The 57,671-nt window shown below is 47.3% G+C and carries 47 protein-coding genes and 2 tRNA genes (1 of these 49 running past the window's edge); 32 read left to right on the forward strand and 17 right to left on the reverse strand.

Annotation, left to right across the window (positions count from 1 at the left end; genetic code table 11):
- Positions 1 to 211: 211 nt before the first annotated feature.
- Positions 212 to 772: an STM3941 family protein gene (locus ACZMIG_RS12670; RefSeq protein ID WP_418874325.1), complete on the forward strand. Its 561-nt coding sequence runs from the start codon at positions 212 to 214 to the stop codon at positions 770 to 772.
- A 224-nt stretch (positions 773 to 996) separates the two neighbouring features.
- On the opposite strand, the gene ACZMIG_RS12675 is transcribed toward ACZMIG_RS12670, so the two are convergent.
- Positions 997 to 2,166 carry a sensor histidine kinase gene (locus tag ACZMIG_RS12675; protein ID WP_021854252.1) on the reverse strand — a complete coding sequence of 390 codons (1,170 nt, stop codon included), beginning with the start codon at positions 2,164 to 2,166 and terminating at the stop codon, positions 997 to 999.
- Between the two features lie 285 nt (positions 2,167 to 2,451).
- On the opposite strand from ACZMIG_RS12675, the gene ACZMIG_RS12680 reads away from it, so the two are divergent.
- The 7 genes from ACZMIG_RS12680 to ACZMIG_RS12710 all read left to right on the forward strand — a co-directional run bounded on the left by ACZMIG_RS12680 (position 2,452) and on the right by ACZMIG_RS12710 (position 8,678).
- Positions 2,452 to 2,817, forward strand: coding sequence for a BlaI/MecI/CopY family transcriptional regulator (locus tag ACZMIG_RS12680; protein WP_021854251.1), 366 nt, complete (start codon positions 2,452 to 2,454; stop codon positions 2,815 to 2,817).
- Positions 2,814 to 3,563, forward strand: a complete 750-nt coding sequence (locus ACZMIG_RS12685) for a TlpA family protein disulfide reductase (protein ID WP_302024084.1) — start codon at positions 2,814 to 2,816, stop codon at positions 3,561 to 3,563. The genes ACZMIG_RS12680 and ACZMIG_RS12685 overlap by 4 nt, the downstream gene beginning before the upstream one ends.
- 44 nt (positions 3,564 to 3,607) lie before the next feature.
- Positions 3,608 to 5,221 carry a TonB family protein gene (locus ACZMIG_RS12690; protein WP_487889655.1) on the forward strand — a complete coding sequence of 538 codons (1,614 nt, stop codon included), beginning with the start codon at positions 3,608 to 3,610 and terminating at the stop codon, positions 5,219 to 5,221.
- A gap of 708 nt (positions 5,222 to 5,929) precedes the next feature.
- Positions 5,930 to 6,463, forward strand: coding sequence for a YceD family protein (locus tag ACZMIG_RS12695; protein ID WP_053399179.1), 534 nt, complete (start codon positions 5,930 to 5,932; stop codon positions 6,461 to 6,463).
- Positions 6,464 to 6,469: 6 nt separating this feature from the next.
- Positions 6,470 to 6,655, forward strand: coding sequence for a 50S ribosomal protein L32 (gene rpmF / locus ACZMIG_RS12700; RefSeq protein WP_021854246.1), 186 nt, complete (start codon positions 6,470 to 6,472; stop codon positions 6,653 to 6,655).
- Positions 6,655 to 7,671, forward strand: coding sequence for a beta-ketoacyl-ACP synthase III (locus tag ACZMIG_RS12705; protein WP_021854245.1), 1,017 nt, complete (start codon positions 6,655 to 6,657; stop codon positions 7,669 to 7,671). Before rpmF ends, ACZMIG_RS12705 begins: the two co-directional genes overlap by 1 nt.
- A gap of 308 nt (positions 7,672 to 7,979) precedes the next feature.
- Positions 7,980 to 8,678: an SIMPL domain-containing protein gene (locus ACZMIG_RS12710; RefSeq protein ID WP_288949049.1), complete on the forward strand. Its 699-nt coding sequence runs from the start codon at positions 7,980 to 7,982 to the stop codon at positions 8,676 to 8,678.
- Positions 8,679 to 8,890: 212 nt separating this feature from the next.
- On the opposite strand, the gene ACZMIG_RS12715 is transcribed toward ACZMIG_RS12710, so the two are convergent.
- The 3 genes from ACZMIG_RS12715 to ACZMIG_RS12725 all read right to left on the reverse strand — a co-directional run bounded on the left by ACZMIG_RS12715 (position 8,891) and on the right by ACZMIG_RS12725 (position 10,979).
- Complete coding sequence (locus ACZMIG_RS12715; RefSeq protein ID WP_487889656.1) at positions 8,891 to 9,394, reverse strand: hypothetical protein; 504 nt, start codon at positions 9,392 to 9,394, stop codon at positions 8,891 to 8,893.
- A gap of 290 nt (positions 9,395 to 9,684) precedes the next feature.
- Positions 9,685 to 10,188, reverse strand: coding sequence for a hypothetical protein (locus tag ACZMIG_RS12720; RefSeq protein ID WP_487889657.1), 504 nt, complete (start codon positions 10,186 to 10,188; stop codon positions 9,685 to 9,687).
- Positions 10,189 to 10,478: 290 nt separating this feature from the next.
- Positions 10,479 to 10,979, reverse strand: coding sequence for a hypothetical protein (locus ACZMIG_RS12725; protein ID WP_302698304.1), 501 nt, complete (start codon positions 10,977 to 10,979; stop codon positions 10,479 to 10,481).
- A gap of 293 nt (positions 10,980 to 11,272) precedes the next feature.
- Between ACZMIG_RS12725 and era the strand changes: the two genes are divergently transcribed.
- From era to ACZMIG_RS12745, 4 genes are all read left to right on the forward strand, one after another.
- Entirely contained in the window at positions 11,273 to 12,154 is an 882-nt protein-coding gene (gene era, locus ACZMIG_RS12730) for a GTPase Era (protein ID WP_021854241.1), read from the forward strand.
- A 212-nt stretch (positions 12,155 to 12,366) separates the two neighbouring features.
- A complete protein-coding gene (gene der / locus ACZMIG_RS12735; protein WP_021854240.1) occupies positions 12,367 to 13,680 on the forward strand; it encodes a ribosome biogenesis GTPase Der in 1,314 nt (437 codons plus the stop codon).
- A 44-nt stretch (positions 13,681 to 13,724) separates the two neighbouring features.
- On the forward strand, positions 13,725 to 14,144 hold the full coding sequence (locus ACZMIG_RS12740) for a hypothetical protein (RefSeq protein WP_082335304.1): 420 nt from the start codon (positions 13,725 to 13,727) through the stop codon (positions 14,142 to 14,144).
- Positions 14,145 to 14,273: 129 nt separating this feature from the next.
- Positions 14,274 to 15,239, forward strand: coding sequence for a hypothetical protein (locus ACZMIG_RS12745; RefSeq protein ID WP_021854238.1), 966 nt, complete (start codon positions 14,274 to 14,276; stop codon positions 15,237 to 15,239).
- Positions 15,240 to 15,320: 81 nt separating this feature from the next.
- On the opposite strand, the gene ACZMIG_RS12750 is transcribed toward ACZMIG_RS12745, so the two are convergent.
- From ACZMIG_RS12750 to ACZMIG_RS12765, 4 genes are all read right to left on the reverse strand, one after another.
- Entirely contained in the window at positions 15,321 to 16,883 is a 1,563-nt protein-coding gene (locus tag ACZMIG_RS12750) for an ATP-binding protein (RefSeq protein WP_487889658.1), read from the reverse strand.
- 707 nt (positions 16,884 to 17,590) lie between these two features.
- Entirely contained in the window at positions 17,591 to 18,670 is a 1,080-nt protein-coding gene (locus ACZMIG_RS12755) for a linear amide C-N hydrolase (RefSeq protein WP_288172599.1), read from the reverse strand.
- A 309-nt stretch (positions 18,671 to 18,979) separates the two neighbouring features.
- Positions 18,980 to 19,747, reverse strand: a complete 768-nt coding sequence (locus tag ACZMIG_RS12760; RefSeq protein WP_021854235.1) for an ABC transporter ATP-binding protein — start codon at positions 19,745 to 19,747, stop codon at positions 18,980 to 18,982.
- Between the two features lie 3 nt (positions 19,748 to 19,750).
- On the reverse strand, positions 19,751 to 20,497 hold the full coding sequence (locus tag ACZMIG_RS12765) for an MlaE family ABC transporter permease (RefSeq protein ID WP_021854234.1): 747 nt from the start codon (positions 20,495 to 20,497) through the stop codon (positions 19,751 to 19,753).
- Between the two features lie 165 nt (positions 20,498 to 20,662).
- Between ACZMIG_RS12765 and lptB the strand changes: the two genes are divergently transcribed.
- Positions 20,663 to 21,493 carry an LPS export ABC transporter ATP-binding protein gene (gene lptB / locus ACZMIG_RS12770; RefSeq protein ID WP_287602309.1) on the forward strand — a complete coding sequence of 277 codons (831 nt, stop codon included), beginning with the start codon at positions 20,663 to 20,665 and terminating at the stop codon, positions 21,491 to 21,493.
- A gap of 117 nt (positions 21,494 to 21,610) precedes the next feature.
- On the opposite strand, the gene ACZMIG_RS12775 is transcribed toward lptB, so the two are convergent.
- Genes ACZMIG_RS12775 through ACZMIG_RS12785 form a run of 3 tightly spaced genes read right to left on the reverse strand, consistent with a single transcriptional unit; the run spans position 21,611 to position 23,196 of the window.
- Positions 21,611 to 22,078 carry a MaoC family dehydratase gene (locus ACZMIG_RS12775; protein ID WP_021854232.1) on the reverse strand — a complete coding sequence of 156 codons (468 nt, stop codon included), beginning with the start codon at positions 22,076 to 22,078 and terminating at the stop codon, positions 21,611 to 21,613.
- 41 nt (positions 22,079 to 22,119) lie between these two features.
- On the reverse strand, positions 22,120 to 22,581 hold the full coding sequence (ndk, locus tag ACZMIG_RS12780) for a nucleoside-diphosphate kinase (RefSeq protein ID WP_487889659.1): 462 nt from the start codon (positions 22,579 to 22,581) through the stop codon (positions 22,120 to 22,122).
- A gap of 54 nt (positions 22,582 to 22,635) precedes the next feature.
- On the reverse strand, positions 22,636 to 23,196 hold the full coding sequence (locus ACZMIG_RS12785; RefSeq protein ID WP_053399187.1) for a flavin reductase family protein: 561 nt from the start codon (positions 23,194 to 23,196) through the stop codon (positions 22,636 to 22,638).
- Between the two features lie 493 nt (positions 23,197 to 23,689).
- On the opposite strand from ACZMIG_RS12785, the gene ACZMIG_RS12790 reads away from it, so the two are divergent.
- The 14 genes from ACZMIG_RS12790 to ACZMIG_RS12855 all read left to right on the forward strand — a co-directional run bounded on the left by ACZMIG_RS12790 (position 23,690) and on the right by ACZMIG_RS12855 (position 43,934).
- Entirely contained in the window at positions 23,690 to 25,465 is a 1,776-nt protein-coding gene (locus ACZMIG_RS12790; protein ID WP_487889660.1) for a tetratricopeptide repeat protein, read from the forward strand.
- 267 nt (positions 25,466 to 25,732) lie between these two features.
- On the forward strand, positions 25,733 to 26,203 hold the full coding sequence (locus ACZMIG_RS12795) for a bacteriocin fulvocin C-related protein (protein ID WP_487889661.1): 471 nt from the start codon (positions 25,733 to 25,735) through the stop codon (positions 26,201 to 26,203).
- A 1,393-nt stretch (positions 26,204 to 27,596) separates the two neighbouring features.
- A complete protein-coding gene (gene tig / locus ACZMIG_RS12800) occupies positions 27,597 to 28,955 on the forward strand; it encodes a trigger factor (protein ID WP_021854226.1) in 1,359 nt (452 codons plus the stop codon).
- 131 nt (positions 28,956 to 29,086) lie between these two features.
- Positions 29,087 to 29,794, forward strand: a complete 708-nt coding sequence (clpP, locus tag ACZMIG_RS12805; protein ID WP_125104859.1) for an ATP-dependent Clp endopeptidase proteolytic subunit ClpP — start codon at positions 29,087 to 29,089, stop codon at positions 29,792 to 29,794.
- Between the two features lie 67 nt (positions 29,795 to 29,861).
- Positions 29,862 to 31,094, forward strand: a complete 1,233-nt coding sequence (gene clpX, locus ACZMIG_RS12810) for an ATP-dependent Clp protease ATP-binding subunit ClpX (RefSeq protein ID WP_053399172.1) — start codon at positions 29,862 to 29,864, stop codon at positions 31,092 to 31,094.
- Between the two features lie 60 nt (positions 31,095 to 31,154).
- Positions 31,155 to 33,332, forward strand: a complete 2,178-nt coding sequence (gene recQ, locus ACZMIG_RS12815; RefSeq protein ID WP_021854222.1) for a DNA helicase RecQ — start codon at positions 31,155 to 31,157, stop codon at positions 33,330 to 33,332.
- 587 nt (positions 33,333 to 33,919) lie between these two features.
- Positions 33,920 to 35,398 (forward strand): IMP dehydrogenase, encoded by a 1,479-nt coding sequence (gene guaB / locus ACZMIG_RS12820; protein ID WP_021854221.1) that lies wholly within the window; start codon positions 33,920 to 33,922, stop codon positions 35,396 to 35,398.
- A 66-nt stretch (positions 35,399 to 35,464) separates the two neighbouring features.
- Entirely contained in the window at positions 35,465 to 36,898 is a 1,434-nt protein-coding gene (locus ACZMIG_RS12825; RefSeq protein WP_021854220.1) for a peptidylprolyl isomerase, read from the forward strand.
- Positions 36,898 to 38,349 carry a peptidylprolyl isomerase gene (locus tag ACZMIG_RS12830; protein WP_125104857.1) on the forward strand — a complete coding sequence of 484 codons (1,452 nt, stop codon included), beginning with the start codon at positions 36,898 to 36,900 and terminating at the stop codon, positions 38,347 to 38,349. Before ACZMIG_RS12825 ends, ACZMIG_RS12830 begins: the two co-directional genes overlap by 1 nt.
- Positions 38,346 to 40,265, forward strand: coding sequence for an OstA-like protein (locus ACZMIG_RS12835; RefSeq protein ID WP_287602327.1), 1,920 nt, complete (start codon positions 38,346 to 38,348; stop codon positions 40,263 to 40,265). Before ACZMIG_RS12830 ends, ACZMIG_RS12835 begins: the two co-directional genes overlap by 4 nt.
- A gap of 4 nt (positions 40,266 to 40,269) precedes the next feature.
- Complete coding sequence (locus ACZMIG_RS12840) at positions 40,270 to 40,572, forward strand: hypothetical protein (RefSeq protein WP_302024068.1); 303 nt, start codon at positions 40,270 to 40,272, stop codon at positions 40,570 to 40,572.
- 10 nt (positions 40,573 to 40,582) lie between these two features.
- The gene (gene mutL, locus ACZMIG_RS12845) at positions 40,583 to 42,427 is read left to right on the forward strand and encodes a DNA mismatch repair endonuclease MutL (protein ID WP_302024067.1); all 1,845 of its coding nucleotides are present in this window, start codon (positions 40,583 to 40,585) and stop codon (positions 42,425 to 42,427) included.
- Between the two features lie 159 nt (positions 42,428 to 42,586).
- On the forward strand, positions 42,587 to 43,732 hold the full coding sequence (locus tag ACZMIG_RS12850; RefSeq protein WP_302953043.1) for an OmpA family protein: 1,146 nt from the start codon (positions 42,587 to 42,589) through the stop codon (positions 43,730 to 43,732).
- A gap of 127 nt (positions 43,733 to 43,859) precedes the next feature.
- Positions 43,860 to 43,934 (forward strand) — tRNA-Val (locus tag ACZMIG_RS12855).
- 817 nt (positions 43,935 to 44,751) lie between these two features.
- Here ACZMIG_RS12855 and ACZMIG_RS12860 read toward each other — a convergent pair.
- Positions 44,752 to 44,922, reverse strand: a complete 171-nt coding sequence (locus tag ACZMIG_RS12860) for a hypothetical protein (RefSeq protein ID WP_487889662.1) — start codon at positions 44,920 to 44,922, stop codon at positions 44,752 to 44,754.
- Between the two features lie 135 nt (positions 44,923 to 45,057).
- Here ACZMIG_RS12860 and ACZMIG_RS12865 point away from each other — a divergent pair.
- The 5 genes from ACZMIG_RS12865 (at position 45,058) to ACZMIG_RS12885 (ending at position 50,660) form a co-directional block, all read left to right on the forward strand.
- Positions 45,058 to 45,132, forward strand: a tRNA-Val gene (locus tag ACZMIG_RS12865).
- Between the two features lie 189 nt (positions 45,133 to 45,321).
- Positions 45,322 to 46,668 (forward strand): adenylosuccinate lyase, encoded by a 1,347-nt coding sequence (purB, locus tag ACZMIG_RS12870; RefSeq protein ID WP_021854214.1) that lies wholly within the window; start codon positions 45,322 to 45,324, stop codon positions 46,666 to 46,668.
- 143 nt (positions 46,669 to 46,811) lie between these two features.
- Positions 46,812 to 48,209 (forward strand): pseudouridine synthase, encoded by a 1,398-nt coding sequence (locus tag ACZMIG_RS12875; protein WP_302354204.1) that lies wholly within the window; start codon positions 46,812 to 46,814, stop codon positions 48,207 to 48,209.
- A 138-nt stretch (positions 48,210 to 48,347) separates the two neighbouring features.
- On the forward strand, positions 48,348 to 49,751 hold the full coding sequence (asnS, locus tag ACZMIG_RS12880; RefSeq protein WP_053399175.1) for an asparagine--tRNA ligase: 1,404 nt from the start codon (positions 48,348 to 48,350) through the stop codon (positions 49,749 to 49,751).
- 441 nt (positions 49,752 to 50,192) lie between these two features.
- Complete coding sequence (locus ACZMIG_RS12885; protein ID WP_021854210.1) at positions 50,193 to 50,660, forward strand: nucleoside deaminase; 468 nt, start codon at positions 50,193 to 50,195, stop codon at positions 50,658 to 50,660.
- Between the two features lie 1,373 nt (positions 50,661 to 52,033).
- Here the strand turns inward: ACZMIG_RS12885 and ACZMIG_RS12890 are convergent.
- The 5 genes from ACZMIG_RS12890 to ACZMIG_RS12910 form a co-directional block, all read right to left on the reverse strand.
- Positions 52,034 to 53,074 (reverse strand): tyrosine-type recombinase/integrase, encoded by a 1,041-nt coding sequence (locus ACZMIG_RS12890; protein ID WP_288949017.1) that lies wholly within the window; start codon positions 53,072 to 53,074, stop codon positions 52,034 to 52,036.
- Positions 53,075 to 53,499: 425 nt separating this feature from the next.
- Positions 53,500 to 54,393, reverse strand: a complete 894-nt coding sequence (locus ACZMIG_RS12895) for an NAD(P)-dependent oxidoreductase (protein WP_053399246.1) — start codon at positions 54,391 to 54,393, stop codon at positions 53,500 to 53,502.
- A gap of 81 nt (positions 54,394 to 54,474) precedes the next feature.
- Complete coding sequence (locus ACZMIG_RS12900) at positions 54,475 to 55,320, reverse strand: CvfB family protein (RefSeq protein WP_287601860.1); 846 nt, start codon at positions 55,318 to 55,320, stop codon at positions 54,475 to 54,477.
- A gap of 66 nt (positions 55,321 to 55,386) precedes the next feature.
- A complete protein-coding gene (locus ACZMIG_RS12905; protein WP_487889663.1) occupies positions 55,387 to 56,154 on the reverse strand; it encodes an ABC transporter ATP-binding protein in 768 nt (255 codons plus the stop codon).
- Between the two features lie 48 nt (positions 56,155 to 56,202).
- Positions 56,203 to 57,671 carry the 3' portion of a cation:proton antiporter domain-containing protein gene (locus tag ACZMIG_RS12910; protein WP_487889664.1) on the reverse strand. 655 nt of this gene lie beyond the right edge of the window, so the window shows 1,469 of its 2,124 coding nt (coding positions 656-2,124); its start codon lies off the right edge, out of view; it ends in the stop codon at positions 56,203 to 56,205.

The raw sequence follows: 57,671 nt of genomic DNA on the forward strand, positions 1-57,671 counted from the left end.
CGATGGTACTGCAATGCAATGCGGGAGAGTAGGAGGCCGCCTTTTTTTTCAGAGTTGAGTCCCTGACGTCAGTTATGACGTCAGGGACTCTTTTTTTTTGGCCCCACGGAGTATGGGACTTATGAGACTAATAAGACTAATGAGACGGATGGGACGGATGGGAATGATAAGTAATGGAGTCCGTTATTTCGAATGAAATATCAGATAAATTATGGAAACTGAAATTAAAATATACCAAAGTTGCAGGAAAAATCAGTTGTTGTTTCTATGCTGCATGCTTTTTGCTGTAGGTGGAGTATATATGATAATTGACGAGGATGAATCTTGCAGGTTTGTGATTAAATTTATAGTGTGCTGGCTTAGTGTGATATTTTTGGGAGGAGTTGGATCGTTCTTGGGTGTCACCACTCTTTATAAAACCAAAAAACGCATACCATATTTAATTATCTATGATGACAGGGTGGAGCATTACGTGCAATTTAAAGCAGGGTATAATACAATATATCTTGCAGATGTAAAGAGTTTCAGACTAATTAAAATTAATAGTACCATGCAAATAGCCATTGACTACAAGGACCCATATTTTTTGAAGAAAATGAAATCTAGAACCACTTCAGGTATAGTCAAAAAGTTGATGGCATTTAATTTCTATGTAACAGGAGCTATGGAAACTATTTATGTCTCTAATCTTAGAATGAATGGAGATGATATTTGCCACCCGTTGAATGAACGCCTGAACGGACAGAAGTTGTCTGATGAAAGGCAATCTTGAACATAATGTAAAAAGACTTTTATTTTGCCGGCTAATCTTAGAATGAATGGAGATGATATTTGCCACCCGTTGAATGAACGCCTGAACGGACAGAAGTTGTCTGATGAAAGGCAATCTTGAACGTAATGAGAATAGACTTTTATTTTCGCCGGCTAATTGTGCATCGAAACGTGATATATGGACCTGAACTATTGTTCCTTACCGATATTGCTCTAAAAACGCTCTCATGCACGCTTTGTCAGTTCAATTCTGAATGTTGTGCCTTTGCCTATTTCTGAGTTTTTCACGAATATGCGGCCTTTATGATATTCCTCAACGATTCGTTTTGCCAACGACAGTCCCAGGCCCCAGCCACGTTTTTTTGTTGTAAAGCCAGGTTTGAAAACATTTCTTATGTTCTTTTTCTTTATACCTTTGCCTGTGTCAGTAACTTCAATGATTACTCTCGATGCCGTTTCCTCGACGTGAAGCGTTATTGTGCCGCATCCTTCCATTGCATCTACAGCGTTTTTACACAGATTTTCGATTACCCATTCGAAGAGCGAACTGTTTATTCTTACTGTTATGTCGTTTTCGGGAAACTCTTTTATGAAGGTTACTTTTGACGAAGTACGCCGGTCCATGTAGTCGATTACATGAGTCATGACGTCCATAAGGCTTGAAGGAACAGGCTCCGGCAGTGAACCTATCTTTGAGAAACGCTCGGCTATAAGTTCAAGTCTCTTGACGTCTTTATCCATTTCGGGTATCAGCTCGTCGTCAGGATAATTCTCCTTTAATATCTCTGTCCATGCCATAAGGCTCGAAATAGGCGTGCCGAGCTGGTGGGCTGTTTCCTTGGACAGACCTACCCACACCTTGTTTTGCTCTGCCTTTTTGGATGTAAGCAGTGCGAATATCGCAACAACAACAAACAGCATGACAACTCCAAGCTGGATGTAAGGATACGTAGACAGGCGTTTCAGAATGACAGAATCGTCGTAGCACACGTTGATATAATCATTCTTAAGGCTGTCGTCGAGATAAATCCTGATGAATTTTCCTTCGTTAAGCAATTTTTCGCTTATGCTTCCGGCATTTTTCAGGCTGTCCTCATAGTTTACGCCTTTAAGGTTGACGTTGCGGTAAATCTGCACGTTGCGTTTCGAGTCGGTAACAATTACCGGTATGGTGTTGTTTTCGTTTATGACCTTAAGGACAAGATTGAGATCAGTGTTTTCGTCTGCTTTGTTAAGCGAGCGCATGGCTTCAGCCCATACTTCCATCTTGTTGTGTTCTTCGTCTGCAAGCTTCTTTACAAGATTATTGGACACAATAAGAGAAGCAACGGCAATAATTATGGCCGCCAGCACGAGTATTATCTTCACCTGTCTTATTCGGTCTGTCCACTGCATACAGTTTTATAACGCCTTAAAAATAATAATATTGTTTGCGCGCGCATTAAAATGATGCCGCAGGCTGCGCATCGGCATTGAGCATGCAGCATGATTCTGCTGAAAGAAAAGGATTGGGCGGAACGCATGTTTAAACTATTCTGTTTAGTTAAATAGACCGTTTACATTGTTAATAAACTAAGCTGTTTAGTTAAAAGTGCGTCCGTTTTAATTTTATTAACACACATATTTTTGCATATAACTAACCTATTTAGTTACTTTGCGGTAAACAAAAAACAAATAGCTATGAAATCATTGACAAACAAAGAAGAAGAGATAATGAACCATTATTGGGACAAGGGCGAGATGCAGATACGCGAGTTGCAGGCTTTGTATGACGATCCGAAGCCGCATGTAAACACGCTTTCAACACTTGTGCATATACTGGAAGACAAAGGCTTCCTGTCTCACCGCAACCTGAAGACACGCACATACGCCTATTTCCCGAAGATATCGCGTGAAGGCTATAAGCGCGGTTCGCTTAATAACGTTGTCAACAAGTTCTTCGGCAAGTCGTATCTTGGAGTGGTGTCAACACTCGTAAGCGAAGAGAAAATATCGCTCGACGAGCTGAAAGACCTCATAAAAAAGGTTGAGGAGAACAAAAAATGAAGAAACTGCTGCTTACATTGTTGCTCGCCCTGTGTATTTCTGCAAGCTCTTTTGCCGACGGAAAACTGCCGAAACTTCTCATAGACGGCTGCTTCTTTAACGAAATGCCGTCGGATGTTGACGGAAAACAGGTTGGTGTAATAATCCTGTCGGACCATGACGGCAACAAAATCATGGCGATAAAGGGCGTCAAGCTAAGTGACGAATCTAAGCGCTATGCCGTGAAAAAGGAAGATGTGCCCAACGCCGACTACTGGATTGAGCAGGCACAGGTAAGAGAATCTATGGCAATGAAGATGGTTTACAACGTGCCGAAGAAGACCAGAATTGCCGAAGGCGACACGATAGGGCAGTTCAGCGTGAAAGATGTAGACGGCCGTGTGTGGGACAACGCATCAACCAAAGGCCGCGCGCTGGTGCTCAACTTCTGGTACACAGGCTGCGGGCCGTGCATAAGGGAGATGCCTGAGATAAGCAAATGGAAAGACGAATGTCCTGATGTAAACTTCCTTGCCGTTACGTATAATTCGTTTGAAGAAATAAAAGACATCGTAGAACGGCAGAACTTCAGGTTCACGCAAGTAGCCGGCGACAGGACACTTTGGGAGATGTTCATGGTGCAGCAGACGCCTACGACGGTGCTGATAGACAAGGACGGAGTGGTGCGCAAGCTGATCATAGGAACCAACGGCCAGAAACGCCACGATATGCTTGAGGCTATAAAGAAAGTTTCGGCCGTGCGCTGAGACCGGTTTGAGGATAAAAATACGGATAAAAAAACGATAATGCCATGGGAATGTTTTTCATATATTCGATAAAGGTGGCGATATGCCTGGCGGCTTTCTACCTATTTTACAAACTGCTGCTCAGCCGCGACACGTTTCATGCGTTCAACCGCGCCACGCTGTTGCTGCTCATGCTGCTGTCGCTCGTGCTGCCGTTTGTGAACATATCTGTGGACGAGCCAACCGTGGCTTACGACGGAATGGTGCAGATAGAGCAGCTGCTGGCCATGGGCGTTGTAGACGACGGCCCTGCGCCCTCGGGCCCGACGCTCATACAGGTGCTCTTCGCCATATATATAATAGGTGTGGCTTTGTTCCTTGTAGGCGAGATATGCTCGCTCGTAAGGCTGCATAGGCTTATCTCGGGAAAATACTCTGTTACAACCGCCGAAGGCATAAAGATAGTAGTGATTGATGATGACGTGGCGCCGTTCAGCTGGTTTAACAACATCGTGATAAGCAGGAGCGACTATGAAAGCGGCCGCAGCGAAATACTAATACACGAAAAGGCACACATAGCGCGCCGCCACTCGCTCGACATAATGCTGTGCAACATGCTGCTGATATTCCAGTGGTTTAATCCCGCCGCATGGCTGCTGCGCCGCGAGCTGCAGAACATACACGAGTATGAGGCCGACGAGGCCGTGATACAGAGCGGTGCCGACGCATCCGAATATCAGCTCCTTCTGATACGCAAGGCCGTGGGCGAGCGGCTATTCAGTATGGCAAACAATCTAAATCATAACTCACTAAAAAAACGAATAACTATGATGCTGATTAAAAAGTCTAACCCGTGGAACCGCGCCAAGATATTGCTTACTGTTCCCGTTGCGGCCGTTGCCGTAGTGGCTTTTGCCACGCCGAAGGCCGAAAGCTTGAGTAAGGAGATAGAGCACGACAGCAATGCTCTCGTAAATTCTGTTGTTAGAAGCATGCCGGGCACGGCCGAGCATCTGGCCATGAGCACTGGCGAGGCCGGCGCCGCAGGCATGCCGGCTGAAGCCGCTGCGACGGAGACAGCCGCCGCCGACAGCCTCAGGGGGCGTGTGGCAGGCGTTACTGTCGGCGCCTCAAAAGATGACGGCCGTGTGTTCGACGTTGTCGAGGATCAGCCGCGCTATCCCGGCGGAACTAATGCCCTTATGGCATACCTGCGCGATAACATAAAATACCCTGCCGAAGCCGCCAAAGCCGGCATACAAGGCAAGGTGATAGTGCAGTTCGTTATAGGCAAGGACGGCACCGTTAGAGATGTTAAGCCAATAAGAAACGTCAGTCCAGAACTCGACGCCGAGGCTGTCAGAGTGGTTGCCGCCATGCCAAAATGGGTGCCGGGCTATCAGCGCGGCGAGGCAGTAAACGTGCGTTACACTTTGCCAGTGAACTTCCGCATGGACGGCGGACCTGACAGCGAAAGCCAGAAAGCCGCCGGCAGCAATATTGCCTTTAGCGATGATGTATATTATGTCGTAGACGGTGTGCACGTCAGTGCCGCCGAACTGAAAAAGATAAGCGCAGATAAAATAAATAGCATAGAGGTGTTTAAAGGCGAGTCTGCCGTTGAAAAATTTGGCGAACAAGCCAAGAACGGCGCCATTGTGGTAAGCACCAAGAAATAAGATGAAGATGCATCGGCCGCCCGGACATGTTCCGGCCGGCATCGCTAAGATATACTTTTGTTGCCTCACGCCACAGGCTCATAACGGCGTGCAGAGCCAACAGACAGGGCGATGGATGCCTGCTGGTTTTCAAAAGGTGGCCTTTTGCGTTGCGAAAGGCCACCTTTCAGCATGTAAAAGACCATGTTTTAGAGCATAAAAGACGGCCTTTTACAACGCATTGATACACAATGCGTTACACGGACGGCTGAAACAGCTTGCCAAATGGCAGCCGGGACGCCGTAAACGGGCGTATGCCCGGTGTGAAATTTATGAATGCCGGAGCCGTATTCAGTGCCCTCCGTGTGCGCCGTGAGGTATAAGCCCTGCCACGCAGCCTATGTGCCGTTTAGGCGTTTGGTATATGTCATAAGCAGCCATATTTTAATGCATATGCACGCACCGGCAGTAGGCATTTGCGGCATATAATTATGCGGCACGTGCCATTTGTCAATACTTTTAACATGCTCCTAAACAGCAGATAAATGCTGCAACATGGTGAAACAATGCCACTTTAGTCTATAAATACATGAAATTTTCGGCATTTGTAATACAAGAATAAAAAATAATTTGTAACTTTGCAGCCCAAAGGCGATGCGTGTGGAAGAAGCACCCGGGGTGCTGCTGTAATTCCGTGCGCATGAAGTCATTTATTTTATTCATCAAAAAATGTGCAGTTTAGAGTCTTTTAAAATTGATTTGAAAGGTCTTAAGGAGGGCGAAACCATCTTTAAGTACGACCTCGACAATGCTTATTTTGAGGCTGTAGACGGTCCTGAGGTAAGGAGCGGAGCGGTAGAGGTGGAGCTGAGAGTTCAGCGCACGTCAGAGTATTTCGAGCTCAACTTCCACTCAGAAGGCACAGTCAATGTTCCGTGCGACATCTGTCTCGACGACATGGAGCAGCCCGTAAGCTCTGACAACAGGCTGACGGTTAAGTTTGGAGAAGAATATTCAGAAGACGACGACCTCATAACGGTAGAGCGCGACGAAGGCCGGCTCGACGTTTCATGGTTTATATACGAGTTCATAGCCCTCAGCATACCCATTAAGCATGTGCATGCACCTGGAAAATGCAACCCTGCGATGATAAAAGCTCTCGAAGAGCATTCAGCTGCCCGAAGCAGTGATGGCGATGAGGAGAAGCCCGTGGACCCGCGTTGGAGTGAATTAGAAAAATTAAAAACAATAATTAAAGATTAAAAGAAAATGGCACATCCTAAAAGAAGACAGTCAAAGACACGTACACTTAAAAGAAGAACTCATGACAAGGCTGTAGCTCCTACACTGGCAGTATGCCCTAACTGCGGCGCTTATCATATTTATCACACAGTTTGCCCGACATGCGGTTACTACAGAGGTAAGATCGCTATTGTAAAGGAAACAGCTGAATAATGGAGAAAATAAACGCAATAATCACAGGAATCGGCGGTTACGTTCCTGACTATGTCCTCAACAACGAGGAACTGTCAAGAATGGTAGACACCAACGATGAGTGGATTATGACGCGTGTCGGCATCAAGGAGCGCCGCATCCTCACCGAGGAAGGCCTCGGCACGTCATACATGGCGCGCAAGGCTGCAAAGCAGCTCCTTAAGAAAACGGGCGTCGACCCCGATACCATCGATGCTGTCATCGTTTCCACCTCGACAGCCGATTATGCTTTTCCGTCAACAGCATCTATCGTTATAGGCAAGCTGGGACTGAAAAACGCGTTTGCTTTCGACTTTTGGGCTGCTTGTTGCGGCTTCCTCTATTCGTTCGACGTGGCAACGTCGATGATACAGAGCGGACGCTACAAGAGGATAATAGTAATCGGAGCCGACAAGATGTCGTCAGTTGTCGACTATAAAGACCGCAGCACATGCCCTCTCTTCGGCGACGGTGCGGCAGCGGTTCTCGTAGAAGGCACAACTGAGCAGAACATCGGTGCGATGGACTCTTACTTCCGTGCCGACGGAAAGGGACTTCCCTTCCTCCATCTTAAGGCCGGCGGTTCGGTATGTCCTCCGTCACACTTCACGGTCGACCACCGTCTGCATTACCTCTATCAGGAGGGACGCACAGTGTTCCGCTATGCCGTTACAAGCATGAGCGACGACTGCGCACTTATAGCAGAGCGCAACAACCTCAACAAGGACAACATCCGCTTTGTGGTTCCTCATCAGGCCAACATCCGCATCATCGAGGCTGTGGCCAAGCGTCTTGAGCTGCCCATGGAGCAGGTTATGGTCAACATTGAGCACTTCGGTAACACCAGTGCGGCTACTATTCCGCTCGCAATCTGGGAGAACGAGCATCTGCTCAAGAAGGGCGACAACCTCATCATGACGGCATTCGGCGCCGGATTCGTTCACGGAGCTTCTTACTACAAGTGGGCTTACGACGGATCAGACTTTGTCGGAAAATAGACAGAAAGATAATATCAGATAAAAAGACGACGCATCTGCCCTTATATGGCAGGTGCGTTTCTTTTTTTGTGCCATGCCCGTGCGCGGCGTCATTCAGTGGCGTGCGCACGGGCATGGCTTGTCCTTGGGCATGGATGTCGTGCGTGCCGTCAGTATTCTTTCATATTGAATGTTTTTACTCCGAAGTTTCGTAAATATTGTTGCCGGTATGGTCCGAAAGGTTAACATAAGGTAAAAAGTGGCCCGCATAGAGCAACATGTCGAAAAACTTCGTACATTTATGGCGTAAATCTTAACATTTATAGGCTATGAACAGAATATGGGAATCAGCAATCATTGCGGCAGGCATCGTTATATTGGGCCTCTGCATCAAGTCGGGTTTCGACAATTTTACCAACAAAGACCGCAAGGTTACAGTGAAGGGACTTGCCGAGAAGGAGGTGGCGGCCGACAAGGTTACATGGCCGATACTTACAAAGGAACTGGGCGACAACCTGCCGGAGCTATACACGCGCATAAACGCTACCACGGCCAAGGTGAAGAGCTTTCTGACGCAGAACGGCATCAAGGAGAGCGAAATCAGCGTCAACGCCCCCGTGGTGATCGACCTTAATGCCGACCAGTACAGCATGGCAAAGCGCAACTACCGTTACAACATAACGTCAACGGTTACCGTTACGTCGCGCAACGTGAAGCTCGTAAGAAGCATCATTGCGCGTCAGGGTGAACTGCTTAAGCAGGGCGTGGCCGTTGTCGACGGCGGATATGGCAGCGGAGTGTCTTATGAGTATGTCTCGTTCCAGCAGATGAAGCCTAAGATGATGCAGGAGGCTATAAAGAACGCAGAGCAGACGGCGGCACAGTTTGCCGAAAACAGCAACAGCAAACTCGACAAGATTATGACCGCCGACCAGGGACAGTTTTCTATAGAAGACCGCGACAGCAACACGCCTTACATAAAGAAGGTGCGTGTGGTTACCACGGTTACGTATTCGCTGAAGGATTAGCGCGGGGCGATGCGCCGGTGTTTAAGTCATTAGGGCTTTGCAGTCAGATGCGTTGTGCATGTCGTGAATGTAATTTCACCGTATGGCTTAAACAGTGAAATCGTATGAGAAATGTGATTTTAATTTAGGTTCTTGTAGCCTAAAAAATTGAGTTGGTTTAAATAAACAAAAGACTTCGCCGGACATCTGCCTGCGAAGTCTTTTTTATTTCGTCAGAAGCTCGGCTCTGCTTTTCCTCGCTTCATTTTGTCGAAATAGAACACGTCTGCATGAAGTTCGTTTGCGTCGGCATGGTAAAAGTGCCCGATTTTTCCGTTTGCGCAGTTGTTGCCATAGTATATTTCTATTTCGATATATGGTGTCAGATTTCCGTTTTCTTCTATGCAGTACAATTTCCAGTCTCCTTTGGTCGTATCGTTTTTTAGTATTCGCCAATCAGTGTAGGTGTCTTTTCCGTTGATTTTTACAATTTCTCTTGTTGCAATCTTTGTTATATGTACGTTCTTTCTGTCTTTTCCGAGATAGATATATTCGTAAATTTTTCCTGTACTGTCAGACACCTCGTTATACCATTCGCCACAAGTAATGTCGAAATACTTTTCGTTAAGCTCTTTAGTTGCTTTGTTCGCTTCGGTTACGATGAGGTGTGGTTCAGCTCCATCGCATGAACAAAGGCCGATGGCCACAATAAGAAAGATGAAAAATTTCTTGACCATAATAATATTTTTTAGTTTAATTTACTGTTGTTATAACGTGCCTTCCGTGACTTTATTGTGTTGTTTGCTGAAGGATTAGTGCAGGTGATGTGCCGGTGTTTAAGTCATTAGGGTTTTGCAGTCAGATGCGTTGTGCATGCTGTGTATGTAATTTCACCGTATGGCTTAAACAGTGAAATCGTATGAGAAATGTGATTTTAATTTAGGTTCTTGTAGCCTAAAAAATTGAGTTGGTTTAAATAAATAAAAGACTTCGCCGGACATCAGCCTGCGAAGTCTTTTTTATTTCGTCAGAAGCTCGGCTCTGCTTTCCCTCGCTTCATTTTGTCAAAATAGAACACGTCTGCATGAAGTTCGTTTGCATCGGCATGGTAGAAATGGCCGAATCTTGTAGTTATTTGTCCGTTGCCATGGTCGGTTCCTATTTCAATATATGGCATAAGTTCTTCGTTTTCATCTATGCAACACAGTTTCCAGCTTCCTTTGGTCGTATCGTTTTTTAGTATTCGCCAATCAGTGTAGGTGTCTTTTCCGTTGATTTTTACAATTTCTCTTGTCACAATCTTTGTTATATGTACGTTCTTTCTGTCTTTTCCGAGAGATATATATTCGTAAATTTTTCCTGTACTGTCAGACACCTCGTTATACCATTCGCCACAAGTAATGTCGAAATACTTTTCGTTAAGCTCTTTAGTTGCTTTGTTCGCTTCGGTTACGATGAGGTGTGGTTCAGCTCCATCGCATGAACAAAGGCCGATGGCCACAATAAGAAAGATGAAAAATTTCTTGACCATAATAATATTTTTTAGTTTAATTTACTGTTGTTATAACGTGCCTTCCGTGACTTTATTGTGTTGTTTGCTGAAGGATTAGTGCAGGTGATGTGCCGGTGTTTAAGTCATTAGGGTTTTGCAGTCAGATGCGTTGTGCATGCTGTGTATGTAATTTCACCGTATGGCTTAAACAGTGAAATTGTATGAAAAATGTGATTTTAGTTTAGGTTCTTGTAGCCTAAAAAATAAAGTTGGTTTAAATAAACAAAAGACTTCGCCGGACATCAGCCTGCGAAGTCTTTTTTATTTCGTCAGAAACTCGGCTCTGCTTTTCCTCGCTTCATTTTGTCAAAATAGAAGATATCCGTGTGAAGCTCGTTAGCATCGGCATAATAGAAATGGCCGAATCTTCTGATTGCTCCGTTTTCATAGGCAATTTCAATAGCAATCCATTGTGTAAGTTCGCCGTCTCTGTCGGTGCAGCAAAGTTCCCAATTTCCTGTTGTTGTGTCATTCTGGAAAATCTCCCAGTTGCTGTATGTTTTAATGCCGTTTATTTCTTCAATCTTTCTTGTTACGATTTTTGTTATGTGTACGTTCTTTCTGTCTTTTCCAAGCTTAATGTATTCATAAATTTTCATCAAACTGTCAGACTTCTCGTTATACCATTCGCCACAAGTGATGTCGAAATACTTTTCGTTAAGCTCTTTGGTTGCTTTGTCGGCTTCGGTTACAATAAGATGCGCGTCAGGCGAATCGCATGAACAAAGGCCGATGGCCACAATAAGAAAGATGAAAAAATTCTTGACCATAATAATATTTTTTAGTTTAATTTACTGTTGTTATAACGTGCCTTCCGTGACTTTATTGTGTTATCGAATATATTGACATGCGGATTGCTTAACGTCCTGATAATGTGGTGATTAATGCAGGCTTCGGACGCTTTCTCCGGTTGGTGTATGGCAACGTGTTCCAAGTGTCAGTTTAACATCTTTTATCTTGATTTCTTGCCACATGCAACCTGCTTAGTTGGTTGTGCTGAAAATTTTTCGTATATTTGCAGACTTAGATTATAATCTTTTATTCAAGCAAAATAAAAATACAGATGCACAAGGCAGGATTTGTAAACATTGTAGGTAATCCTAACGTGGGCAAGTCGACGCTGATGAATCAGCTTGTAGGCGAGCGCATAAGCATTGCCACATTCAAGGCGCAGACCACGCGCCACCGTATAATGGGCATCGTCAACACGGACGACATGCAGATTGTGTTCTCCGACACCCCGGGAGTGCTCAAGCCAAACTATAAGCTGCAGGAGTCGATGTTGGCTTTCTCTGAGTCGGCACTTAAAGACGCCGACGTGCTGCTCTATGTAACCGACGTGGTGGAGAATCCCGAAAAGAACATGGACTTCCTCGAGAAGGTGCGCAAGATGACTATTCCGGTGCTCCTGCTTATCAACAAGATTGACGAGAGCGACCAGCAGAAGCTCGGCGACCTGGTTGAGCTGTGGCATAAGCTGCTGCCCGAGGCTGAGATTCTGCCCATATCGGCCAAGAATAAGTTTGGCATCGACATGCTGCTGAAGCGCATTAAGGAGCTGCTGCCCGACTCGCCGCCTTATTTCGACAAAGACCAGCTCACCGACAAGCCGGCACGTTTCTTTGTGAGCGAGATAATACGCGAGAAGATTCTGCTCTATTACGACAAGGAGATACCTTACTCTGTTGAGGTCAGCGTGCAGTCGTTCAAGGAAGACGAGCGCCACATACACATACGTGCGGTAATATATGTTGAGCGCGACTCGCAGAAAGGCATCATCATCGGACACCAGGGCGTGGCCCTGAAGAAGATGAGCACCGAGGCACGCAAGACTCTCGAGAAGTTCTTCGGCAAGAGCATCTACCTCGAGATGTTCGTCAAGGTTGACAAAGACTGGCGCAGCTCTAAGAAAGAGCTTGACAACTTTGGCTACAATCCGGAGTAATTCCTGATGCCTGTTTCGGGCTTTTGCGGCATGCACACATACGGCATTCCGCATGCTTTGAATAAACAGATAAAGAGTGAAGCTATAATAAATATAAACCAGAGGGAGATGTGTTGGCCTCCGTTTCGGCCGTCGTGCGGCAGGACTCAGCGTCCGGCATGCGTATCAAGGATGAATCCCGGCAGGCTTGATCTCTCTAAAACAAATGACAAATGGCAAATTTAGTAGCAATAGTAGGACGCCCTAATGTAGGTAAGTCTACGCTTTTTAACCGACTCACAAAGTCGCGTCGTGCTATCGTCAGCGACACCGCCGGCACCACACGTGACCGTCAGTACGGCAAGTGCGAGTGGAACGGAAAGGAGTTTTCCGTTGTCGACACCGGAGGATGGGTGGTAAAGTCGGATGACATCTTTGAAGAAGAAATACGCAAGCAGGTGATTATTGCCACCGAAGAGGCCGACCTGGTGCTCTTCCTTGTTGACGTTACAACCGGTCTGACCGACTGGGACGAGGACGTGGCTGCCATCCTGCGTCGTACAAAGCTGCCGGTTATCGTGGTGGTCAATAAGGTTGACAACAACGACCTGCAGTATAGTGCTGCTGAGTTCTATAAGCTCGGACTTGGCGATCCGCAGTGCATAAGCAGCGCCACGGGCAGCGGCACGGGCGATTTGCTCGACCTCATGCTTACAAAGTTCAAGAGCGACAGCGGCGAACTGCTCGAAGACGGCATTCCTCGCTTTGCCGTTGTCGGCCGTCCTAACGCTGGCAAGAGCAGCATCATCAATGCCTTTATCGGCGAAGACCGCAACATCGTAACCGAGATAGCCGGCACTACGCGCGACAGTATCTATACGCGTTACGACAAGTTCGGCTTCGATTTCTACCTTGTCGACACTGCCGGAATACGTCGTAAGAACAAGGTTACTGAAGATCTTGAGTTCTACAGCGTGATGCGTTCTATCCGCGCCATCGAAAACTCGGACGTCTGCATACTTATGATCGACGCTACACGAGGCATCGAGGCACAGGATATGAACATCTTCCAGCTTATACAGAAGAACAACAAATCGCTCGTGGTTGTGGTGAACAAGTGGGATTTGGTAGAGAACAAGGACCAGAAGGTCATCGATACCTTCGTTACTGCCATACGCAACCGCATGGCTCCGTTCACCGACTTCCCTATAATCTTTGCCTCGGCACTTACAAAGCAGCGCATATTCAAGGTGCTCGAAACAGCCAAGCAGGTTTATCTCAACCGCAAGGCCAAGATCGGAACCACCAAGCTCAACGAGGTTATGCTGCCGCTGATTGAGGCTTATCCGCCACCATCGATAAAAGGCAAGTATATCAAGATAAAGTATTGCTCGCAGTTGCCCAACACGCAGATTCCTTCGTTCGTGTTCTACGCCAATCTGCCGCAATACATCAAGGAGCCTTACAGACGTTTCCTCGAGAACAAGATTCGCGAGAACTGGACTCTCACGGGCTCGCCGATAAACATCTTTATCAGGCAAAAATAACTTGTGGCGCGTTGGCCATGTTTTATAGATGCTAATATAATTAAATGAGAAAAATATTTTTCGTCATATTCACTTTTTGCGTTTTTATGTTCTTTGCGTGCAGCGAAGAACATAAAAACGATATCGCTGCAGCCAAGGCCGCAAAGGAGTATTACGACTCGCTGCTGGCCGGAAATTATGCATATTTTGTTCGCGGCATGTATCTTGCCGACACCATCCCCGACGGCTATCGCGAAGAGCTCGAGGCCAATGCCAAGATGTTTGTTGAACGTGTCAAAGAGGAGCATCACGGCATACGCGAAGTCAGGATAATGAACTGTGTCAACGACACAATCCATATTGAAAAGACAGACAAGTCTGTCCATGCAGCCGAAGCTTTCCTTGTGTTCTGTTTCGGCGACAGCCTTAACGAGGAAGTTGTCGTACCAATGGTTTTCCATAAGAACCGTTGGCTTATGCGATAGGGCATTTTAGACGTTGTTTCGGCTAAGTCCTTGGCCCTGTCTGCGGGTTGTACGTTGTGCTGTCGGTTGCGGATGCAGCAGCTTGTCAAAAGTTGAACAACCGTCACGGTAATTAAATTATTTTGCGGTATGGAATTTAATATCAGTCAGTTTGTCCGCAGAAGAACAATGGCCCTTGTATGCCTGTTGTCCTTCGTCTTTCCGGTCTTTGCCCAAGAGCCTTTCGGCAGTTCTAAAATCAACGACGGCGGCAATGACATTACTGATTCCGTGCCGTCAGCATTTCAGGATAAGCTTATGCATGATGCCTATTCGCCTGAGTTTTCGGCGCCTTTGCCCGAAAGCCGTTTTACGAATAGCACATTCAGCAGGATGATGTCGTCGGTTCTGCCTCCCAAACCAAAGTTTCATGTTGACAGTATAGAGCGCATAATGCTTTACGGCATGCCCGAACCGAAGTTTACTGCATCGCCTTATGCCTACGACTTCAGCCGCAGCGGTGTCGTCACTTCATGGAAGAACGGCTATCTTATTGGTTCCGGCTCGCGCACCACCATGCCTGCTCTGATGTCTAACCAGAACGTGTCGTTCAGCGCGGTGCAGAATGTCGGCAACTTCACCTTTGCCGGAGGAGTATCAGCCGACCGCTATTCTATGTGGCGCAACATGAACACCATGTTTGGCTTCAGGGGCTCTGTTACCTATAACTTCAACGAAAACGTCTCGGCCACCATATTTGGCCGTTATTATACCGGGCAGTCGTACTACACGATGGGAGCCATGCCTTATATGGGTTCGAGCGGTTACGGAGGTTTCTTGAGCTTAATGGGTGAAACGTTCGGCATGGATGTGGGTGTTGAGCGATATTATGACTCGTTTGCCGGCCGTTGGGTTACGTCGCCGATAATAACGCCTAAGATAAAATTCAGCGAAAAGTTTACGCTTGAACTGCCTGTGGGTTGGCTGGTAAAAGAAGTGCTTGATGAGGCTGTGTTTAAGAACAACAAGAAGCAAGGTCCGATGATTATGCCTGAGTTTACGCCGATGCCCGGACCGATACCTTTCGGACCGCCGGAAATCAATTATCAAAGATAATAAGAAACGTTTACGTACAGCAATATTACTGTTTGCGAATTCAGTAATATTGCCGGTATGTCCTGTTTGTCGAGGATAGTGCTATTCCACTATCCACCTTTCTATATTCCTAGTCTCGCGGCTGAAGTTTACACCTATCTTGTACAGCTTTCTCGGGTCTGATGCAAACGGGGCAGCATATTGTTTCTCGTTGATTTGCTTTATGGCCTCTTCCGCAGTGCCTTCAAGCTTAAACTCCATGACGTAGATATATTCCTTTGTCTTTACCACCATGTCTATTCTTCCCTGCGACGTGTGGTACTCGGCTTCTGTATAAAATCCCAGCAGGCCGAACATTATGTAGAGCACGTTCTGATAGTGAAGTTCCTGCTGACGTGCCAGTTCGTAGGGCGTGCCGGCCATGAAGCTTTGCAGGCGCGCCATGAAGTCGTCAATCTTTCCGGCTCTTACCTCCTTTACAAAGTTCATTATCTGAAAAGCCGACTCATGTTCGTTTATGTTGACATAGCTCGGCATGAGAAAGTTGATAAATCCGTGTTCAACTTCCTCGTTGGGAAATCTCAGTGTATATGTCTTAAACTCCTTGTCGTAGTCTTTTATTGTCAGATATCCGGTCTGGAAGAACATAGGCACGGGGTTGTTCTCCGTGTTCTCCATTCCGTTGAGCTCATAAGACGAAGCCTGCACGCCTTCTGTAAGATTGCTCAGACGATAGTCGTTCTGCTTCAGCATCTTTACGAGCAGGGTAGGGGTGCCTGTGGCAAACCAGTAGTTGTCGAGTTCCATCCTGTAGAATGTGTTCAGCAGGCTGAACGGATTGTACATGCCTTCGCCGTTTTCGGTGAAATGATATCCGTCATAAAGTTTTTTCAGCCGGTTGCAAGTTTCGTCGAACGATATGTTCATCTTTTCGGCCAGTTGCCTGATGTCAGGCTCAAAGTTTCCCTTCAGTTCCTTTTCGGTTATTCCGCATAAGGCAGAATAATTGTCGTCCATTGTTATGTCGTTCAGGTTGTTCAGGTCGCTGAATATGCTTACCCTGCTGAATCTGGTTACGCCTGTAAGAATGGCAAACTTGATATATCCGTCGCACGATTTCAGGTTGCCGTAGAATGCTTTAAGCGTGTTGCGGTATTCATCTTGCAGCTTTTCGTTTCCGATGGCCTGTATCAGTGGCTTGTCATATTCGTCTATGAGTATAGCCACGTTCTGTCCGGTCTGTTTTGCCGCATGCTCAATTATATATGCAAAACGCTCTTCAGGTGCTCTGTTTTGTTTCTCACATCCATACATCTTTTCCCATTTTTCAAGATGCTGGTTTAATATTGCTTTTAGAGATTCTATCCCATTATAGTTACGGCTGTTCAGATCTAGGTGCAGCACAGGTCTGACTGTCCATTCTTTTTCCAATATTTCAATGTCGAGTCCCTTGAACAGTTCGCGTTTTCCCTGGAAATAAGCCTCCAGAGTAGAAATCATCAGACTTTTTCCGAAGCGTCGCGGGCGGCCGAGAAAATAATATTTGCCTGTGCGTACAAGGCGGTGTATCAGTGCCGTCTTGTCTACATATATATACCCGTTGCGTCTCAGGTCTTCAAAGTTTTGTATGCCTATCGGATAAAGTCTTTCCATTTCTCTCTTCATTTTTGTTACGTCATGCGGCATCCGTCTGTAACGTGTTGCCTTCATGCCTTATGCAAAGATAGTGAAAGGCGAGTGAAAAGTCAAAAGAAAACTGATGTTTTTTGTTTTGACAGTTCCGAGCCGCCTTCTATATTCTTTGAATTATATGATGAAAAAGTATGATTTTTATAAATATCCGGTAAAAAGTATGTAAGTATTTGCGGACTTTAATCAGATTTTGTGGAATTATATTTACAATGAGTTGAAAAGCACCCGAAAATCGTAACTTTTTATCGGTTTTATGTTTTAGATGGTAATTTGCACTAAATTTTAACGCCTGTTTGTTAAGATAATCCCACTGTTTTAGTTTTAAACTGTTAGTGGCTTGTTTACGACTCGTAAATGGGCCACTTTTTATGCAAAAACGGCCCACTTTTTATCCGTAAACCATAGAGTAATTTTGTTTGTATTGCAAGGTTTCATTTTCAGATGGGCGAGGGCATGGCAGAACATCTTTATATGCATGGCTGCTGTATGTTGCTTTTGCGCCTGTCTGTCGTTGAGTGCCGGCTTCGTCTGTGTGCTTGTTATAGCATGAACCATGGTTCCTGCCGAATAAAATAAGCGGACAAAGGCAAAACATTATTGCCTTTGTCCGCTTGTCAGGTTATTGCATGTTGCAGATGCAGACCGAATGTATGTAGATAACTTCCTGCTCCTCAATATTCTTACTTTACCTTGACCGTCGTTATGGGCTGATTCTTTGTAGCGTCGAGCAGTACGGCCTGATATTTCACCTTGTCGAATTTTATTGTCTTCAGGTCAAACTTCCTTATGGCGCTGTTGTGCATCGTGCGGTAGTATATCGCCAAGTTCTTCATGTCCGTGGCTGATGTCCATTGCGTTGCGCTTGGAATGTCAGCTGGAGTCTCGCCGTCGGCAAACTCAATGCCTACGGGTATGTCGAAGTTGTTGAGTATCTGGAAACACTGCAGCACGGTTTCTTCGGCAGTCTGTTTTTTCGGAGCCGTTGCCTGATAGAACGCCGCGCGCACAAAGCGTGAAGGCGGAGTTACGTCGCCCGGTATGCCTAAGAATCCGCTGCCGGCGCCAAACGACGTGAGGGCTGTGCCGTCTAATGTCTTTGCCTGTGCCGTGCCGGGATAGAGGTTTACGTAGTTGTTCAGATTGGTCATCTGCCATTCAAAGCCAGGCGAGTTGGTCAGCACGCCCAGTTTGTTTTCAAACACGTTCACCTTTCCTTCGGTTATCTCTATCACTATCTGACGGCCCGACGGCTCGGTTATGCGCCAGTGAACTGTTGAGGCTCTCGGGTCTATTGCCACCACATGAACGTCTTTCATTCCTTCAATTACCTCGTCTACGGTGCTGAAGTTGCCCAGAATCCATGATACCAGCTGCAGGTCGGCTATGCTCGACTGGCGGTTAGCTTCGCTGTAAGCCTCATACTGTCCGTATCTCGGAAAGTAGAACAGACCGGCCGACAGTCCTTTCTCGTTAAGGCCTTCAGCCACAAATTCCTCCTGCTCAACGGCCAGACCTACATATCCGTATTTGGCTGTAAACTGCAGTCCGTTCTTCTGTCCGCCCGGTATATACGACTGCTGCGTATATCCTCTCGGCACGATTACATACTTGCTGTTAAGGTCGCTTCCGCCCCATTCGATAGTTCTTGCCGGGATGCTTGTTCCGTCGGCAGTCTTCAGTGTTATGCCTGTGCAGGCTTCTGCCTGCTGTGTGCTTGTTGCCATCAGGGCCGCTGCGGCCATTACGGCTAATAGTTTCATTCTCATAATCTCTTTGTTTTTTTGTTGATTATTGTTTCTTTTAGGCAGCTGCCCGGCCCCTTTTTCTTATGCCGGCCTTTCTTTGTTTTCGCCGTAGGGGCTCTTGTCTGCCATTATCCAAAGATACAGAATAGTTTTGACACCGCAATGCATAAGTCCGTTTATTTGTAAATTTAATGATTAAGGTCAAGTCTGTTCATCTTATTAAGGTGTGCTGTCACTGATGTTTTTATCTCATGTCGTCAGACGGTACAATAAAAAACGGCATCCGCACAACGCGGATGCCGTCTCTGTTGATATTTCTGTTGTTTACATTTCCTTGTTAATCACGGCGTTGCGCATCTTTTTGAGCAGATCGCTCGCAAATATGAAGTCGGTCAGCTTCTGGTTGCTCGAGCCCATAATGTCGGCGCTCACGCCCTGCCATTCCTTGTGTCCTTCGTATATGAAGATGATGTTCTCGCCTATGCCCATCACCGAGTTCATGTCGTGAGTGTTTATAATCGTGGTGATGTTAAACTCGTGCGTGATGCTGTGCAGCAGTTCGTCAATCACGAGCGACGTCTTAGGGTCGAGTCCTGAGTTAGGCTCGTCGCAGAACAGATATTTAGGATTAAGCGCTATGGCTCTGGCTATTGCCACACGCTTCTGCATACCGCCCGAGAGTTCGCCCGGAAACTTTGATCCGGCGTCCTTCAGATTTACGCGGTCGAGACATGTCTTGGCGCGCTGTATGCGCTCGCGGAGGTTCATGTTAGAGAACATGTCGAGCGGGAACATCACGTTCTCGAGCACCGTCATCGAGTCGAACAGCGCCGCGCTCTGGAAAATCATGCCCATCTCCCTGCGCAGCATTATCTTCTCCTTCTTGTCCATGGCCATGAAGTTGCGTCCGTCGTAGAGCACGTCGCCGCTTGTAGGCTCGAGCAGTCCCACGAGGTTCTTCACGAGCACGGTCTTTCCCGAGCCGCTTTGTCCGATTATCAGGTTTGTCTTTCCGCTGTCAAAAACTGTGCTGATGTCTTTCAGCACTTCTTTCTCACCGAAGGATTTGCAGAGGTTCTTAACTTCAATCATGGCCTATGAAAGTATTTGAGTTAAAAATACGTCGGAGAACAGCACAAGCACGCTGCTTGTAACCACGGCGTTGGTGCTCGACTTGCCCACCTCGACCGAGCCTCCCTCAACGGTGTAGCCGTAATAAGACGACACGCTCGTGATGATGAACGCGAAGAAGAGGCTCTTGATGATGCTCATATACATAAACCACGGGTTGAAGTCGTGCTGCAAGCCTATCGTAAGGTCTTCCGCGCTTATCACGTGTCCCAGATATGAGGTGGCGTAGGCGCCGATGATGCCTGATGCCGTGCTGAATATAACCAGGAACGGCATGATGGTTATCATGCCCATGATTTTCGGCAGGATGAGGAAGTTGGCCGAGTTGACGCCCATGATGTCAAGCGCGTCTATCTGCTGCGTCACTCTCATCGTGCCTATCTCCGAGGCAATGTTAGAGCCCACCTTTCCGGCAAGGATAAGACACATTATTGACGATGAAAACTCGAGCAGCATGATTTCGCGCGTTACGTATCCCGTAACGAAGCGCGGCATCCACGGGCTCTGTATGTTCAGCTTTATCTGTATGCAGATTACTGCGCCGATAAAAAACGATATCAGCAGCACAATGCCTATCGAGTTTACGCCCAGCGATGACATTTCCTTCAGATACTGCTTCATGAACATGCGCATGCGTTCAGGCCGCGAGAAGGCACGGCCCATAAGTATCAGGTATTTACCGAAACTTGTTAGATATTTGTCTATCAGCATTGTCTTAAAAAGTCTGTTATATAATTTCTCTTGGCGTGAAACCGCTACAAAAGTAACCAAAAATTGATAAAAAACTGCAACAAGTTCAAGAGTTTTTCGATTCTGTAGATATTATTAGATACAATTTTACTACTTTTGCATAAATAAACATTGTTACAGTCTTAAATGAACGGAGAAAAAGATTTGAATGCGGGCATGCAGCAGGGCGAAGGCATGGTGCTGCGTGCCGAGGGACTGGTGAAGCGCTACGGAAAGCGCACCGTTGTTAACGACGTTTCGATCAACGTGAAGCAGGGCGAGATTGTCGGACTGCTCGGACCTAACGGTGCCGGCAAGACAACGTCGTTCTATATGACCACAGGTCTTATCGTGCCCAACGCGGGCCATATATATCTGGGAGACAAGGAGATAACCGACTTTCCTGTATACAAGCGCGCAAGGGCGGGCATAGGCTATCTGCCGCAGGAGGCAAGCGTGTTCCGCAAGCTGAGCGTTGAAGACAACATCATGGCTGTGCTCGAGATGACGGGACTGAAGCGTGCCGAGCGCGAGGAAAAGCTGGAGAGCCTCATACGCGAGTTCCGCCTGAACAAGGTGCGCAAGAACAAGGGTGACCAACTTTCGGGAGGCGAGCGCCGCCGTACTGAGATTGCGCGCTGTCTGGCCATCGACCCTAAGTTTATCATGCTCGACGAGCCTTTTGCCGGCGTAGACCCTATTGCCGTTGAGGACATTCAGCACATCGTGTGGCAGCTTAAATACCGCAACATCGGTATCCTTATAACCGACCACAACGTGCAGGAGACCCTTAGCATCACCGACCGTGCATATCTGCTGTTCGAGGGCCGCATATTGTTCCGCGGTACGCCTGAGCAGCTTGCCGAGAATAAGATTGTAAGGGAGAAATACCTCAGTAACAGCTTCGTTCTCCGAAAGAAAGACTTCCAGCTTATCGACGAGGAGAAAAAAGCACGCGAGGCAGAGGAAAACAATTAATTAATTCATAATTCACAATTCACAATTCATAATTGGGTTGATTATTTTCAAAAAAACAAAACGGCATATCCGCCACCCAATTATGAATTATGAATTGTGAATTATGAATTAAAAAAATTATTTATTGAAATAGTACAGGAATGTCGCAATGCCGGTCAGGGCTTTCTTGGGCGAATCCTTTATCTCAATACTGAACTTTATTTCGGCTTTTACCGTTCCGCGCAGGTTCTCAATGCTGTGCAGGTCGGCCACGAGGCGTATTGATTCGCCTGATTTTACGGCCTGTCCGAACTTCATCTTGTCCATGCCGTAGTTCACCATCATCTTCAGGTTGTTTACCTCAATGATCTGGTTCCACAGATAGGGCAGCATCGACAGCGTGAGATAGCCGTGGGCTATAGTTGTCTTGAACGGGCTCTCTGTCTTTGCGCGCTCCTGGTCTACGTGTATCCACTGATGGTCCAGTGTGGCGTCGGCAAACATGTTTATGCGTTCCTGTGTCAGCTCTACATAGTCAGACACTCCGATGTTCTTGCCGAGCAGAGCGGCAAACTCTTCATAACTGTTGATAATTACTTTACTCACTTTTCTTGATGTTTATAGATTTGTAAATTAGTTGATTTCAATCATACTCCGTCGGGACTGTAGAGATACTGCGCCAGCGGGTCGGCATAGTCAAACAGCTCTTCGGGCTTGAAGAATCGCTTAATCTCTGTTGCGGCGTTCTCCGTGCTGTCAGAAGCATGTATTATGTTCTCCTGTCCGCTCATAGAGTAGTCGCCTCTTATTGTTCCCGGCGCAGCCTTGCGTCCGTTGGTGGCTCCCGTTATGGTGCGCACCACTTCAACTGCCTCGCATCCCTCAACACACAGAGCCACCACCGGGGCAGCCATCATTGAGGCTTTCACGAATTTAAAGAACGGTCTTTCGGCCAGGTGGGCGTAGTGTTCGTTGAGCAGTTCGTCTGTCAGCTGCATCATCTTCATGCCCACAATGCGCAGGCCTTTGCGCTCAATGCGGTTTATTATTTCTCCGATAAGCCTTCTCTGCACTGTGCAGGGCTTCAGCAGTATTAGTGTTCTTTCCATGTTATGTTTTGATATTAAGGTTTTTCTATGTTCAGTTGTTGCCGTTGCGGCGTGTCATTTCAGCTCCTTGCCGTCAGAGAAAGCGTTGCCTGCCTTGGCGCCGATCTTGCGGTATTCGTTGTTGAACGGGTCGAATATCACTGGGGCTGCCTTCTCTACGTCAACCTTTCCGTCTTCGCCTATAACGCTCTCGTCAACGCTTACGTTCACAATCTCGCCGCGCAGTATGCACGTATCAGGATTATAGTCTATCAGACGGCACTCAACGGCCACGGCAAGTTCGTCTATCAGCGGAGCATCGACAAACTCCGACTTGGTGGCATGAAATCCTGCACGCTCAAACTTGTCGGGCACATTGTTTCCCGACACAAGTCCTACATAGTCGCATGCCACGATATGTGCGGCGTCGGCCATGCTCACCGTGAATGCTTTGCGTTTCAGTATGTTCTTCACTGTCTTGTGTCCTGCGCTGAGACACATGCTTATCTCTTTTATCTCGCTTATGCCGCCCCACGCTGCGTTCATGGCGTCGGGTGTGCCGTCTTCGCCGTATGTTGCTATGATGAACACCGGCTGCGGATATGTCAGCGGCTTTGCTCCAAAATTCTTTCTCATAATGCTTAAGTTCTTTGATAACTGAAAGTTAACTTACAAAAATACAAACTTTGTCTGACACAGGCAAATTATTTAAGTGAAAAGCGAACAATCCGATTGAAGATTAAGTGAAGAGTGAAGAACGAAGAGTGAAGAATCCAAATGTTGAGATGTTTTTATAGCAACAAGGCATTTGACTTTAACTCCTAGCCAACTTGTTGGCGATAACTACTTTGACTCCTTTAACTCCCGTCTTGCGAAAGTTAAAAGTGAAAAGCGAACAATCCAAATGCGGAGTTGTGAAAGCCGGGAGTGAAGAATTTGAATGTAAGTAGTAAGCCAATTAAAATGAATTTATTATATTTGCACTGCGCAGAAATTGTCTGTTCACTGCCTAAAATGCAAAAACACTATAAAGAACTGATGTCAAACGTTTAAAACAGACTTTGCGGGCAATGCTCACGGTAAGACACAATTCGGATGACTTCACTCAAGATAAAATACTACAGGGCATATGACTTTAACTCCTTTAACTACTATAACTTCTTTAACTTCTTTAACTACAAGAATACTCCCCCTCTTGCTGCTCTGCACAACATTCTTTTCCTGTCGTGACGGAGGCAGGGCGGAGGGCATATTGCGCACAGCCGACAGCCTTATGGAGGAACATCCCGACAGCGCGTTGGCGATATTGAAGCACGACTCACTCGAAATATGCCGTTCGGGTAAAGACTTTCGCCTGTGGTATGCTCTGTCGCGCACCGAAGCCGACGACAAATGCTACATCCTGCATGTGTCAGACTCGGCCATACGTATAGCCGCAGGGTGTTATGATTCTTACGGCAGTGCCCTTCAGCGCGTACGTGCTGACTATCTTCTCGGCCGCGTTTATTGCGACATGCATCTCTACGGCCACGCCCTTACATCGTTCAACAAGGCCATTGCCGTTGACGCGGAGAACGATTCTGTCATCAACCGCTACAAAGCCCGTGCCGCCACATGGGCAGGATATGTTTATGAGGTGAAGGGCTTGCATAAAGATGCGTTGCGATATAATAAGTTGGCATACGGATATGCCAAGAAGGCCGGCGCACAGGTTACAGATATTTATTCGTTGAGAGACATTGGGCGGTCGTACAGCTATCTCAAGCAGAACAACACGGCTATACCTTATTATCGGCAAGCTGCAAAAAAGGCAAAGGCTATTGATGACGCGAACCTTTATAATATGGTTATGGAGGAATTGGCCGGTATATATATTGAAGAAGGTCGGCTTGATGAAGCCTATGCGGCATTGAATACGCCCTTTCTTGCAATGACAGACAAAGACATATCATCTCATTATTATGTTTGGGCATATTATTTTGAGCATACGGGACAACTTGATTCTGCCGTGGCTTATAATAAGAGAGGGATGATTTACAGTAATAATACAGAAAAAAGAGATGCGTGTCAGGATTTAATAAGAATTTTAAATAAGCAGGGCAAGCGTGACGAGGCAATGGAATATTATGAGAAATATTCTGTATATTCTGACTCTGTGGAAACAAGTGAGCTGAAGGAAACATCGGACATGTTGTCGCAGGTGGAAAAGAGTATAGATGTGGAGCGTAAAAATGCGGCTTTGGCCTCCTCGCAGTTACGCCTTGCGGCAGTAATGTCTATACTGGTTGTTGTGGTGGTTATTGCTTCGGTGGCTTTGCTTGGGATGTATCTCAAGCGCAAGAGAAAGCAACGGGAGCAGCTGGAGCGAGTGAGACGTTATCGCCTCGAGCGCAGCATGAAGGAAAAACAGCGCGCGCAGCAGAACAAGGAGCGCATAGCCTTACTTGAAAATGAACTGACGGCATCAAACCAGACACTGTCGGAACTGCGGCAGGAACTTATCCGCAATGAGGCCGAGATGCTGAAATATAAAGACGCCTTGACAGCCTTTGAGCAGAAGCACGGCGAGCTGCTTGTGGCAGATCTGGCCGATACGGATGTGTATAAACTTTATCACGATCCGATTGCAAAACCTACATCTGCCGATTATCACATGCTTGTTGAGGCTCTGAACAAGGCATACGGTGATTTCACCTTGCGCCTAAAGGAGTTTTATCCCGACATACGTAGCAATGAGATGTGGATATGCTGCATGGTAAAGGCCGGTCTGACCTCGAAAGAGATATGCAACATATCGTCTTATTCGTACAGTTCCATCGGCATGGCTAAGGTTCGCCTGTATGGTAAAATGCTCGGCAAGAAAGGTTCATCGAGAGACTTTGATGCCTTTATCCGTGATTTTTAGATGCTTTGTAATATGTTGATTTCCAAAGTTTTATGGCATGGACGGAACAATATGGTGAAGTTTTGTTAAGCTGATTGTTCACCTAAAGTTTTTCAATGTTTGTATATTTGACAAACTTTAAAGCGATGAAATAATCAGCAGGTGATGACCTCTGTTGTTATTGCAGATAAAAACAAGCTGTGTGAGGCAGACATTCAGAATGTAAGTCCGTCGCTTGGTGATTAATGTTTAACTTAAATCTGATTTCTCATGCAGAAGTGTGTATTAATGTTTTTCCTGTTGCTGGCACCGTATATGGTTTATGCGCAGACGGACAGCGTATGCTGCGGCGACTCCGTGTCGGAGGCTTGGGCTGAAGCCAATAAAGACAGAATAGCGAAGATGACGCGCAGCGAATGGCTCAAACTTCCGACAGACGGGATTAGGCGTGCTGCATACACAAGGTTTACTCCCAAACAGCGAGTGCAGTTCTGGAAAGATAAGCTGACGGACATCGCAGCTGACGATAAGCTGTCGGAAAAGGAAAAGAGCCATGTGATGAAGCTTTATGACTTTATAGACAGCCATCAAGGTTTGTTTACAGGTAAACAGATTACTCCTGAACAGGAAACCGAAGTCAATATGTTTATAGCAGGGTGGATGCAGACGGCAGAACGGCAGTTCAGGTGGAGCCGGCAGATGGTGTATTCTATAGCCGCGTCAGGCGAAGAAATGGTGATAAAATATGAAAACGATTAATTTGTCATGCTTCCGGCAATGCCTTATATTGATGTGTGCCTATGAATTGCAAGGATTATTTATGTTCGTTCTTCGTGATGCTGCTGTCAACAATGGCGGCGTGTATATTTAATTGTTTCGAGTCTCTCTTCATATCCTCATTTGCAGGAGGGCTGTTTTTGTCGGCTGTCGTATGTTGGCGTTTGTCTGCCATACAGCGAAAGAGAGAAAACACAAACAGGCATTTTATGGCGATGTTGGCAGGTGTTCTTGCTTTTATGATACCGTTTTATGCCGTTACTTTCTACGACTCTCTCATCTCGCTGATGCAGTCGTTGGGCTGGCTGCTTGCTGCGGTGCTGACGTACATCTGTCTTGTGTGCAGAATAAGAGCTGTGTATGTCATTTCTGCGGTTGTCTGGCTTATTTTTATAATATTTGCCGTACCGGCATGGGTGTCTTATTTCATAAACGTTTACGAGTGTGCCGATTAGGCGTGATAAAAGTCTGTTTAAACTTTTTGCCGGCTAATCATCTGAATTATGTGCCCGTCGTATGTCTTTCAAAACACGGCAAATGGCCTTCTAAAAGGTATGCTTTTGCAGCATAAAATGTGCCCTTTCATACTGTAAAAGGATACCTTTTGCAGAGCCATAGCGGGCTATGTCAAGAAAAAAAACGACAAAAGACGGGCTGAAAGCTGAATGCACAAAATAGATAAGGCCATGTGCGGTCTGATGACAGATTAGTGTTAAAGTCAACTTGTTTCAGGACCAGAGCAGTATGGAGTCAACCAAAATCAGAAAAAGTCAACGGCAGAAAGCCTAAAAAAGTTTTGATAAAAACTCGTCACTCGTCACAATGCAGTGTAACGTCTTGTCAGTCAGTCCGTTGTGGCGTGATGAGTTGCTGGGCGAACTCGTCACATCCTTGGCTTGGAGACTTTGGCGTGATGAGTTGAAAATACAACTCGTCACACTGTAATGCGTTGTATTCCAGTGCTTTATATGCCTTTGTGACGAGTGACGAGTTTTTATCAAAACTTTTTGTGTATGCCTTGTTCAGGCAAAGGTTTTTCGGAAAACGCACCTTTTTGGGGCCTTGTTTTATAGGAAAACGCAGTTTTTTAGGGCTGATTTTTATATGAAAACGCACCTTTATGCTCTAAAAACATTATATTTGCATGGATAGGCTGCATGGCAGACATATCTTTGGGCGGTGCTGTGCACTACTGTAAGAGCATGATACCGTTGGTATAAAATTGTCAAAAAAATATGCTGAAATATTCAGCCGAGATGTTTAAAATGATAAATTTTGCAGGTTTTTTCCTATTATATTAGGTAATTACGTCAATATTGACTAATTTTGCACCTCAATTTGATTAATAATTTAAAAACAATATAAACATTAAACGATGAAAATTTCATTTGAAAATCCCGACAAAGTCAACGGACTGCTGACTTTGACAGTCGAAGAGGCTGACTACAAAGAGAATGTCGAGAAGACACTGAAGAACTACCGCAAGAAGGCTAACGTGCCCGGATTCCGTCCCGGCATGGTGCCCATGGGCATGATAAAGAGACAGTTTGGAACAACTGCCAAGGTTGACGAAATCAATAAGCTGCTGGGCGAGCAGATTTACAAATATGTAAAAGACAACAACATCCAGATGCTGGGCGAGCCGCTGCCTTCAGACAAGCAGGAGCCGGTAGACATGGAGAAGGAAGCTCCCTACACATTTATGTTCGATATAGCTGTTGCTCCTGAGTTCAAGGCTGAACTGACAGGCGACGACACAATAGACTATTACACAATAACTGTTGACGACAAGATCATCGACCAGCAGATAGACGTGTTCGCATCTCGTGCTGGCCACTACGACAAGGTAGAGGACTATCAGGCAAACGACATGCTGAAGGGCGACATCCGCGAGCTCGACGAAAACGGCAACACTAAGGAGGGCGGCATCACAGTTGAGGGTGCAGTGCTCATGCCTGAATATATTAAGGTGGAAGACCAGAAGAAACTCTTCGACGGAGCCAAGCTGGGCGACATCATCACATTCAACCCGAAGAAGGCTTATCCTGAAAGCGACATCGAGGTTTCTTCACTGCTCAAGATGAAGAAGGAAGAAGTTGCCGACCTGACTGCCGACTTCAGCTATCAGATCACCGAGATATCTCGCTATGTTAAGGCTGAGGTAAATCAGGAACTCTTCGACCAGGTTTACGGCAAGGACGTAATCAAGGACGAGAAAGACTTCCGCGAGAAGATTGCAGAGGGACTCAAGGCTCAGTTTGCCGTTGACTCTGACTTCAAGTTCATCCAGGATGTACGCAAGTATCTTGTTGACAAGGTTGGCGCTCTTACATATCCCGATGCCCTGCTGAAGCGCATCATGCTGAACAACAACAAGGACAAGGGCGAGGAGTTTGTTGAGAAGAACTACGAGCAGAGCATCAAGGAGCTTACATGGCACCTCATCAAGGAGCAGCTCGTTAAGGCAAACGGCATTAAGATTGAGGATGCTGACATCGAGGAGACAGCCAAAGAGGCTGCCAAGGCACAGTTTGCTCAGTATGGCATGAACAACATTCCTGAGGAATATATCGAGAACTATGCCAAGGATATGCTGAAAAAGAGAGAGTATATCGACTCTTTCGTTGACCGCAGCATTGACCGCAAGCTGACAGAAATCCTCAAGAACGTTGTTAAGCTCGAGAACAAGACTGCAACACTCGAGGAATTCAACAAAATGATGCAGGCAGAATAAAAAATATTTTTTTATAAAAAACTTCCGCATGTTAGGAGGTTATCGACTTTTTTTATTATCTTTGTTCCTAAGAACAGATAGAAAGGGTCGGTAACCTCCTTTCTTTCTACGAAAAATGAACTATAATAATTATGAACGATTTTAGAAAATACGCTACCGGACATCTTGGCATGAGCGGTATGGTCTTCGATGACGTAATGAAAGCTCAGGCTCAGTATCTGAACCCCTACATCCTGGAGGAGCGCCAGCTCAACGTAACCCAGATGGATGTGTTCTCACGTCTTATGATGGACCGCATCATATTTCTGGGCACACAGATTGACGACTATACAGCCAACACGCTGCAGGCTCAGCTGCTGTATCTCGACTCGACCGATCCCGGCAAAGACATATCTATATATATAAACAGCCCCGGCGGAAGCGTTACGGCCGGACTTGGCATATATGACACCATGCAGTTCATATCGAGCGACGTGGCCACTATATGCACGGGCATGGCTGCGTCTATGGCTGCCGTGCTGCTCGTTGCCGGAACAGAAGGCAAGCGCTCGGCTCTTACTCATAGCCGCGTGATGATACACCAGCCGCTCGGCGGAGTGCAGGGACAAGCTTCAGACATCGAGATTGAGGCCAAGGAGATAATGAAATTCAAGAAAGAGCTTTACACCATAATATCTGACCACTCTCACACTCCTTACGACAAGGTGTGGAAAGACTCTGACCGCAACTACTGGATGACGGCCGAAGAGGCTAAGGAGTATGGCATGATAGACAATGTGCTTATCAGAAAAGGCGGAAAGGCCGCAGCTTCTGTACAGAACGAGGGACAGGAAAAATAATGCATGAAGAGTGAAGCTCCAAGCACACGGAGCTTAATCAATACAAATATAAATATACGACAATCGGATGAATAAAGTTTGTAGCTTTTGCGGACGTAGCGAAAAAGACGTCAAGCTGCTCATAACGGGCGTTGACGGATATATATGCGAGAGCTGTGCCGTGCAGGCTTACGAGATAGTTAAGTCGACAGGACTGCTCGACGAAGACAAGCAAAAGCAAAATACTAAGTTTAAACTTAAGAAGGTGCCGAAGCCGCGCGAGATAAAGAAATATCTCGACCAGTATGTCATCGGTCAGGACGACGCAAAGCGCTGTCTGGCCGTGTCGGTGTATAACCATTACAAGAGACTTCAGCAACCGGAAGATGACAACGGCGTAGAGATAGAGAAAAGCAATATAATTATGGTGGGAAGCACCGGTACGGGCAAGACCCTCATGGCGCGCACCATAGCCAAGCTGCTCGATGTCCCCTTCACCATTGTAGATGCCACGGTGTTCACCGAGGCCGGATATGTGGGCGAGGATGTTGAGAGCATACTGAGCCGACTGCTTCAGGTGGCCGACTATGATGTTGAGGCTGCGCAGCGCGGCATCGTGTTCATCGACGAGATAGACAAGATTGCGCGCAAGAGCGACAATCCTTCCATAACACGCGACGTGAGCGGCGAGGGCGTTCAGCAGGGACTGCTTAAGCTGCTTGAAGGCTCGATGGTGAATGTCCCGCCACAGGGCGGACGCAAGCACCCCGACCAGGAGTATATTCATGTAGACACCAAGAACATTCTGTTTATCTGCGGCGGAGCCTTCGACGGCATCGAGCGCAAGATAGCACAGAGGCTCAACACTCATGTGGTGGGCTATAACTCGGTGCAGAACGTGCGCAACATCGACAAGAACGATCTCATGAAATACATCCTGCCGCAAGACCTCAAGTCGTTCGGACTGATACCTGAGATTATCGGCCGCCTGCCGGTGCTGACATATCTCAACCCGTTAGACCGTCAGGCTCTAAGGTCGATACTCGTAGAACCAAAGAACTCCATAATAAAGCAGTATATCAAACTGTTCGAGATGGATGGCATTGAGCTGTCGTTCACAGAGGACTCGCTCGACTTCATTGTCGACAAGGCCATGGAATACAAGCTCGGAGCACGCGGACTGCGCTCTATCGTGGAGAGCGTTATGATGGATGCAATGTTTGAAGTTCCGTCAAAGCGCGTCAAGACATTTGAAGTAACTCTCGACTATGCACGCCAGCAGCTCGAGAAGGCTCACTTCGAAAAGCTGGAGAGTGCTTAAGCCGGCAAGGCTCTTAAATATAAAGTAACATAAAACCGGGAAACTCTGCTTACTAACTATATGAACAAGGAAGTTAATCTTACAGAAAAACTGAAGCAATATTTCGGCTTTGATAAGTTTAAAGGTGACCAGGAAGCCATTATACGCAATCTGCTCGATGGCAAGAACACGTTTGTGCTTATGCCTACCGGAGGCGGAAAGTCGTTGTGTTATCAGTTGCCGTCGCTCATCATGGACGGCACGGCAATAGTGATATCGCCGCTCATTGCACTGATGAAGAATCAGGTTGACGTGATCAACGGCATGAGCGAGAGCGACGGGGTGGCTCATTATCTTAACTCCTCTCTTAACAAGTCGGCCATCGACCATGTTAAGAGCGACATCATGGCCGGCAAGACCAAGCTGCTGTATGTTGCGCCTGAGTCGCTAACAAAGGAGGATAATGTCGACTTCCTCAAGACTGTTAAGATTTCTTTCTATGCCATAGACGAGGCACACTGTATATCTGAATGGGGACACGACTTCCGTCCTGAATACCGCCGTATACGCCCGATTATCAACGAGATCGGCAATGCCCCGGTGATAGCGCTTACGGCTACGGCCACCGACAAGGTGAGAACGGATATAAAGAAGAGCCTCGGAATACTCGACGCAACAGAGTTCAAGAGTTCGTTCAACCGTCCGAACCTTTATTATGAGGTAAGGCATAAGACGAAGGATATAGACAAGCAGATAGTTAAGTTCATAAGGCAGAACCCCGGCAAGAGCGGCATCATTTATTGTCTGTCGCGCAAGAAGGTCGAAGAACTGGCCGCGGTGCTGCGTGCCAACGATATCAAGGCTGCGGCATATCATGCCGGTCTCGACTCGTCTACACGCTCGGCAACACAGGACGACTTCCTGATGGAGCGCCTCGACGTAATCGTTGCCACTATTGCTTTCGGTATGGGAATTGACAAGCCCGACGTGCGCTTTGTGATTCATTACGACATACCCAAAAGTCTTGAAGGCTACTATCAGGAGACCGGCCGTGCCGGCAGAGACGGTGGGGAAGGCAAGTGTATAGCATTCTACTCATATAAAGACCTCAGAAAACTTGAGAAGTTTATGGAGGGAAAGCCTGTTGCCGAACAGGACATCGGTCGCCAGCTGCTGCAGGAGACAGCCGCATACGCTGAGTCTTCCGTGTGCCGCAGAAAGATGCTTCTGCATTATTTCGGCGAGGTGTACGACAAGGACAACTGCGGCAACTGTGACAACTGCCTGCATCCGAAGACGAAGATTGAGGCCAAGGATGCGCTGCTCGTTGTGCTGCAGGCCATAGCGGCAATAAAGGAAGACTTCAGGACTGACTATGTCATAGACTTTGTTGAAGGAAAGGACAACAACGACATAGTGGCTCACAAGCATGACAAGCTTGACGAGTTTGGCTCGGGTGAGGATATGGACGAAAAACTCTGGAATCCGGTGATACGTCAGGCACTCATTGCAGGGTACATCAAGAAGGATGTGGAGAACTACGGCATACTGAAACTTACTGCTGCCGGCAAGAGGTTCATTAAGAATCCTGAGTCGTTCATGATCGTGAAGGACAACGACTTCAACGAAGAGGACGAAGAGGAAGTAAGCGACGGAGCAGGCGCAGCACTCGATCCGATGCTGTATTCCATGTTGAAAGACCTGCGCAAGAAGGTCAGCAGCAAGCATCAGCTGCCGCCTTATGTCATCTTCCAGGATGTGTCGCTGGAGCAGATGGCCACCGTTTATCCTATAACTCTCGAAGAACTTCAGAACATTCAGGGAGTGGGAGCTGGCAAGGCACGCCGCTACGGCAAGGAGTTTGTCGAACTGATAAAGAAACACTGCGAGGAGAACGACATAGAGCGCCCCGAAGACCTGCGTGTGCGTACTGTGGCAAAGAAGTCGGTGCTGAAGGTGAAAATCATACAGAGCATCGACCGGCAGATAGCCCTCGACGACATTGCCGATGCACAGGGCATCGACTTTGAAGACTTGCTCGATGAGGTTGAGGCCATTGTCTACAGCGGAACAAAGATAAATATTGACTACTTCCTCGAGGAAGTGATGGACGACGACCATGTGGATGACATCTACGACTACTTCAAGGAGAGCGAGACCGACGACCTTGAGACTGCCATGGAAGAGCTTGGCGATGATTATAGTGAAGACGAGATTCGTCTGGTTAGAATAAAGTTTATATCAGACATGGGCAACTAATCCTAGGCCGGGACAAGCCGGAACAATGGCGGCTGACATCCTGCGGCTTAGGTACAGATAATAACATAGTTGATGAAAGGTGGCTTTTTGCATTGCGAAAGGCCACCTTTTATTGTGTAATATGCGGCATATTGGCAGGCAAAAGACCATGTGTTGCAATGCGCTGTATATCAGGACGTTCCGTGGCTTGACGTCGGTCGCTGTTTTTGTCCAGGCCGGTTGTTGGTGTATGGCTGTGTTTTCTTGGCGTATTGAGCGCAGTGTCGTAAGTTTTTTCGCTGAACAGCGTGCAGTGTCAATAGAAGGATGACGGCAAGATTGTAGCAGAAAAAACAAAGACGGATGAAGGAGGTAATGTGCTTGTATGTTTAAACTATATGCGGTCTGTTGGCCGATTTTGTCGACTAAAACATAAAAACCGCCAAACAGTATGCTCAAAAGGCTGCTTTTTAATGTTTTCGGCATGTCGCCGGCCGTTGCCGCGGGCTGCGTTAAATAGCATTAATTAGAAAAGAAAATGACGTTTGTGGCGTCTGATATGGATTTTTTTTGCTAAATTTGCACGCAATAAATTTCTAAATAAATATATGTCATCATTTGTTGCAGATAAAATTGTGATGGACGGTCTGACTTTTGACGACGTCCTCTTAATCCCAGCTTATTCGGAAGTACTGCCAAAGACGGTAGAGTTGAAAACCAAGTTCTCGCGCAACATCAGCCTGAACGTTCCTTTTGTTACGGCCGCAATGGACACCGTGACAGAGTCGGCCATGGCTATAGCCATAGCCCGCGAAGGCGGTATCGGCGTTATACACAAAAACATGTCGATAGAGGAGCAGGCACGCCAGGTTGCCATTGTTAAGCGTGCAGAGAACGGTATGATTTACGACCCTGTTACAATCCGCCGCGGTTCTACCGTAAGAGAGGCTCTGGCCATGATGGCAGAATATCATATCGGTGGTATTCCTGTCGTTGATGACGAAAACCATCTGGTAGGTATCGTTACAAACCGCGACCTGAGATTCGAGCGCACTCTCGACCGTAAGATCGACGAGGTAATGACAAGCGAGAATCTTGTAACGACTAACATCCAGACAGACCTTACAGCTGCGGCTGCCATTCTGCAGGAAAACAAAATAGAGAAGCTGCCCGTTGTTGACAACGACAACAAACTGGTAGGACTTATCACATATAAGGACATCACCAAGGCTAAGGACAAGCCTATGGCATGTAAGGACGCCAAGGGACGTCTGCGTGTTGCTGCCGGAGTAGGCGTTACAGCTGATACGCTCGACCGTATGCAGGCTCTTGTTGACGCCAATGCCGATGCTATCGTGATAGATACAGCTCACGGACATTCTAAATATGTAATCGAGAAGCTTGTTGAGGCTAAGCACTCATTCCCCGGTGTAGACATCGTTGTGGGTAACGTGGCTACAGGCGCTGCTGCCAAGATGCTCGTTGATAACGGTGCCGACGCCGTAAAGGTTGGTATCGGTCCGGGCAGTATCTGTACTACACGTGTCGTTGCCGGTGTGGGCGTTCCTCAGCTCAGCGCTGTTTATGACGTGGCTTGCGCCCTCGAGGGTACAGGCGTTCCTCTCATTGCCGACGGCGGTCTGCGCTATTCAGGCGATGTTGTCAAGGCTCTTGCAGCCGGCGGATATTGCGTCATGATTGGTTCGCTGGTAGCCGGAACAGAAGAGAGCCCCGGCGACACAATAATCTTCAACGGACGTAAGTTCAAGAGCTATCGCGGAATGGGCAGTCTCGAGGCCATGGAGAACGGATCTAAGGACCGCTACTTCCAGTCAGAGACTAAGGATGTTAAGAAACTTGTGCCCGAAGGCATTGCTGGCCGCGTTCCTTATAAAGGCACTCTGCAGGAAGTTATCTATCAGCTCGTGGGCGGTCTGCGCTCAGGTATGGGCTACTGTGGAGCCAACGACATACAGGCACTTCATAATGCCAAGTTTGTGCGCATAACAAATGCAGGCGTGCTCGAGAGCCATCCTCACGACATCTCTATCACAAGTGAGGCTCCCAACTACTCACGCCCTGAATAACCGGCATGTATAGAGGCTCGCATGTGAGCCGAGATGAGTATTATTTAAATACCGCAATATTAAGAAATGAAATCTTTTAAGCTTTTTGTAGCCATGCTCCTCTGTGGGAGCATGGCTCTTGCTCAGCACGACGATCCCGTTGTAATGAAAATCAACGGGGTGCCAGTGACACGCTCTGAGTTTGAGTATTCATATAATAAGAACAATTCTGACGACGTAATCGACAAGAAGACTGTTGACGAATACGTCGACTTGTTTGTCAATTACAAACTTAAGGTCGCAGCAGCCTATGACGCCAAGCTCGACACGCTCAGCTCGTTTAAGAAAGAGTTTGCCATGTATCGCGACCAGCAGGTACGTCCGTCGTTTGTCAACGACTCTGACATCGTGGCCGAGGCACGCCTGGTTTACGACAAGACAAAGGAGCGTATCGGCGAGCGCGGACTGATAAAGCCTGCACACATACTTATATATGTTGAGCAGAAAGCCCCTGCTGAGAAGCTTGAGAAGGCACGCCTGCGCGCCGACTCGCTTTACAACGTGCTGAAAGGCGGAGCCGACTTTGCCGAGCTTGCCAAGAAATATTCGCAGGATCCGGGTTCGGCTAAGAACGGAGGAGAACTGCCCTGGCTTCAGCCCGGACAGACGCTCAAGGAGTTTGAAGATGCAGCTTATGCTCTGAAAACCGGCGAAATGAGCAAACCGGTGCTCTCACCTGTGGGCTATCATATCATTCTCATGAAGGACCGCAAGGCATTTGAGCCGTTCGACACGCTGAAGACAGACATCATACGCTTTATCGAGGCACGCGGCGCACGTGAGAGAATTGTTGACAAAAAGCTTGAAGAACTTGTAAAAGAGTCTGACGGAAAACTTACCAAAGAGAACATCCTCGAGGCAAGGGCCGAAGAGATGGCAAGCAAGGACTCTGACCTGAAGAATCTTATCAAGGAATATCACGACGGACTCTTGCTTTATGAGATAAGCAACCGCATGGTGTGGGACAAGGCCGCAAAAGACGATGCCGGACTTGCCGCATATTTCAAGAAGAACAAGAAAAGATATTATTGGGACGAACCCAGATACAAGGGTATGGTATACCACGTCAAGCAGAATGAAGACGTAGAGGCTGTTAAGAACTGCGTGAAGGATGTTCCGTTTGACGAATGGGCTGAGAAACTGCGCGTTACGTTCAACAACGACTCTGTGTTGAGGATACGCGTCGAGAAAGGTATATTCAAGGCCGGCGACAACGCATTTATCGACAAGATGGTGTTTAAGAAAGACACTGTGGTTACTCCGGTCAAGAACTTCCCTATCGATGCTGTTTACGGAAAGATACTTAAGCGTAAGCCCGAAAGCTACGAGGATGTTCGCGGACTGGTTACGGCCGACTATCAGGACCAGCTGGAGAAGCAGTGGGTGGCCGACCTCAGAAAGAAATATCCCGTGGAAGTATATTATGATGTGTTGAAAACAGTAAATAATCATTCTAAATAATGAGATCTAGAAGCAAAACAGCCTTATGGGCCGTAGTATCGATGGTGTTCTTTGCCACTGTAAGCGCGCGGCCTTTACAGGGTGGCGACGATAAAGACGTTGCAAAAACCGACTCGGTTGCAAAGGTTGACACCGTTGATTCTGCCGATCCGGCAAGCGTGGTCGACGAGGTTATATGGGTTGTCGGTGACGAGCCAATACTCTTGTCTGACGTCGAAATGGCCCGTATGCAGGCCGAGATGGAAGGCGTCAAGTGGGAAGGTGATCCCGACTGTACCATTCCTGAGCAGTTGGCCGTGCAGAAGCTGTTCTTGCATCAGGCTGCAATAGACAGTATCGAGGTCAGCGAGTCTGAGGTGGCTCAGAGTGTTGAGCATCAGATAAGCGCATGGCTTCAGATGGTCGACGGCAACAAGGAACGTCTGGAGGAGTATAAGAGAAAGAGTCTTGCTGAGCTGCGAATATCACTTCACGATGACTTCAAAGACCGTCTTCTCATTGAAAGAGAACGTGAGAAGCTCGTTGAGGACATCACAGTTTCGCCTGCTGATGTGCGCAGATATTTCAGCGAATTGCCTGAAGACAGTATCCCTATGGTTCCGACAGAGGTTGAAGTACAGATTATAACACGTACTCCGAAAGTGGAGCAGGCTGAAATAGACCGTATAAAGAACGAACTTCGCAATTACACCGAGATGGTCACCAGCGGTCAGACTTCTTTCACGGCATTGGCAAAGCTTTATTCGGAAGATCCGGGTACAGCCCGTATGGGTGGCGAATTTCCTGATTATGTAGGCCGAGGCATGCTCGATCCGGCTTTTGCTAACGTGGCTTTCAACCTTACAGATCCGAAGAAGATATCTAAAATCGTAGAGACCGACTTCGGATATCATATCATCCAGCTTATAGACAAGCGAGGCGACAAGATTAAGGTAAGACATATCCTTCTTAAACCTAACGTTTCTAATGAGGCTATCGAGACAGCTTCAATGCAGCTTGACTCTATAGCAGACGAGATACGTGCGGGCAAATTCACCTTCGAGCAGGCAGCGTCATTCCTGTCAGACGATAAGGATACCCGCAACAACAACGGTCTGATGGCCAACACCACCGAGTCAGGACGTACAAGTAAGTTCCAGCTCCGCAATCTGCCTTCAGAGATAGCACGTGTGGTGGACACGCTGAAGGTTGGTGAAGTGTCGGCTCCTTTCCAGATGATCAATGAGAAAAACGGTAAGCTCGTTTGTGTCGTCGCAAAGCTGAAGAGCCGCGTGGAGATGCACAGGGCTACGATAACCGAAGATTTTCAGACGATGAAGAACATCGTGCTTGCCAAGCGCAAGGAAGAGTTCATAAAAGACTGGATAAAGGATAAGATAAAGAATACGTATATACGAATAAACGATCGTTATAAGAATTGTAACTTTGAATATCAAGGTTGGGTTAAATGACAACAAACAATAGAATAAAAGTCTTATTCAGCGGGCATAGGATACTGATTGTGGTACTCCTGTGCCTGTTTGGACTTAGTGTGGTCCAATCACGCCAGCCGAATAAGAAGAAACCGCGCAAGAGTACAAACGAGCGCGTCTATCTTGTTCATGCCGATGTTACCAATTATGACATGTTTGGCGACAACCCTACGGCCCAGGTGCTTAAGGGGCGTGTGGCATTCAGGCATAATGGTGCGCGCCTGTTCTGTGACAGTGCGTATCTTTATCAGGAGTCAAACTCGTTTAAGGCTTTCGGACATGTGAAGATGTATCAGGGAGACACCCTCTCGCTGTTCAGCGACTATGCCTATTATGACGGCAACGACCAGATGGCCGAGGCACGCTACAACGTTGTGCTGAAGCATAGGGGCACCACGCTTTACACCGACAGTCTTAACTACGACCGTCTTTACGGTATCGGATATTTCTTTGAAGGCGGAAAGATGGTCGACAAGAAGAACGTATTGGTTTCTGACTGGGGCGAATATGACACGGAAACACGCAACGCCGTGTTCAATTATAATGTAAATCTGAAGAATCCTAAGTTTGTTCTTACCACAGATACGCTACATTATGACACACGTACTTCAATGGCGCATATCGTTGGACCATCGAAAATCACTTCGGGAAAGAGCACGATATATACATCTCAGGGATATTATGACACCAATAAGGAGAAAGCCCGCCTATATGGACGGTCGCGTCTTACCAACAACGGTAAGGAACTTACGGGCGACAGTCTGTTCTATAACGAAAAGACAGGTATAAGTCAGGGCTTTCATAATGTTGTGTACAAGGATTCGCTTAACAAGAATCAGCTGAACAGCAACTACTTCTGGTATAATGAAAAGACAGGTTTTGCCTTCGCAACAGACAGCGCCGTGATGATGGATTTCTCTCAGCGTGACACGCTTTATCTGCATTCTGACACGATGAAGGTTTACACCTTTAACATAAACACCGACTCTGTTTATCGTGTAGCCCATTGTTATAATAAGGTAAGGGCGTTCAGACCGGATGTTCAGGCCGTTTGCGACTCTCTGATTTACAACACGAAAGACTCGTGTCTCATAATGTATAAAGACCCGATAACATGGAATGCTAACCGCCAGCTGTTAGGTGAGGTAATCGAGGTGTTCATGAAAGACTCGACCATTGACCGCGCACATGTTATAAATCAAGCTCTCTCGATAGAGCAGTTGCCCGACAGCATCCATTTTAATCAGATATCTTCGAGAGAGATGTTCGGATATTTTGAAAATGGAGAAATACGCAAGACCGAGGCGATAGGCAACGTGCTTGCCGTGTATTACCTTGAAGAAGACAAGGACAGCTCGCTCACCAACATGGCATATATTGAGACTGACACGATGCGTATGTTCATGAGAAACCGCCAGCTGGAAACTCTTTGGACATGCAAGAGTCAGAATGTGATGTATCCTATCACACAGACGCCCGTGGCAAAGTCTAAGCTGCCGTCGTTTGCATGGTTTGACTATGTCAGGCCGCTTGACAAGAATGACATATTCGTATGGCGCGGCAAGAAGAGCGGCACAGAGCTAAAGAACATTCCGCGCCGTTCGGCACCGTTGCAGCATATAAGTTCCGGCTCTGTTGTTTCTGTTGAAAGTGAAGTTAAGCCTGTTGCAGGCGCAGAACAGTCGAAGCCGGCTGATGGAGCGGACGCAAAGCAAACATCGTCTGCAGATGGCGCGTCAGAAAAACAGAAAACGGCTGGTTCACCGGAAAGTAAGCCGGAATCTGCTCCAGTTCCTGCATCCGACAGCGTAAAGGATTCTGACGTTCAGACTGCGCCGGGTGGAGAAACAAAAACAGAGGCCAAGACCGATGTTGAGCTAAAAGACAACAAATAAGCTTATGGGACTGTTCAAGCAGCGCAGACCGCGTGGGTTTCAGCATCAATACCTGTATGCTGATGAACGTAAGGATGTATTGAAGGATGTGGAGGAACGTGCGAAACGGGAGCTTGGTGTGGCAGGCGACAAAGGCAAGTCAAGCCATGAAGACCGCATAAGAGGCGCTTTTCTTAACGCTACGAAATATGCAAGGCGCCGCAGCGAACGGCGTTTGTCCGGCGGATTCATCCTTAGTACGGGTGTCATCCTGCTGCTGATTGTCCTGCTTGTTGTAGTTTGGAAGTTTTTGCTTTATTTTAATTAGTTGAAAAATCATGAGTGACATTATACAGCTTCTGCCTGATTCTGTGGCAAATCAGATTGCTGCGGGTGAGGTTATACAGCGTCCGGCATCTGTAATCAAGGAACTTGTTGAAAATTCTGTTGATGCCGGAGCAGATACAATTAAGGTACTGGTTACCGATGCAGGGCGCACTTCGATACAGGTAATCGACAACGGCAAGGGCATGTCGGAAACCGATGCGCGCCTTTCGTTTGAACGTCATGCAACATCAAAGATACGTCAGGCAAGCGATCTGTTTGCTCTTCATACAATGGGATTCCGTGGTGAGGCGCTTGCATCCATCGCTGCCGTGGCCCAGGTTGAACTGAAGACACGCACTGCTGATGACGAACTCGGAACGCATATCACTATTTCCGGCTCTAAGGTTATGGCCCAGGAGCCTGTTTCGTGTCCTATAGGAAGCAACTTTTCTGTAAACAATATATTCTTCAACGTCCCTGCAAGACGTAAATTCTTGAAGTCTAACTCTACGGAACTTAATAACATCCTTGCTGCTTTTGAGCGTATTGTGCTTGTTTATCCGCAGATAAACTTTACGTTCCATAGCAACGGCGTGGAGATGTTCAACCTGCGTAAAGGCAGCCTGAGACAGCGTATAGTAGATGTGTTCGGCAAGAAACTCAATCACGACATACTGCCCGTTAACGTTGAGACAACGGTATGCAATATCTCGGGATTTGTCGGCAAGCCCGAAGCCGCCCGTAAGAAATGCTCTCATCAGTATTTCTTTGTCAATGGGAGATATATGAAGCATCCGTATTTTCATAAGGCTGTGCTTACGGCTTTCGACCGCCTTATACCTATGGGCGAGCAGGTGCCTTATTTCATTTACTTCGATGTCAATCCCGAAGACATCGATGTGAACATCCATCCTACAAAAACCGAGATAAAGTTTGAGAATGAGCAGACTATATGGCAGATACTTATGGCTGCCGTTAAAGACTCTCTCGGCCGCTTTAATGATGTTCCTTCGATAGATTTCGACACCGAAGGAAGGCCGGATATACCGGTGTTCGACCCCTCTGTGGGCGGCACTTCAGCTCCCAAACTTGACTTTAATCCGGAGTATAATCCTTTCAAGGAGACTTCAGCAGGCAGTATGCCATCAAACCGTAGAACGGTTCCTGACTCATGGGAAACGCTCTATGAAGGAGTGAGCGGCGGCGAAGAGCAAAGCCTCTTTATGCCTGATGTGGCCCAGCCAGAACCGGAAGGAACGATAATCTCGGGCGGAGGCAGCGTTATAGACGAGAAGTCACCTGCACATTATCAGTATAAGGGAAAGTATATCATGACTGCCGTTAAGTCTGGTTTGATGGTTATCGACCAGTACCGTGCCCATGTGCGCATACTTTATGAACGCTATCTCTCGCAGATTAACGGAAAGGGATGCAGCTCGCAGCAGATATTGTTCCCGGAGATGATACAGTTTTCTCCTTCCGAAACCGTGATTATAGATAAGATAAGCAACGAAATAGCCAATATAGGTTTCGATCTCGCTTCTCTTGGAGGCGGCAGCTACTCGATAAACGGAATTCCCGCCGGACTTGAAGACGTTGACTATGTAAAGCTGTTGAAGAATATTGTGGATGATTTTATTGAAACCGGAATAGGACCGACGGAAGGTATAAACAGCTCACTGGCACTGCAATTGGCCAAAAGTGCAGCCATCCCTTACGGACAAGTGCTCGACAATGCAGAGATGGAAAGCATTGTGAACGAACTGTTTACGTGCTCAAACGTAAACTACACTCCTGACGGCAAGCCTGTGATAGGCATGCTTAAGCAACATGACATTGATAACCTGTTTTGCTGATGCGTTTTAATAATGGTTTACATTCTTTGCTGAAAATGTGAAAATAAAATTACAAAAAACGTGTTTAATTGAAAAATATGGCTATCTTTGCACTTGAAGATACGCTTTGTATATAAAGGCATTTGACATATTTTTATTGATTGTTTAATATTAAGAGTTATGAAAAAGTTATTAATTGTATTACTTTTAGCAGGTGCTTCTGTTGCCTCAATGGCGCAGGAGAACGACGCTACTGAAAAGTACAGCGTTGCTACAAATTCGTTCTGGAGCAACTGGTTTATTCAGGCCGGTGCTGAATGGAACGCTTGGTATGGTAATTATGAAGATGGCAGAGGCTGGTCAAAGAGCCCCTTCAAGAAATTCCGTTCTAACCCTGGAGCTTCTATCGCCATCGGTAAATGGTTCACACCTGGAATAGGTCTCCGTACAAAGCTGCAGGGAATCTGGGGTAAGGCTGTTTACAGCGATCAGAACAAAGGCAACGGCAACAAGTATTGGATCTTGAATGAGCAGGTAATGTTCAACCTCAGCAATATGTTCTGTGGCTACAATCCTGACCGTGTATGGAACTTCATACCTTTCGCTGGTGCCGGTGTCGGTCGTTCTTGCACATATAACAGATATGCAATGGGCTGGTCAGTAGGTATCTTGAACGAGTTCTGGGTAAGCAGAAAGGTAGCCATCAACTTCGAACTTGGTTGGAACCGCATGGAGAGCGACATCTGCGGCATGCCGGCCGATATGGGCGAAGGCTTCCTGATGAGCCATCCTAACAACGTTTATGCAGAGGTTGGTATCACTTACAACGTAGGTAAGGGCACATGGAACAAAGTTCCTGATGTAGACGCCATCAAGGCTCTTTCACAGTCACAGCTCGACGCTCTCAATGCTCAGCTGGCTGACGAGAAGGCAGAGAACAGCCGTCTGAAGAACGAGCTTGCAAACAGAACTGCTACTGCAACAACAAAGGTTGAGAAAGAGTATATAACAAATCCTGTTTCTGTATTCTTCAACATCAACAAGTCTACAATCGCTTCAAGAAAAGACCTTGTTAACGTTAAGAATCTTGCAGACTATTCTAAGGACAACAACGCTAAGTTGATTGTTACCGGATATGCTGACAATGCAACAGGTCCTGCTGCATACAACCGTGCTCTGTCACAGAAACGTGCTGAGAGAGTTGCTGACGAATTGGTTAAGATGGGTGTTAAGAGAGAAAACATCCAGATTGAGGCTAAGGGCGGTGTAGACACACTTGTTCCTCCTTCATACAACCGTCGCGCTACTGTTGAGATTGCAAAGTAAAATTCCATATCAGTTAAAGTTTAAATGGTGCCCCGACATGTCGGGGCATCTTTTTTTGAAAAAAGTTTGCGAAAAATTTGGTGGAAAGAAAAAAACGCCGTATCTTTGCACTCGCTTACAAGAACAAGGGCGTTTAGCTCAGCTGGTTTAGAGCATCTGCCTTACAAGCAGAGGGTCGGCGGTTCGAATCCGTCAACGCCCACATCAAAACAGAATGCCGGACAATTTGTCCGGCATTTTTCGTTTATTGTCATTGTTGCCGCTTGTCTGTCTTTTCTTTGTTTCGCTGCAGTCGTGGCCTGTATGGCATGTCTTCCTGATATTTTTTGTGTCTTACTTTAACACCTCAATCTGTTATTATGATTCGGTCTGTATTATTGCTTTATATTGAGCTCCTTTTTGGTGGATTTTGCAGGCATGGCGGACTATGTCATGAAAAAGCGAACAAAAAGCCGCCAATAGAAACAAAAAGGCGGGCTGAAAGCATGAATACACAAAATTGATAACGCTATGTGCTGTATAATGACCGGTTGAGGGTTAATACAGTGGCGGCTCTATAGATGTGTGTTTGGATTCCGGATCAGCTTTGTTGTTGTCGGTTTCGTATGTTTCTTTTTGTCTTTTATGGTTTATTTCTTGTAGAAATACATTGTCGGGTAGTGTAGGTGAGGAGTTCTTGCGGTTGATGTAGAAAGAATGGCTGTAGACGGTTGGGATGCGCAATGTCTCGGCTTGATGCATGTATTATTGTATGCCCGGTTGGCGCTCGTTGCACTCGGTTGGCTCGTTGTGCGCTGTCTTATTTCTGATTTGCGTCCTTTTATGTTGCGAAAGGATACAAATTGCAGACTAAAAGGACACCTTTTGCCGCCTGAAATGTACCCTTTTGTAATGCGTTGATTGTCAGAAGGTTGTGCGGCTAGTGCGAATGCCTGTTGGCGTCGGCATTTTGCAGACAGTTCTTGTGTCCTTTACCTTGTGCAGGGCATGCAGCCGGTATCCTTTTATTTGTAGTGGTGTTAGGTTGTTTTTGCCGTGTGGCGGCTGTTGCTTTTTCTTTGCGCATGAGTCCTCGTTGGTTTTGCTGATTTCATGTCTTCGTCCGGAATATTAGTGCCTGTTCCGTATGTCAGCGTCCATTGCTGCCTTCTGTGAGGAGCGCTGAGCGTTATGTGCGGTGAGTCTTGCATAGAACTGGATTATTGGTGCATTTTAGGCAAAAAATGCCTGTTTAGGAACTAAATTTAAGAAAAAATGAAAAAAGTTCCCGAAAAATTTGGCGGAAAGAAAAAAAACTGTATCTTTGCACTCGCTTACAAGAACAAGGGCGTTTAGCTCAGCTGGTTTAGAGCATCTGCCTTACAAGCAGAGGGTCGGCGGTTCGAATCCGTCAACGCCCACACAAAACCGACAACACCAAGGTGCTGTCGGTTTTTTCTTTATACACACTCTTGTCATGATTTTGCCGCTTGCGTGTGTTGCCTGTCCGGTATTTATAAAAATGCAATTTATAACAAACTTTTATTGTCTGTAAGTGCCATTAAATCGATTTAAATTATTAATTTTGCAACCGTTAATACGTATTAGTTATGAATCTTGACTTACTTACTGCCATCTCTCCGATAGACGGCCGATACAGAGGCAAGACCGAACGGCTTGCAGACTATTTTTCTGAGTATGCTCTCATACGTTACCGTATACGTGTGGAGATCGAATATTTTATTGCGCTGTGCGAGCTTCCGCTCCCTCAGCTCAAGGATTTCGACCATTCGCTGTTTGGACGTCTGCGTGACATCTATCTTACGTTTGACGAAGCCGGTGCGGCACGTGTCAAGGAAATTGAAGGCATCACAAACCACGACGTTAAGGCCGTGGAGTATTACATAAAAGAACAGTTCGACGCCATCGGCGGTCTCGAGCCGTTCAAGGAGTTTATTCATTTCGGACTGACGTCGCAGGACATCAACAACACCTCAGTGCCGCTCTCGCTTAAGGATGCGCTTTGCGATGTTGTGGTTCCGCAGGTGGAAGAGCTCATAAAGCAGCTCACCGACTATGCCGAAGAGTGGAAAGAGGTGCCCATGCTGGCCAAGACTCACGGACAGCCTGCATCGCCCACACGTCTCGGTAAGGAGGTTATGGTGTTCGCATACCGTCTGCAGAAGCAGCTCGACTCTTTACGTCAGTGTGAGCTTACTGCCAAGTTCGGCGGTGCTACGGGTAACTACAATGCCCATCATGTGGCATATCCCGAGTACGACTGGAAGGCTTTCGGCAATAAGTTTGTCAGCGAGAAACTCGGACTCGTGCGCGAGCAGTGGACCACGCAGATAAGCAACTATGACTGTCTGGGTGCAGTGCTTGATGCCGTGCGCCGCATAAACACGATAATAATAGACCTCGACCGCGACTTCTGGATGTATATCTCAATGGAATACTTCAAGCAGAAGATCAAGGCCGGCGAGGTTGGCTCGAGCGCAATGCCTCATAAGGTCAATCCTATTGACTTCGAGAACAGCGAAGGCAACCTCGGCGTAGCAAACGCTGTGCTGCAGTTCCTGGCACAGAAGTTGCCCGTAAGCCGTCTGCAGCGCGACCTTACCGACTCTACAGTGCTTCGCAACATCGGTGTGCCTCTCGGACACACTGTCATCGCAATACAGAGCACACTGAAAGGACTGCGCAAGCTCATACTCAACGAAGAGAAGATAAGTGCCGACCTCGACAATACATGGGCCGTTGTGGCTGAGGCCATTCAGACCATATTGCGCCGTGAGGCCTATCCGCATCCGTATGAGGCTCTCAAGGCACTTACACGTACTAACCATAAAATGACAGAAGAAACAATACATCAATTTATCAAAGAACTGAATGTAAGCGATGAGGTTAAGGCTGAGCTTATGGCCATAACACCTCACAATTACACCGGAATATAATAAGCAAGGCATCGCCCGCGGCTTCAGTATTGACTACCGGCCGTGTGGATGCCTGTTTGTTTGAATGTCTTAGTAAATGTAGCAGAACAAAATATAAAAATAACATAATTACAAACCGCCGTGAGGCATTAATCTGAAATAATATGACAGAAGATTTAGAAAACAAGAAAGAAGGTATGTATGCCGGACAAAACGAGGTAAGCCGTGAGGGCTACAAACCGGCTGAAAACACAAACTACCGTAACGGAGAAAGACCTATGCGTCCGCGCATCAAGGTACAGCGTGCATATTCATCTAGCAGAAACTATAATAACGATTCAGCAGGCTTCCGTCCTGAGGGATTCGGCGCAGCGCTCCAGTCAGACGGAGGTCAGCAGCGTTCTTACCGTCCGCGCTACAACAGCGGACAGCAGGGCGGCTATCAGCAGCGTCAGGGCTATCAGCCGCAGCAGCGCGGCGGCTATCGTCCGCGTTATAACAGCGATGCCGACGGCAACTATCAGCCCCGCCAGAACCAGTATGGCCAGCGTCAGAGCTCGCCCTACCGCCAGAACTACAATCAGGGCATGGACGGCGGCTATCAGCCCCGCCAGTCAGCAGGCTATCGTCCGCGTTACAACAACGGAGGAGGCGAGGGCGGCTATCAGCCCCGTCAGAACTCTTATCAGCGCGGTGGCTATCAGCGTGGCGGCTATGGTCCGCAGCGTCAGCCGGCATATCAGCAGCGTGGCGGTTACCGTCAGCGTACACCTGATTATGATCCTAACGCAAAGTACAGCCAGAAGAAGCGTATAGAATATAAAGAGGCCAACATCGACCCGACAGTGCCCGTAAGACTTAACAAGTATCTGGCCAATGCAGGTATCTGCAGCCGCCGTGAGGCCGACGAGTTCATACAGGCAGGTGTGGTCAGCGTTAACGGACAGGTTGTTACAGAGCTCGGAACAAAGGTTCTGCGCACTGACGACATCAGATTCCACGATCAGAAGGTGTCAATGGAGAAGAAGGTATACGTGCTTCTCAACAAGCCAAAGGACTGTGTTACAACTAGCGACGACCCGCAGCAGCGCAAGACTGTGATGGATCTCGTAAAGAACGCATGTCCGGAGCGTATCTATCCCGTAGGACGCCTTGACCGAAACACTACAGGAGTGCTCCTGCTCACCAACGACGGCGATCTGGCCAGCAAGCTCACTCATCCTAAATTCCTGAAGAAGAAGATTTATCACGTCTTCCTCGACAAGAAGGTTACTGCTCACGACATGCAGCAGATAGCCACAGGCATAACTCTTGAAGACGGCGAGGTGCATGCCGACGCCATCGAGTATGCCAGCGCAACAGACAAGAGCCAGGTGGGCATCGAGATACACAGCGGCAAGAACCGTATCGTCCGCCGTATCTTCGAAAGCCTCGGATACAGAGTTGTCAAGCTCGACCGTGTGCTCTTTGCTGGTCTGACTAAGAAGAATCTCCGCCGCGGCGACTGGCGCTTCCTCACAGAGAAGGAAGTTGACATGCTGCGCATGGGAGCTTTTGAATAATAGTACAACAATCAGAATTAAAGGCTGAAGCTTTTTAGACGAAACGTATTTTGGTGCAGGCCTGCGGCTCTGTTTGTGCCACGTGGCCGACAGCATGGCTGAGGCATGCGCCGGATTACTGTCAAAACATATAACAAAATGGAAAAAATCAAGAGAACAAAAGTCGTAGACGTGCTTCAGCGCACAGATTTCGGCGCTGTCGTCAACGTAAAAGGATGGGTGCGTACCCACCGTAGCAGCAAGTCAGTAGACTTTATCGCGCTTAACGACGGTTCAACAATAAAGAACGTACAGGTAGTTGTCGATCCGTCAAAGTTCGACGAGAGCATGCTCAAGCAGATAACCACAGGCTCATGCATCAATGTCAACGGCGAGCTGGTTGAGAGCCAGGGAGCAGGACAGACGGTAGAGCTGCAGTGCCGTGAGATAGAGATTTACGGTCTCTGCGCCAGCGACTATCCGATGCAGAAAAAAGGACAGAGCTTCGAGTACATGCGCCAGTATGCACATCTGCGCCTTCGTACCAACACCTTCGGAGCCGTGATGCGCATACGCCACAACATGGCCATAGCCATCCACAAGTATTTCCACGATCACGGATTTTTCTATTTCCACACACCGCTCATCACTGCCAGCGACTGTGAGGGTGCAGGACAGATGTTCCAGGTTACGACCAAGAACCTCTACGACCTTAAGAAGAACGACGAAGGCAAGATAACCTACGACGACGACTTCTTCGGCAAGCAGACATCACTCACCGTGAGCGGACAGCTCGAGGGCGAGCTCGGAGCAACGGCTCTGGGTGCCATCTATACTTTCGGACCAACTTTCCGTGCCGAAAACTCAAACACTCCGCGCCACCTGGCCGAGTTCTGGATGATAGAGCCTGAGGTTGCATTCATCGATCTCAACGACCTGATGGACCTCGAGGAAGACTTCATCAAATACTGCGTTCAGTGGGCTTTGGACAACTGCAAGGACGACCTTGAGTTCCTCAACAAGATGATAGACAAGACGCTGATAGAGCGACTCAAGTCGGTTGTCAGCGGTTCTTTTGTTCGTCTTGAGTACACAGAGGGTATCAATATTCTTGAAGAGGCCGTTAAGAACGGTCATAAGTTCGAGTTCCCCGTAAGCTGGGGCATGGACCTTGCCAGCGAGCACGAGCGTTATCTCGTTGAAGAGCACTTCAAGAAGCCTGTCATCATGACCGGATATCCTAAGGCCATAAAGGCGTTCTACATGAAGATTAATGAGGACGGCAAGACTGTTCAGGGCACTGACGTTCTGTTCCCGCAGATTGGCGAGATTATCGGCGGAAGCGTGCGTGAGGAGAACTACGACAAGCTGATAGGCGAAATCAACGAGCGCAACATCCCGATGAAGGATATGTGGTGGTATCTCGACACACGTAAATACGGATCATGCCCTCACGGAGGATTCGGTCTCGGATTCGAGCGCCTTATCCTGTTCGTTACAGGTATGCAGAACATACGCGACGTGATACCGTTCCCGCGTACTCCGAAAAATGCTGAATTCTAAAGCAAATATTCTTATATACTAATCAAGAAGGCGTGTCAGAATGTGCTTTTGTATGCATTCTGACACGCTTTTTTTCGTTGTTTTCCTGTCAGGGTTACTACGCCTGACAAGCCCGTAGGCAGAGCTTGACGCCTGATCTTGGCTGAGCGCTTGTTTGTTATTTGCCGTTATGCTTAATGTGAGACAAAGAGCCGGCATAAGTATAGTGAGCGGTTGTGGAAAACCGGCAGATGACAGCTGGAAGCATTGTCCACATTTTTTTATAAATAGTTGAAATAATTATTATTTAATTTGTCTATTTTCTTTTTATAATTTATAAATTAGTATATTTGCTGCGGTATGCCGGCAGATGCCATACTTCAGGTGCGCCCTTGCATCAAGGCCGTGCTGCGGCAGCTGCCGGGTGTATGATTGTTTCAAACGTTAATAAAAGAAATCATTATGACAAAAGACGAACTTATGCGTAAGGCCATAGAGCTTTCGATAGATAATGTCAACAATGGCGGAGGACCTTTCGGAGCAGTGATAGCCCGCGACGGAGAGATTGTTGCAACAGGAGTCAACCGCGTGACGGCCAACAACGACCCTACAGCCCATGCAGAGGTGAGCGCCATAAGGGCGGCAGCTGCCGCCTTGGGTACGTTCGACCTAAGCGACTGCGAGATTTTTACGTCGTGTGAGCCGTGCCCCATGTGCCTTGGCGCAATATATTGGGCAAGACTGAAGAAGGTTTATTTTGCCAACAACAAGACCGATGCCAAGAACATCGGATTTGACGACTCGTTTATCTACGACGAGCTGGCTCTGCCGCGTGAAGGCCGCAAGTTGTCGTCAGAGGAGATGATGCGCAACGAGGCCATCAAGGCTTTTGAGATGTGGGCGCAGAAAGACGATAAGATAGAGTATTGACGTATCTTGGCAGATAAGCCCTTTGATTATTGGCTGTGCCGGATATGCTGTGTCCGGTACTGTTTCCCGTTTTCTGACGGACTGCAATCCGGCCGTAAGAGTTGTAAGCTATGAAGCCGGCAGGCTTCTGTAAGTAGTCCTTTTATGTTTCAGGCTTGCGGCTCATGTCTTACGGCAGGCGTGATAGTGTTATTTTAATGCCTTGTTGCCATGACGACAGCAGGCCGGATAACTGACGGAAATAAAGCGAAAAAGTTTTTTGTATAAACTCATCACTCATCACATTCATGCGTAAAGTGTTGAACTATAATGCGTTATGGTGTGATGAGTTTCTTTCTCAACTCATCACGCCAGGCTTTCCACTTTGTCGTGTGATGAGTCGGTACGGCAACTCGTCACAGTCTAATATGCTGACATGCAGTGGGTTATGAGACTTTGTGACGAGTGATGAGTTTATACAAAAAACTTTTTCGCTTTACTTTCCTGTTTATGTTCTTTGTTGTAAAAGCATACCTTTTACATTCTAATTTGCCGCATTTCATATTGTAAAACATGCCCTTTCGCATTGCGTTTTGGCACCTTTTGCAGTGAATACAACTTGCCGTGTATATGCTATCTGCATTCTGTAACATTATTATTTATGCCAATGTTTCATTGCTATAGCAAGGTTCTGTTTAGCTGCAACTAATGTGGAATGCTGCGTTTGATGTGTCGGCCCGTATGTAACACAGTAACGGCGGGAGATGAGTGTAGAGCACATCCTCCGCCGTTTTGTTGTACTTTTTAATTAATAATCTTTATCAATATTTTGCGTAATGGCGTTCAGCACATCATGATGTTTCACCGGATGCTGTTAGTTAATAGAATGTGTGCCGTTGACAAACGCCATATTTTAGCACCCTTATTATTAATGTGAAAGCCGTCCCGGATAGGGCAGACTCCTGTATTTTAATCTCTGCAACGCCGTCTGTTTTATGGTGGCGTAATGCCTGAGGGTGATTACGTATTGGTAAATTGTGTAAATTGCCACGGATATCTGTTGTGGCTTTTTTACAATGTAGTGCAAGACGTCTTTGTGATGATATTTTCAATCGTTAGAGATGCTTGCTATGCTGATTGTCTGCGTGCGTAAGACGCAGAAATACCGATTCTCTAAATATTAGATGTTTTAAGTTGTATAAGACATTTCATAATGTTGGCAATTTTAATAAATGATATTAGATTAAATAATTAATAATTAGTTATTCAGAGTTTCATACAGCCTGGGTGTTAGTTTTTCAATTCGGTATGTAAAGTTATTGTTTTTTTGAAGCACGTGTGCTTAGGCTGTTTGTATTTATATCCAATTAGTCGTTTGCAGGTTTATGAGACTTTTATTTTACGGTTTGCGAAAATCGCTTTGTCTCTTCGTTCCTTTTCTCTATTTTATTCAATATCTTCAGGTTGGCCTTATTTATGACATCCATGTCAATTGCGCTGAGGTAAATCTGTGTGGTCTTTAGCGATGTGTGCCCCATGCTGTCGCTGATCACTCCTATGGGGATGTTCATGTTTTTTGCAATGCTTGCCCATGAGTGACGTGCCACATACATGGTTATGCCTTTTCGCATTTTCAGCATTTTGGATATCTTGTCGAGTTGCATGTTCACGTTCTTCTGGCAACTCTTATACTGCATTCTCTCTTCTTTTCCGGGTATCGTAATTATCGGCAGCAGATAGTCGTTGTACGATGGCCATTTGTTAACTATTTCCTGCATGCATTTCTCCCATTTTATTGAGAGCTGCTGCTTGGTCTTGCGCCGCTTGTATGTCAGTATGCCGTTGCTTAGGTCGGTCTTTTTAAGATAAGCCATGTCTATGAACGACATTCCGCGGGTGTAGAAACTGAAGAGAAACATGTCTCTGGCAAAGTGTAATGCTCTCGACGGCATATAGAGCTCCTTTATGGCCTTTATGGTCTGCAGCGGTATGGCTCTTTTCTCGGTCTTGTCAATCCCGGTGTAGACGTTCCTGAACGGCTGTTTCTCCGTGGCGAGTCCGTCGTTCACCGCCCTGTTGTATACCGCACGCATCACTCTCATGTAGAAGGATATCGTGTTCATCTTTATTCCTTCGTTTTTCAGATACATCTCATATTGCTGCATCATCTTGTCGTTGATTTTGCCGAGCGTGATGTTCTTGCCTTTTCTGAATCGCTTAAAGCTTTTCAGCGTGCTCTTGTAGTTATCTGCCGTGCTGCTTTGCTTGTTGCTTTCAAGTTCTTTGATTATTTTCTCCATGTATAGGAACAAATATCTGTCTTTCTTGACTTGCAGCTTTTCTTCTGACAGAACGCTCTCATCTATTTCGATGAGAAGTTCTTCTTCTCCCGTCTTTATAAGCTGAGGAGAAAGTTTAATTCTAATTGTAGTCATTTTGCTGTTGAAAATTTAAACTTAATAAACAAGTAAATTTACATCCGGTGAAATGAGGAGGTGCATTCCTTAATTGATTGCAGATGCATTCCTCTTGTTTTATTGCAGGTTTTTTGTCTGTCGTTGTTATATTTGTTTTCATTTGTCGTTGCATTTATTGTTAATTAATTTTGTTTTATTGACTTCTTAGGCTGAAATCAAAAAAACAGGGCATAAGCTTTGAGGTGTGTTGGCTTATGCTCTGTTTTGTAGAGGGACTTTGGGATGCTGTGTTTAAGTAAGGTGTTTTAACCGTCAGCCTGTTTGCAGTGCCAGGCTGTGATAGTGTCGTTGCATTTTACCGATGCAGGTAATCAAGTCTTCAAAGTTATATATTAACTCCTTTACTTTCACTTCCCTCTTTTATGTTGATGTTCAGCTAGTTCCTAATCTTTCAGATAGTTCTCTATGTTTGCAAGAACTTTTTGGCTGAGCCGTTCATACGACTGCTTTGTAAGTCCTGACGATACGCCCATGCAATGCATGTGCCTGTGGCTTTGCATGCGCTCGCTGCCGGCCGCTCCTGTGGTGTCGCAGAAACAGATGTTGTCGCGGTCGAGCCATTTTTCGAATGCAGGTTCGTCCCATGCCGGCGACAGGCCGGTGTTGAAGAGTATCTTATGGTCGCCCATAAGTTCAAACTGCTTTTCGTGCAGCAGCACGGTGTTGCGGTTGAGGCAGCAGAATATCACGTCGCTCCATCCAACCAGTTCGTCCAGGGGCATAAACCTGTAGCCTTTGGCCTCGGCTGCGGGTTTCTGGCTGCGTGCAAAGTAGCCCACCTCGGCTCCGAAGAACTTCATGGCGTCTGCTATCATGCCTCCTGACTTGCCCAGGCCCACCACGCCGGCTTTCAGGCCGGTTATCTCGCTTGGTGCGCCGAACCATGCAGGCTGACCGAAGCCGTGAAGGCATCTGGCAAGCTCGCTTACCACGTATTCTATCACGCCCTCGTCGCCGTAGTCGCGTATGCCGGTTACGGTTATTCCGTGTCCGTCGGCATAGTGGATGTCTACGTTTGCGCTTTCGGGTGAATAGAGCGAGCAGCACATGCCTACGTATTTCAGGCATGGGCATTTGGCAAGGATTTCCGCGGTTATGGCCGTAGTGAAGCTTACCAGCGCGGCATCGGCATCGCCTATGCGTGCTGCTGTCTCATCAGCGGTTTGTGGCATATCGCTGTGGATGATCACCTCGTCGGCATACCGCCCGAGGCTGTCTATAGCCTCCGGAATCATCTTTATCGGCTCTATTGCCACTAATTTTCTGAATTTTCTCATTGTCGTTAGCCTTTACTTATAATATACTTTTTTATCGTTTCCGCCACGGCAGACCTGCTGTTGTGCTGCCGTGCGCTTTTGTCATTCGTCCTGTGTGAGCGCTATGCAGTCGTCGAACAGAGAGATAAGCCTGCGCTTGTAGAGGTCGCCCACGGCTTTCTTATAGTTCTTCTTGCTCACCTGGAAGGTCTTGTAGATGTCTTCAGCCGGGCTCTTGTCTGTCAGGCGGCACACGCCGTCGTGTTCTTTCATATATTGCAGGAGCACCTCGCTGAATTCAGTTGTCATCTTGCGTCCCGTAGGCTGCAGCGTCACGTCTATCTTGCCGTCGGGTCTTATTGTGCCTATGTATCCCTTCATCCTGTCGCCGGTGTGTATATCCTTGAATATCTGGTCCTTGTAGACAAGTCCCGGATATTTGTTGTCTATTATCACCTTAAATCCGAGGTCGGTTTTCTGCCATACCAGCAGGCTCACCTCGTCGCCCTGTCTGTATTCGGGCTGCTCGTTGCTGAAGTAGCGCTCAATCTTGGCCGAGGCCACTATGCGGTAGCTCTCACTGTCGAGGTGTACGTGCACGATGTAGCCTTTGCCTGTTTCCATCTTCATTTTCTGTTCACGGAACGGGCAGAAGAGGTCTTTCATCAGTCCCCAGTTGAGGAAGGCTCCATATTCGTTCACCCATGCCACGCTGAGGAAGGCAAAGTCGCCAACCTTGGCCAGCGGCGTGAGCGTAGTGGCTACGAGCCTTTCTTCGTTGTCGAGATAGATAAACACGTTGAGCTCGTCGCCAACCTTACATCCTTCGGGCACGTAGCGCTGCGGCAGCAGCACCTCGCCTTCGTCGCCTCCGTCGAGATACATTCCGAAGTCTACTTTCTTGACAACCTTCATGAGGTTGTAGTCGCCAAGTTTTATGAAGTCCATATTCTTTATCGGTGTTTGATTTTTATTAATACAAATGTTTGTTGCCTCGCAGTTCTTTTCTGCGTTTTATTCGGCCTTGTCGTCGGCCTTTTCGTCCGCACGGTCAGCTCCGTCCGTGTCGTTGTCGGTTGTGGCGGTGCTGCTGCTTGCTGCCGTTGCTGCGTCGGCTGCGGCATTGACGTCAGTCTCGAGCATGCCGTCGCGCATGGCAATGGTGCGGTCGGTAATTTTTGCCAGGTTTTCGTCATGCGTTACAATCACGAATGTCTGTCCGAGCTTGTCGCGCAGACTGAAGAACAGCTGGTGCAGTTCCTCCTTGTTTTTCGAGTCGAGACTGCCCGACGGTTCGTCGGCAAGAATAACGGCAGGGTCGTTTACCAGTGCGCGTGCCACTGCCACACGCTGCTTCTCGCCGCCTGAAAGCTCGTTGGGCTTATGCTTTGCGCGGTCGGCCAGTCCCATGAAGTCGAGCAGGGCTTCGGCCTTATTCTTTGCCTCGCTGCGCGATTTTCCGCCAATCAAGGCAGGTATCATGATGTTCTCGAGCGCGGTGAACTCAGGCAGAAGCTGGTGAAACTGAAACACGAAGCCTATGCGCTGGTTTCTGAACTCTGACAGCTTCTTGCGGTTAAGGCGGCTCACGTCGGTGCCGTCTATTATTATCTGTCCGCTGTCTGGCTTGTCGAGTGTGCCTATTATCTGCAGCAGTGTGGTCTTGCCGGCACCGCTCGGTCCGACGATGCTCACCACTTCGCCCTTGCCTATGTGCAGGTCGATGCCCTTAAGCACCTGCAGTGAGCCGAAGCTCTTGGTTATGCCTTTTATATCTATCATGTTTTTTCTGTTTCTTTGTTTGCTTGTTGTCGTTATGTAGAGAGTTGTTTATATCTTGAATTTTTTCCTTACCCATGTCAGCAGCACCTCGTATGCGCTAGGCTGTTCGTGATGCTGAGGCTCAGCATAGGTCATTGCGCCCAGCGGTTCGCCATACTGGTCGGGGAAGATTATCATGAGGCTCTTGCCTGCGAAGTATCGCGTAATCTCCTCCGGCAGACGCTCAAGCGCGTTCTTGTATGATATGGTGCCCTTACGTGCGGTGATAACCACGAACATGTGGTCTTCGTTCACGTTGTCGGCCAGTCCCGGCAGTTCGTTCCAGTGGGCCATGTATGTGTATTCGGCCCTCACGTTAGAATGGCGGTTCTGTATATACTCGTTGATGAGCGACAGCGTCTCGTGCTTTGCGTGGAACTGTATGCGGCACTCAAGGTTCTCGGCCATGCGCGAGAGACGCTCCAGCCAGCGGTAGAATCCCGGCTCGTATTCGGCTCGCGACGGCACGGCCACCTGTATGCGTCTCAGCGTGTTGAGCGGCGTGAGACACTGCACGATGGTTATCTGGCGGTTAAGACCGCTGAAGATGCTCTGTATGAACTCGCCCCAGAACTTCTTCGACACCTCCTGGCGTATGTGCATGCCCATGATAAGCTCTGACGCGTTAAACTCCATGAAGGCGTGCTTTATGCCGTTGCTGATGTTTGTGGCTATTCTTACCTGCGTCTGCACCATCATGCCCGAGTAGTTGGCCACCTTGGTTATGTGCTCCAGCAGCTGCCGTCCGCGCTCCTGATACATCAGGCGGTTGTCGTCGTCGTAGACCACGTTGAGCGCCACCACGCCGCGGTTGAGCTTGCGGTTGCGCATCAGCGACGCCATCTTAATCAGATTTTCGGCCGTTTCAGGATACCTCATAGGTATCATTATCTTCTCGTCGTCAGCGGTTTCGTCCTTAGGCAGGCTGCTCTTGGTTTCGAGAGCTATTTTCTTGGCGGCACGCTCTGTTGTGAACGAGCTGAATATGCACGTAACGAGGATAAGTATGATAGTGCCGTTGAGCACGTCGTCGTTGAGCAGGCGCTGGCCGTTGGGCAATATCAGGTTGTAGCCCACGAGCACTGCGGCAAGCGTAGCTCCTGCCTGCGCGTTGCTCAAGCCGTATATCAGTTCGCGCTCAATGGCCCGCATGCCGAACAGCTTCTGCGTGAACAGCGATGCTATCCACTTGCTCGACAGGGCCACCACAATCATCACTGCTGCCACCTCGAGCGTGCCCAGTCCGCCGAACAGTATCTTGACGTTGACGAGCATGCCCACGCCGATGAGGAAATAGGGGATGAATATGGCGTTGCCCACAAACTCAAGGTGAGTCATCAGCGGCGATATGTTGGGCACGTATCTATTGAGCACCAGGCCCGTAAGGAAGGCGCCGAGCAGCCCTTCCATGCCTATCATCTCCATCATCACCGAGCCGAGGAACGTCATGGCCAGCACGAAGATAAACTGCGTGACGT

Source organism: Xylanibacter sp., assembly GCF_057607445.1.

Excerpts from the sequence above, each read along its gene's own strand:
- ACZMIG_RS12670 (WP_418874325.1), top strand. The coding sequence starts at position 212 with ATGGAAACTGAAATTAAAATATACCAAAGTTGCAGGAAAAATCAGTTG.
- ACZMIG_RS12675 (WP_021854252.1), bottom strand. The coding sequence starts at position 2,166 with ATGCAGTGGACAGACCGAATAAGACAGGTGAAGATAATACTCGTGCTG.
- ACZMIG_RS12680 (WP_021854251.1), top strand. The coding sequence starts at position 2,452 with ATGAAATCATTGACAAACAAAGAAGAAGAGATAATGAACCATTATTGG.
- ACZMIG_RS12685 (WP_302024084.1), top strand. The coding sequence starts at position 2,814 with ATGAAGAAACTGCTGCTTACATTGTTGCTCGCCCTGTGTATTTCTGCA.
- ACZMIG_RS12690 (WP_487889655.1), top strand. The coding sequence starts at position 3,608 with ATGGGAATGTTTTTCATATATTCGATAAAGGTGGCGATATGCCTGGCG.
- ACZMIG_RS12695 (WP_053399179.1), top strand. The coding sequence starts at position 5,930 with ATGTGCAGTTTAGAGTCTTTTAAAATTGATTTGAAAGGTCTTAAGGAG.
- rpmF (WP_021854246.1), top strand. The coding sequence starts at position 6,470 with ATGGCACATCCTAAAAGAAGACAGTCAAAGACACGTACACTTAAAAGA.
- ACZMIG_RS12705 (WP_021854245.1), top strand. The coding sequence starts at position 6,655 with ATGGAGAAAATAAACGCAATAATCACAGGAATCGGCGGTTACGTTCCT.
- ACZMIG_RS12710 (WP_288949049.1), top strand. The coding sequence starts at position 7,980 with ATGAACAGAATATGGGAATCAGCAATCATTGCGGCAGGCATCGTTATA.
- ACZMIG_RS12715 (WP_487889656.1), bottom strand. The coding sequence starts at position 9,394 with ATGGTCAAGAAATTTTTCATCTTTCTTATTGTGGCCATCGGCCTTTGT.
- ACZMIG_RS12720 (WP_487889657.1), bottom strand. The coding sequence starts at position 10,188 with ATGGTCAAGAAATTTTTCATCTTTCTTATTGTGGCCATCGGCCTTTGT.
- ACZMIG_RS12725 (WP_302698304.1), bottom strand. The coding sequence starts at position 10,979 with ATGGTCAAGAATTTTTTCATCTTTCTTATTGTGGCCATCGGCCTTTGT.
- era (WP_021854241.1), top strand. The coding sequence starts at position 11,273 with ATGCACAAGGCAGGATTTGTAAACATTGTAGGTAATCCTAACGTGGGC.
- der (WP_021854240.1), top strand. The coding sequence starts at position 12,367 with ATGGCAAATTTAGTAGCAATAGTAGGACGCCCTAATGTAGGTAAGTCT.
- ACZMIG_RS12740 (WP_082335304.1), top strand. The coding sequence starts at position 13,725 with ATGAGAAAAATATTTTTCGTCATATTCACTTTTTGCGTTTTTATGTTC.
- ACZMIG_RS12745 (WP_021854238.1), top strand. The coding sequence starts at position 14,274 with ATGGAATTTAATATCAGTCAGTTTGTCCGCAGAAGAACAATGGCCCTT.
- ACZMIG_RS12750 (WP_487889658.1), bottom strand. The coding sequence starts at position 16,883 with ATGAAGAGAGAAATGGAAAGACTTTATCCGATAGGCATACAAAACTTT.
- ACZMIG_RS12755 (WP_288172599.1), bottom strand. The coding sequence starts at position 18,670 with ATGAAACTATTAGCCGTAATGGCCGCAGCGGCCCTGATGGCAACAAGC.
- ACZMIG_RS12760 (WP_021854235.1), bottom strand. The coding sequence starts at position 19,747 with ATGATTGAAGTTAAGAACCTCTGCAAATCCTTCGGTGAGAAAGAAGTG.
- ACZMIG_RS12765 (WP_021854234.1), bottom strand. The coding sequence starts at position 20,497 with ATGCTGATAGACAAATATCTAACAAGTTTCGGTAAATACCTGATACTT.
- lptB (WP_287602309.1), top strand. The coding sequence starts at position 20,663 with ATGAACGGAGAAAAAGATTTGAATGCGGGCATGCAGCAGGGCGAAGGC.
- ndk (WP_487889659.1), bottom strand. The coding sequence starts at position 22,581 with ATGGAAAGAACACTAATACTGCTGAAGCCCTGCACAGTGCAGAGAAGG.
- ACZMIG_RS12785 (WP_053399187.1), bottom strand. The coding sequence starts at position 23,196 with ATGAGAAAGAATTTTGGAGCAAAGCCGCTGACATATCCGCAGCCGGTG.
- ACZMIG_RS12790 (WP_487889660.1), top strand. The coding sequence starts at position 23,690 with ATGACTTTAACTCCTTTAACTACTATAACTTCTTTAACTTCTTTAACT.
- ACZMIG_RS12795 (WP_487889661.1), top strand. The coding sequence starts at position 25,733 with ATGTTTTTCCTGTTGCTGGCACCGTATATGGTTTATGCGCAGACGGAC.
- tig (WP_021854226.1), top strand. The coding sequence starts at position 27,597 with ATGAAAATTTCATTTGAAAATCCCGACAAAGTCAACGGACTGCTGACT.
- clpP (WP_125104859.1), top strand. The coding sequence starts at position 29,087 with ATGAACGATTTTAGAAAATACGCTACCGGACATCTTGGCATGAGCGGT.
- clpX (WP_053399172.1), top strand. The coding sequence starts at position 29,862 with ATGAATAAAGTTTGTAGCTTTTGCGGACGTAGCGAAAAAGACGTCAAG.
- recQ (WP_021854222.1), top strand. The coding sequence starts at position 31,155 with ATGAACAAGGAAGTTAATCTTACAGAAAAACTGAAGCAATATTTCGGC.
- guaB (WP_021854221.1), top strand. The coding sequence starts at position 33,920 with ATGTCATCATTTGTTGCAGATAAAATTGTGATGGACGGTCTGACTTTT.
- ACZMIG_RS12825 (WP_021854220.1), top strand. The coding sequence starts at position 35,465 with ATGAAATCTTTTAAGCTTTTTGTAGCCATGCTCCTCTGTGGGAGCATG.
- ACZMIG_RS12830 (WP_125104857.1), top strand. The coding sequence starts at position 36,898 with ATGAGATCTAGAAGCAAAACAGCCTTATGGGCCGTAGTATCGATGGTG.
- ACZMIG_RS12835 (WP_287602327.1), top strand. The coding sequence starts at position 38,346 with ATGACAACAAACAATAGAATAAAAGTCTTATTCAGCGGGCATAGGATA.
- ACZMIG_RS12840 (WP_302024068.1), top strand. The coding sequence starts at position 40,270 with ATGGGACTGTTCAAGCAGCGCAGACCGCGTGGGTTTCAGCATCAATAC.
- mutL (WP_302024067.1), top strand. The coding sequence starts at position 40,583 with ATGAGTGACATTATACAGCTTCTGCCTGATTCTGTGGCAAATCAGATT.
- ACZMIG_RS12850 (WP_302953043.1), top strand. The coding sequence starts at position 42,587 with ATGAAAAAGTTATTAATTGTATTACTTTTAGCAGGTGCTTCTGTTGCC.
- ACZMIG_RS12860 (WP_487889662.1), bottom strand. The coding sequence starts at position 44,922 with ATGCAAGACTCACCGCACATAACGCTCAGCGCTCCTCACAGAAGGCAG.
- purB (WP_021854214.1), top strand. The coding sequence starts at position 45,322 with ATGAATCTTGACTTACTTACTGCCATCTCTCCGATAGACGGCCGATAC.
- ACZMIG_RS12875 (WP_302354204.1), top strand. The coding sequence starts at position 46,812 with ATGACAGAAGATTTAGAAAACAAGAAAGAAGGTATGTATGCCGGACAA.
- asnS (WP_053399175.1), top strand. The coding sequence starts at position 48,348 with ATGGAAAAAATCAAGAGAACAAAAGTCGTAGACGTGCTTCAGCGCACA.
- ACZMIG_RS12885 (WP_021854210.1), top strand. The coding sequence starts at position 50,193 with ATGACAAAAGACGAACTTATGCGTAAGGCCATAGAGCTTTCGATAGAT.
- ACZMIG_RS12890 (WP_288949017.1), bottom strand. The coding sequence starts at position 53,074 with ATGACTACAATTAGAATTAAACTTTCTCCTCAGCTTATAAAGACGGGA.
- ACZMIG_RS12895 (WP_053399246.1), bottom strand. The coding sequence starts at position 54,393 with ATGAGAAAATTCAGAAAATTAGTGGCAATAGAGCCGATAAAGATGATT.
- ACZMIG_RS12900 (WP_287601860.1), bottom strand. The coding sequence starts at position 55,320 with ATGGACTTCATAAAACTTGGCGACTACAACCTCATGAAGGTTGTCAAG.
- ACZMIG_RS12905 (WP_487889663.1), bottom strand. The coding sequence starts at position 56,154 with ATGATAGATATAAAAGGCATAACCAAGAGCTTCGGCTCACTGCAGGTG.